Origin of the sequence: Candidatus Litorirhabdus singularis (assembly GCF_026262625.1) — a bacterium.
Lineage (GTDB): Bacteria > Pseudomonadota > Gammaproteobacteria > Pseudomonadales > Halieaceae > Litorirhabdus > Litorirhabdus singularis.
On record NZ_SHNN01000002.1, the window covers coordinates 1 to 57,671 of the forward strand.

The window sequence follows — 57,671 nt, forward strand, 5'->3', positions numbered from 1 at the left end:
CGACCACCGCGGATGTAAACGCGATTGCGCAACAACTGACGTACAGCAACACCAACGACCTGCCGCCAGCCAGTGTGCAGATCAACTGGGATCTGAGCGATGGCAACGGTACGGCGCAAGGCACCGGTGGTGCTTTGAGCGCCAGCGGTTCCATGACCGTCAGCATTACTTCGGTGAATGAGAATCCAACCCTGACCGGCGTAAATGCCACACCGACTTATGTCGAGGATCAACCGGCGATCGTGCTGGATAGCACGGTCACTATTGCGGATGTTGAACTGGATGCGCTGAACGGCGGCGCCGGTGACTACACCGGCGCTAGTTTGACGCTGGCACGCAATATTGCGGTTAACCCCGACGACGTATTTGGCTTCACAGCCGGTAGCGGTATCAGCCTCAGCGGCGGCAACCTGCTCAAGGGCGGCGATATCATCGCCAGCTTTGATACCAGTGTGGCGGGTGAGCTGACCATTACTTTCACCAGTCCCGCTACTGCTGTGGCAACCACGGCGGATGTGAACGCGATTGCCCAACAGTTAACGTACAGCAACACCAACGACTTGCCGCCAGCCAGTGTGCAGATCAACTGGGATCTGAACGATGGCAATGGCACGGCGCAAGGCACTGGTGGCGCACTGGGTGCCAGCGGTTCCATGACGGTGAACATTACTTCGATCAACGAGAACCCGACACTGACGGGTGTGGATGCCACGCCGACTTATGTCGAAGATCAACCGGCGATTGTACTGGACAATAACGTAACGATTGCAGACGTCGAGCTGGATGCCTTGAACGGCGGCGCCGGCGATTACTCGGGCGCGAGCCTGACACTGGCCCGCAACCTGGCGGCTAATTCCGACGATGTGTTTGGCTTTGTCGATGGCAATGACATCACATTGTCTAGCGGCAATCTGGTCAAGAATGGCGATGTGATTGCGAACTTTGATACGAGCGTAGCAGGCGAACTGACTATTACCTATGTCAGTGTCGACGGTGAGATACCAACCACGGCTGACGTCAATGCTATCCAGCGACAGATTACTTACAGCAATAGTAACGACCTACCGCCCACCAGTGTCGATATCGACTGGGATTTTAACGATGGAAACCTTGGTCTGCAGGGACTTGGCAACATGCTGGCATCCGGCGGTACTCTGACGGTTACTATCGAGTCAGTTAACGAGGCACCGACAGTGTCTGGATTGACTACGATCAACTACGTTGAAAATAGCAATGCCATCGTGCTCGACAGTGATGTTGTTATTGCTGATAAAGAACTCGATATAATTGGCGACTATTCTGGCTCCAGTCTTACTCTGGTGCGCAGTGGTGCGGCCCATAGCGATGACATCTTTGGTTTCGCGGATAGCAGCGAGATCGCCCTGATCGGCGGCAGTTTGATCAAGAGTGGGCAAGCCATCGCTGACTTCGATATCTCCAGTCCGGGCCAGTTAACCATTACTTTTACCAACGTTAACGGTGAAACACCGACGACGGCAGACGTCAACGCCATCGCACAGCAATTGACCTATGCTAATGCGAGTAACTTGCCACCGGCTGCAGTGCAGATTGATTGGAGCTTTGATGACGGCAATGGCGGTTTGCAGGGTACAGGCCTGGTAATGGCTGATACCCAGTCTCAAATTGTTACCATTGGTTCGGTGAACGAAGCGCCTACCTTCATTGGACTGGACGCCATTACTGCTTTTATCGAGAACCAGCCTGCGGTCGTTCTGGACGCGGACATGCAAGTGCAAGACCTTGAGCTTGATAGCCTTGGTGGTGGCGCTGGTAATTATGACGGAGCTTCCCTAGTGCTACAGCGGCTGGGCGGTGTTAATTCAGACGATGTGTTTGGCTTCGCCGATAGCAGCGATATTACCCGAGTAGGGGACAGTTTGCTCAAGGCCGGCGCGGTGATTGCGGACTTTGATACCAGCATTAACGGGCAGGTTACGCTGCGCTTTAGCGACGCTAACGGTGAAGTACCTACCAGCGTGGATGTTAACGACATTGTGCAGAAGCTTACTTATAGCAATAGCAACGATATGCCCGCCACGCAGGTCCAGGTCGAATGGCAATTTGACGATGGGAACAGCGGGGCGCAGGGAACTGGCGGTATTGGCATGGTGATAGGGACCAGTACCGTGCAGATAACCGCTGTGGATGATACTGCTCCTGAGTTGGAGGCAAATACAGGCAGTAATCTGGCAACAGGCTCGATTGATGGACTGTCTATTACAGAATTGCGCTACACCGACTCGGAACAGCGCACAGACAGTATTAGTTATAACGTGACCTCAGCCGCAAGCAGTGGTTTTCTGGCCCGTAGTGATGCCCCTGATACGGCTATAACCCAATTTACTCAGGCCGAGATAGACAGCGGTGAAGTGGTCTATATACATACCGAAGTTGGCACTGAGTTCGATAGTTTCGACTTTACAGTCACCGACGGTCAGGGAAATACCAGCGCAGTCGATACTTTTGGTATTCAGATAGAAGTGCAGGACACGCAGATTGAGGTGTTTACCGGCCCACGCGGTCTAGGTGACCCACTGCCGGTGGTCGACCTTGATATGCTAGATAAAGGTTTTACCTCCATTGAAGTTCAGAATCCACCGCTAGAGGAGTACAACCGTAAAGGTGGCATATTTGAAGATACGCCGGTGGCTGACCCGGTAGCACCTGCATTGGACAATGATGCTGATTTTATTCGCAGCGAGCCGACGCAAATACAGCGGGTGTCCGTCGCGGTGGAAGCAGATGTAACGGTTAGCGGTCCCGAGCGAGAAGTGAGGGCGGCTAGCACATTGCAAACTCGTGGTGATTCTGCGTTGATAAGAATGTTGGATACTAGCCGTAATACCTTCGCTGATACTGCCGACTATACCTTGGCTGCACAGCAACAGGCGCAGAGTGAGCCGCAGACTGCAGCCGAAACGCTGCTGTTTGCGCTGGACGATATGCGCGAGCAACTCGAGTCTTCCTTGGCGGAGCAATATAGTAATGAACTACTGATGGGCGGCTCCGCGCGTATGGCAGGAGTAACGCTTTCTGCCGGCTACTTAGCTTGGTTGCTGCGCGCCGGCCCGCTGTTGGCGAGTGTTGCTGCCTCGGTGCCCACTTGGGCACGGTTTGATCCACTGCCTGTAGTGCTGACCAATCACGATAAGCAGGAAGAAGATTTTGAAGAGCTTACCGAGCAGAATAAGCTGGACGCAGAGCAGGAAGAAGCTGCGACATATTTACTCGACAATAGTGCCTACAAGGGACAGAGTAGTTTGATGGAAGGTCGAGACTCTTGAAAGGTTTGTCGCCAATAGCCAGAATCAGCTTAAGTCTGGCGTTGTTGACATTGAGCATATTTCTGACCGGAGACTTATTCTTCGGTAACAGGAGCGATGTGCTGCGCGCGACTATGGAGTCAAGACAGCGGCTGTGTGAATCACTGGCCGTGCAATTCTCCGCACTGGTTGCCAGCGACGATATTGAAACCATTGATCTGACCTTGCAGAACCTGGTTTTGCGTGATGGTGAAATCTCGTCAGCAGCGCTGCGCACAGAAGACGGTAAATTGCAGGCGGAGTCGGGTAATCATCGCGAGCGCTGGGCAGACGTGGCGCCAGGGAAGTCCACCATGACGCACACTCAGGTGCCTATCTTCAAGAATAATCAACGTTGGGGAACTGTTGAAGTTCGCTTCGCAGATGCGGCGCCGGTTAGTACGGTGGATCGTTATCTGTCGCCTTTTGTTATGCTTGCGCTATACATAAGTGTGGCTGGATTTTTTGCTTACGCGTTTTTTATGAAGCGAACACTCAAACACCTTGACCCCGGCGCCGTTATTCCTGATCGCGTCAAATCAGCGTTGGATGTGTTGACGGAGGGCGTCGTGGTGGTCGATTCCAAGGGTCAGATCGTGCTGGCGAACGCAGCGTTTACTGAAAAAATCAATGCTAATTCCAGACAACTGTTGGGTAAACGTTTGGCCCAATTGGGCTGGAACCTTGAAGCGGAGCAAACCGTACCGTGGGAATTGGCGATGCAAACCGGTGAAAGCCAGCTAGATCAGCAAATGCAATTGAAAATGGCCGATGGCACAGTGCTGACGTTTCAGGTGAATAGTTCGCCGGTGCAGGATGAGAAAAGCAAGCCTCAGGGAGCGTTGGCAACATTCGACGACGTTACTGAAATCGTCAAGAAGAACGTGCAGCTTAGCGATATGGTGGGCGAACTGCAGCAGTCTCGAGATGAGGTCAATCGTAAGAATGAGGAGCTCAAGGTTTTGGCGGAACGTGATTCTCTCACCGGCTGCTTCAACCGCAGAGCATTTTTTGAGCGTGCTTATGCGGAGTTTAGCGAGGCGGAACGTTCAGGCAGTGAGCTTTCAGTCATTATGATGGACATTGATTTTTTCAAGGCTGTTAACGACACCTACGGTCACGGGGTAGGCGATGATGTCATTAAGGAAGTGGGTCGTATCCTTGAAGATGGAATGCGTGGCGCGGAAGTCGTGGGGCGTTATGGTGGTGAAGAATTCTGTGTTTTGCTACCCGCTACCGACAGTGCCCAGGCAGCCCGTATCGGGGAGCGCTTGCGGCATGAAATTCAGGAAAAAGTCTGGTTGTGTGACAGTCGCATAGATCAGAAGATAACCTCCAGCTTCGGTGTTACCAGCACCGCTGACTCTGCGGAAAGCGCCGATGCACTGGTAGACCGAGCCGACCAGGCGCTTTACGAGTCCAAGGAAAGCGGACGTAACCGCGTTATGGTGTGGCGCCGGCCTGCGGAGCCTGAGGCAGCTGCCAGCTAGCTTTCGGCAACGGCGCTGTCTGCTGTCGGTGTTTCGCGGTAACTGTCAATCGCCGGACACGCACAGTAAAGATTACGGTCCCCGTAAACATTATCGATACGACTTACCGGCGCCCAGTATTTGCTTTGACGTAGACTCTCCAGCGGATAGGCGGCAGCGTCTCTGCTGTAGCTGTGAGGCCAGCTGTCGGCGACGATCTCTTGCAGTAAATGTGGCGAGTTTTTCAGTGGATTGTCAGTGGCGTCTAAGCGGCCTTCTTCCACATCGCGAATTTCTTCACGTATAGCAATTAAGGCATCGCAGAAACGGTCCAGCTCCCAGCGCGATTCGCTCTCGGTGGGCTCGACCATCAGCGTTCCTGCTACTGGAAACGACATAGTTGGTGCGTGGAAGCCAAAGTCGATCAGGCGTTTGGCTACGTCTTCCTCGCTAATACCGCTACTTTCTTTTAGCGGCCTGATATCAATAATACATTCATGGGCAACTCTGCCATTGCTGCCGGTATAAAGAATCGGGTAGTGATCCTTGAGTCGGTGGGCAATGTAGTTGGCACTCAGAATGGCCACTTCGCTAGCCAGTGTCAGGCCCTCGCCGCCCATCAGGGCAACGTAGGCCCAAGAGATGGGTAAAATGGATGCGCTGCCAAAAGGTGCGCTGGACACAACATCGTGGGTAGTGCTTTGTTGGTCTCCGGGCTCGAGAGGGTGTTGCGGTAGAAACGGCTCCAGGTGCGCACCGACGCCTATAGGGCCCATGCCAGGGCCACCGCCGCCGTGGGGAATGCAAAAGGTCTTGTGCAGGTTTAAGTGGGAGACGTCGGCGCCAAATTTGCCCGGCGCAGCCAGTCCCACCAGGGCGTTCAGATTGGCACCATCCACGTAGACCTGGCCACCGTGACTATGGATCAGGTCACAGATATCAATGACAGATTCTTCAAACACACCGTGAGTAGAGGGGTAAGTGATCATAATGGCGGCCAGCTCGCCGCTATGGCGTTCGGTCTTGAGTTTCAGGTCGACCAAGTCGATATTTCCGGCGCTATCGCACTCGACTATGACCACCTTCATGCCAGCTAGCGCAGCACTGGCAGGATTGGTGCCGTGGGCTGAACTGGGAATGAGGCAGATATTACGTTGCGCGTCGTTCCGGCTCTCGTGGTAACGTTTAATGGCCAGTAAGCCCGCATATTCACCCTGAGATCCGGCGTTGGGTTGCATGGACATGGCGTCGTATCCAGTGCACTCCAGCAGCATGTGCTCCAACTCCTGCAGCAACTGGGTGTAACCGGCAGTCTGGGATGAAGGTGCAAACGGGTGCATATTGGCAAATTCGGGCCAGGTTACCGCCAACATCTCGGTGGTGGCATTGAGTTTCATTGTGCATGAACCCAGCGGGATCATGGCGCGATTGAGCGCGATGTCTTTGTCTTCCAGGCGGCGCATGTACCGCAGCATCTCCGTTTCGGAGTGGTAGAGGCTGAATACCGGATGTTGTAAGTAGTCGACGTCGCGACTGAGCGCAGCGGGAATAGCGCTTGTTCCCTGTAGTTCGGCGTCCAGCTCCTCGACCGTGGCGACGGTATCCTCACCGCTGAAAACCTGCCAGAGCGATTCAATGTCGCTGCGGCCGGTGGTCTCGTCAATGCTGATGGCAAGGCGGTCGGTTCCCACCACGCGTAAATTGAGCCGTGCAGCCTCTGCCCGCTGCAGGATTTCCGCCTGCCGGTCGCCGACATCGATCAGCAAGGTATCGAACCAGGCGCTGTTGAGCTGTTTGAAGCCGGCCGTTGTCAGTCCCTGAGCCAGTATTTGTGACAGGCGATGAATGCGTTCAGCTATTTGCCGCAGCCCTTGTGGGCCATGATACATAGCATAGAAGGCGGCCATAATGGCTAGCAGTGCCTGCGAGGTGCAGATGTTGCTGGTCGCTTTCTCACGGCGTATATGTTGCTCCCGGGTCTGCATCGCCATACGCAAGGCCTGATTTCCAGCGCGGTCAATAGAGACACCTATTATGCGACCCGGAGTGGAGCGCTTATAGGCATCGCGGGTGGCAAAGAAGGCGGCGTGTGGACCGCCAAAGCCCATCGGCACGCCAAAACGCTGGGTATTGCCCACCACCACGTCGGCGCCAAGTGCGCCAGGCGATTTGATAACCAACAGGGACATGATATCTGCGGCCACAGTGACCAGTGTTTGGGCTGCATGAGCGGCTGTTATGAGCGGCTCAGGGTCATTAATCTGACCACAGCTGGCAGGATATTGGAGTAGGGCGCCAAAGGCTTCGGTGTGGCCCAGCAGGCTGGCGGGATCACCCACAACGACTTCAATTTCCAGCGGCTGGGCGCGTGTTTTCACCACGGCCAGTGTCTGTGGATGGCAGTTTTCATCGACGATAAAGACGTTACTACGGTTTTTCTTGTTGACGCGCTGACACAGCGTCATGGCTTCAGCCGCAGCGGTACCTTCGTCGAGCATGGAGGCGTTGGCCAGTTCCATGCCGGTCAAATCCATGATCATCTGTTGGTAGTTGAGCAGACCTTCGAGACGACCCTGAGAGATTTCCGGCTGATAGGGAGTGTAGGCCGTGTACCAGCCAGGGTTTTCCAGCACATTGCGCTGAATCACTGGTGGCGTGTAGGTGTTGTGGTAACCACAGCCGATGTGGCTGCGAAAGACCTGATTCTTGGCGGCTATGCTGCGCAGTCGCGCAATGACTTGCTGCTCTGAACTCGCCCCTTCCAGCGCCATCGGGTGTTTGAGCCGTATCGCTGCCGGTACGGTATCGTTAATCAGTGCATCCAGATCGGCATAGCCTAGCTCGCGCGCCATTGCTGCCTGCTGCTCCGGATTGGGGCCAATATGACGTTGGACGAAATCAGCAGAGTTTTCGAGCTCGGTGAGCGGCGCTGTGTGCATGGAAGAGACCAGTCTGGAAGAAAATTAAGGTGGGGGATTTTACCCAAGCAGGAAGCGCAACACCACTTTATTGAATAGATCCGGTTTTTCCGCATGCAGCCAGTGGCCGGTGCCTTCAATAATCTTGAGTTGAGCGTTGGGGAACAACTCTGCGACTGCGGGCTGATGCTCATCCGTGATGTAGTTTGAATCACCGCCTTTGATAAACAATACCGGTCCAGTGAAACTTTTACCTTGATTGGCGGCGCCCAGTTGTTTGTAGTTTGAGGTTAATGCCTCGCGATTGAGGAGCCAATGAAAAGTCCCGTCTTCTCCTCGTTCCAGACTCTTCAATAGGAATGCGCGTACTCCGGGTTCGGTGACGGACTCCGCCAGTATGGCATCGGCCTGATGTCGGGAGGTAACAGTGGCTGCGGCGACGGCAGCAAGCCCGGCCAGTGTGTCCTGATGGTGGGGAGGGTAATCCACCGGCGCGACGTCTGCGATAATCAGGCGTGAGACCCGATCGGGGTAGTCCAGAGCAACCTGCATGGCAATTTTGCCGCCCATTGAATGCCCCAGCAATGGACACTGCCCGATACCCTGGCTGTCCAGAAAGTCGATAATGTCGGCGGCCATTTCGCGATAACTCATGGTGTCGCAGTGAGGCGACTTGCCGTGATTGCGCACGTCCAGCGAGTAAGTGCTGTAATGAGGCGCCAGCGCACGCGCCACGATTCCGAGATTAGAGGCTGAGCCAAACAGGCCGTGAATCAGAATAATCGGGTCGCCAGCGCCCCGGATAAGGTAGTTCAGTTGCACAACATAGTGTCCGCGTAGCTTTGAGCCGCTATGATACCGCTGATTGATCTGCGGGAGGAAATCGCGAGCTAGTAAACGAACCTGAACCCTAAACCTGCACCCCAATCGTAAGAGCGATCATCACCCACCCCCACTAGTCCCTCTACATAGAGCCCAAAACTCGGGCTTAGCATACGCCCGAACTGCACTTCGGCGGAGGCGGGTAGGGTCTCTGAGTCCCAGTCATAGGGTGCTTTGGCGTCGAGCTTACCCCAATATCCATTATCCAGACTCCATAAACCAATGAGGCGGCCAGCTGTCACCTCAACATCATCACCGCTGTATTCCGTATAGTGTTGCACCAGCGGTATCAGCATTAAATCCTTGCTGACCTGTAGTGCAATGCCGGCAAACGGAGAAAGTACATCAGCATTAATGCCAATACCCTTGTCGGCATTATCAAAGCTGGTTATCCACTCAAGGCCAACGGCCAGGCGATAGGGCGTGGATCCCAGCACTCCCTCTTTTGGGAAATAGATGCCCTTGAGGTGAAAGGTGTTGAAATCCTGTTCACTCTTGCCAGTCACATCTGTATTTGCGTAGTGCAGCTCGTACTTAACCTTGAGCTTCTCAGTTGCCATAAAGGCGCCGTCGGCAATGAAGTCAGTGTACTGGTTGCCCCCCTTTAGATCGAAATGCTGGATACGAAGGTCGGTATTTTTACCCTTTGAAAGCGGATTAGAGGGGTTTTCTTCAGACCACGTGGCGCTGTTGGTCAGGACCATTGCGGTAGCAATAGTGAGTCTGACCAACAGAAGGCCTGATACTCGAGGCCACGCTATATGCATCAATGCCAAGACATAAAGGTTTCAACTGTTTCCAAGCTCTCAGGACGCAGATTCTCGATACCTTCATAGGGCTTACCTTTACCCAACTTATTGTGCGGGTACTTGGCAATGGTCATGCCGTGGCGCTTGGCCATATCTTGAAAGCTTGCGCCAGACCACAGTGAGTGACCGATGAGAGGGTGCTGTTCTCGGGGATCACGGTAGATGTTGTAGACTCCCGCCGCTGCTGCAGGCATGCCAGGTGTTGGCAGATGCATTTTCCACTCTTGCTTAACGATCGACTTCAATATTTCGTTCTCGTAGATGTAGACCCAGTCGCGCCGGCCATTTTTTTCGCCTTCGAGCAATAATGCGGTCTGGTCCACGCCGTCGATCACGCGGTCTCTTGGTATGTATTTATCTGCCTGCGCGATGCGTGCGAAAGTCGTAAACAAGTCCGAGACGTGGACGATATCTGCCGCTTTGCTGTCCTCAGCAATAGCGCCAGGCCAGCGCGCATATGCGTCGACGCGCACCCCTCCCTCCAGGTGATTGGTCTTGCCGCCGCGATAGATCAGCTGGCTCATTCCGGAGGTGCCCTCATAGTGGTACATCAGCCCGTTGTCAGCCATAAACACCACCAGCGTATTGTCGGCAATGCCGAGTTTATCCACTTCATCCAAGATCTCGCCAAACCAGGCGTCGAGAACCTCGAGCTTGTCTGCCATGAAACCGCCATTGCGGGACTGCGCTTCTCCATTGTGCACAAAGTTCAGCGGGTATAAGGGCCAGTACTGCAGAAAGAAAGGTTCGTCCTTGCCCGCCAGATCTCCGAGCTGTTCCAGGGTCTGTCTTTGGTAACGCTCATTCATGCGCTCATAGTGTGCCTGTGTCCATACCTCGCCGGGCTTAAGGTCAACCTCTCTTGCCAGGCCGCCACTGCGGGCTTCGAGGCCAGTCACCAGACCGCTGGGTTTAAACTTCATGTCCAACGCCATTTCACCGTTTTGGGTGCCATGCCACCATCCCAGCATATTGTTGGCCTTGGCTGATTCGGGTGACATCAAGGCTAACTGTACCTGCTGATGAGCAGGGAAGGCCGCGTAGTCAAAGCCCTGATTGTGTGGGAATGCTTCCTCAATATCGCCCTGGTGCCACTTACCGATATGGGCTGTGTTATAGCCAGCCTTTTTCAGCACCTCGGCAATAGTGACTTCGTTGGAGGCCAGACCTTCGCCGACTAAGGCAACTTTGACTTCCTTGATACCGGTGCGTACCGGGTGACGCCCGGTGAGCAATGCGGCGCGGGTCGGCGTGCAGGAAGGTTCTGTGTACATGCGATTAAGAGACATACCCTGACGCGCAAAATCATTGATTCGCGGGGTGCTAATGCCCATTACGTCGTTGAGTGCAGGCTTGCCCATTTGGCCGAAACTAACGTCATCGATAAGAACATACAAAATATTAGGGCGCTGGCCGCCATTCGCCTCGCGTAGCTGGGCCAGTTTTTTGTCGATAGTCTTGTCCTGCGCTGCCCACTGGTCGCGATATTGTGCCTCGACAAAATAGTATTCACCGTCGTGAACAATAGGCTTGGCGGCCAGGGCACTAACGCTGAATGTGCATGCACTTATAACGAGCATAAGTTTTTCTGTCAGTTTGAGTCGTGACCCCAGATGTCTGGTGTTATTGCGGTTCTCCATTATTGAGTATTCTATGCATATTCTAAGTTTGTGATTTGAGGCAGCCGGTGCCCAAAGGTAGTCGGTAAGCGAGCGAGCGCATCTCGTTCTGGCAAGATACCAAATAACAGTCAAGTATTTACCAAACAGGCTAGTCAAATATATCACTTTTCCGTCAGAATGGCTTATCAGTCGCTGGAGACAAGTCTTGTGAACGTGTTATGCCAACGCATTACTGCCCCATCAGCCGTAGATTTGTCTTCTGTCCTGACTACGCTAGGCTGGCAGGCTGAATTCCGTCAGCTCGATCGCGGCGCAGAGCCTGTCGAAGCAGTAGCGCTGCAGGGCTGCACTGTCGGGGTCATGCAAATAGCGTTCAATAATCGCGTGCATCAGCTAGCGGTAGCCCCTGAAGGGTGCGTCACGTTTGGAATACCCACAGGGCCTCAAGCGCCGGGGCGTATCGGCCGCAGGCCTTTACCATCTGAGTCACTCACCTGTTTTCATCCGGTTGGTGGTCTCGATGCCGTCAGTCAGTCCGGTTTCTCTGCCTATACCATAGCGATCGAAACCACACTTTTAATGGACACAGTGGCACTGTTTGACCGATGCGGGCAGACTGGTCTTGAGGCAATGCTGGGTGTTCTGGTCACTCCGCCGCCCGGCCAACTGGCTCAATTACGAAGTACAATACGCTCGACTATGTCCATTATCACTGACGCGACAATCTCCACGATGGCTAAAACAGCGGTTTGGGAAGAGTTACAAGCGGACTTGCCATTACTACTACTAAAAGCCTGGGGCAGCGGAGAACAGTCTTTCTATATTCACAGCAGCTCACGCGCCCGAGCCTTGAAAAGAGCACTGGAATATATTCACGCTACTGAGGGGCAGGTAATCTCTATCTCACAATTGTGTCAACAAGCCTGCTGTAGCCTGAGTACGCTAGAGCGCGCATTTCGCGAGCATTTTGGGGTGAGCCCCAAGCAGTATTTAACAGCTGTCAGAATGTGCAGTGTTAGAAACACGCTGCTGGACGGCGCTGAGACGCGTCCGATTATCGACATAGCTGCTGATCAGGGTTTTTGGCACATGAGCAAATTTGCCGCCGATTACCGAAGGTTGTTTGGCGAGTTGCCTTCGCAGACCCGGCGTTTCTAGTTTTTTAGCCCAAGGCGCCTATGATTCCGCTGATTGAATTGCTGGACGACATTCGTGGCTGTGAACGCTGCGAGTTACCGTTGGGACCCAATCCGGTAGTGCGCGCCAGCGCCACGGCTAGACTGCTGATTATTGGCCAGGCTCCCGGTACTCGGGTGCATGCCAGCGGTGTGCCCTGGGATGATCCCAGCGGCGACCGACTGCGTGACTGGCTGCAGATGGATAAGTCGCAGTTTTATGACACTGCAGAGATTGCGATTATGCCCATGGCCTTTTGCTATCCGGGTAAGGGTGCTTCTGGAGATTTACCGCCACCACCGCTGTGTTCGCAGACCTGGCATGAGCCGTTGCTGGCGCACATGCCGAAGGTGCAAACCGTACTGCTGATCGGCAGCTATGCTCAGCAGTATTATCTGGGCAGAAGCAAAGAGAACCTGACAGCCCGCGTTCAACGCTGGCGTGACTTTGCGCCCCGTTACTGGCCCCTACCGCACCCATCGCCGCGCAATCGGCACTGGTTACGACGAAACCCCTGGTTTGAGGCCGAGGTGGTGCCCGCACTGTGCACACATCTTAGCAGCGTGGCTTGATTACTCGCGGTCAGTCTGTGTAAGGTGACTCGCTGACGGCAGGGGACTTACCCTGCCGGAAAACTAACAAGTACCCGAGGGGAGCCCCACTCACTTGAATATTGTTGATCCCGTTAAAGTAGGAATGTGCCCAAAGCAACTGCAACGTATTGGTTCGCACCTGCGCAACGCGTATGTGGATAAGGGCAAAATCGCCGGAAGTCTGACGCTGATAGCGCGTCGTGGAGAAGTTTGTTATCTGGAGGCCGAGGGTTCGATGGACCTGGAGCGTGACAAGCCGATGTCCGCTGACGCTATTTTCCGGATCTATTCCATGAGTAAGCCGGTGACCTCGGTGGCGCTGATGATGTTGTATGAACAGGGCAAGTTCTCGCTATCAGATCCGGTGCATCGCTATATTCCGCAGTGGCGTAATTTGGCCGTTTATAAGACCGGCACTTACCCGCTAATGGCCACCGAGCCTTGCCGTAAGCCGATGACGATTCGTGACCTGCTGATGCATACCTCTGGTCTGACCTATAGTTTTCTGCGGGCAACCAACGTCGACCGTGCCTATAGAGAGCTGGAGGTTCAGCACCCACGGGCAGGTTATACGCTGCAAAATATGGTTGATGAGCTGGCGCAGTTGCCGCTGGAATTTGAGCCTGGCTCGGCCTGGAACTACTCAGTCGCGACTGATGTGTTGGGGTACCTGGTGGAAGTTATTTCGGGGCAGAGCTATCCGGACTATTTACAGGAACATGTGTTTGGACCCTTGGGCATGGTTGATACCAGTTTCAGTATTGCGCCAGACAAGGTAGATCGCTTTTCCAGTTGCTATGAGAGGGATTTCAACAAGCAGTTGGTGCTGCAGGATGATGCCGGCGATAGCAGTTATCAAGATGTCAGTTTTTATTCTGGCGGTGGTGGGCTGTTGTCAACGGTCAGCGACTACTACCGCTTTTGTCAGATGCTCCTCAACGGAGGAGAGCTGGATGGGCAGCGTTTGTTAGGGCCTCGCACTGTAGAGTTCATGACCCGCAATCATCTGCCCGGCGGTCAGGACATGTCTGCCTTTGCCCGTGGCAGCTTTAGTGAGACCAGCTATGAAGGCGTAGGCTTTGGCTTGGGTTTTGCCCAGAAGGTCGACCCGGTAAGTAATGGGTCACTGGGCTCGGTGGGCGAGTATTTCTGGGGCGGCATGGCCAGTACGTTGTTCTGGGTGGACCCGGCCGAAGAGCTTGTCATGGTCTTCATGACCCAGCTGGTCCCTTCAGGTACTTTCAATTTCCGGGGCCAATTGCAGTCGCTGATTTATCCCGCGTTAGTCGACTAGTGTCGTTGGCGCGGCTCAGGCACGCGCAGTATGAGCAGCAGTGCACCGGCGCTAAGAAAAGCGGTAGCCGCTAGAAACACCGATTCATAGCCCAGCAGGGTGGCGAGAATGCCGCCCAGCAGCGGCGCCAGTGCGCCAGCAGCTTCAGCACTGGAATTGGCAATACCCAACCGCAGCGGCAATTGATCGCGATGACCAAATTCGAGCGTCATATTCATGGCGGCGATGCGAAACCCTTCCTGAGCAGCGCCTATGCCCACAAAAACCACAATCACCGCCCAGTATTCTCGTGATAGCAGCAAAGCCAGTGTCGCCGCAATCCACAGCAGTACTGAACCAAGGAATACCACGCGGAACCCGCTGCGATCGGCGAGAGCGCCCCAGACCAAATTGGACAGGGTGGCCGCCAGCGTGAAGGCGATGGTCAATACAGCCAGTGTTTGCCCTGACAAACCAATGCTCGCGCCGGCATAAAGGATATAAAAGGGCAGTGCCATGCGGCCCATAGTGGTTAATGCCCGAGCAACAACATAGTGGCGAAACTGGGGGTCCTGACGCAGAAAGTGTGGCACTGAGCCGATTTGTTGCCAGAGTCGCTGACGGGCGGCGACCGTAGGTGGCACCGGTTCCCGAACCAGCGCCAGAAACAGCAAACCAGCGCTGGTGAGGCCAAAGGAAATCAGGAAAATCCAGCTGTAGCCAATGACGCTAGGTGGCTCGCCCAGCAGGTAGTGGCCGCCGTACCAGGCGACCAGGGCGGTGGTTATGCCCGCCAGAAAATTGCGCAAACCGGTCAACTTGCCGCGATTGGATACGGGGATGACTTTCGCCAGTAAGGTCTGAAATACCACTATCTGCATGCCAGCGAACAGACCAAACAGACCCAAACTGGCAATGACTGCGTACAAAGCCACATTCTGAGGGAGGAAGAAGCCAGCAAGCGCGAGGGCGAGGACGCATAAGCGCATGGCGCCGCCGGTAACGATGCCCATCGGCAGCACGCGTTGGCGGTGGCCCACCAGGTTGGCGCTGATCATCGGCGTTAGGGTACTGCCCAAGGCTTGTAATGCCAGCGCCAGCCCGACAGCAAAGTCTGACCCCCCGGATAGCAACAGTATGTAGGCGGGGACGAACGTAGGTGTGTTGACCAGCCTGAAGCCGGTTTGGCCGAGCATGCCATGCACAAGATGAACGACGAAGTTGCGCGGCAGGTCGCGTTGTACCTGAGCTTGGTACGCCAACTCTGCCGTATTATCAGTCACTGTTTACATTGTCCTTCACATTGTTACGAAAGAGTCTATCCTAAGCGCACTTCGATGTCCGACATGAGGAACACACAATGACATTCAACAAACGATCTACTGCAGATCAGGTTACCGAGGATCTTGACCTCAGTGGCCAGGTGGCCGTTATTACCGGTGTTAATTCAGGGCTTGGGTTGGAGACGATGCGCGTGCTGGCAGCCCGCGGCGCGCATATTATTGGCTTGGCGAGAACGCTGGAGAAGGCGAATGAGGCCTGTGCTGGTATCGACGGGGAGACTACACCGCTGGCCTGTGAGCTGAGCGACCTGGCTTCGGTTAGAGAGTGTGGACTGGCGATCAAGGCTATGGGTGTGCCGATTGATATGCTGATCTTGAACGCGGGGATTATGGCGCCGCGAGAATTGACGTTGGCGAATGGAGTGGAAATGCAATTTGCGACCAACCATCTTGGCCACTTTTTGTTGTTGCAGCACTTACTGGAGCCGGTAAAACAAGCCAAGGGACGAATTGTTATTCTGTCCAGCGCAGCGCATATGACCAGTAATCGCCGCGGCATAGACTTTGACAACCTGGACGCGGGTTTGGGTTACGATGCCTGGCGCTTCTATGGTCAATCCAAGCTGGCCAATTTGATGACAGCCAAAGCACTGGTAAAACGACTCGAAGGCACCGGCGTCACTGCCAACGCACTGCATCCCGGTATTATTCGAACTAATTTGGGCCGTGATGCCGGCGGCTTCCTGATTCGCTTCATCTCGATATTTGCCGGATTGATTGAAAAGACCATACCGCAGGGCAGTGCAACTCAGTGTTATGTTGCGGCGCATCCGGATTTGGACGGTGTAACCGGAGAATATTTCAGCGATTGCAAACGCGCCTCATACAGTAAGCATGCCGATAATGAAGAGTTGGTAGAGCGGCTGTGGCAGGAATCGGAAAAAATGGTAGCGGAGTACTTATAAATGGCTTTTGATCAGAAAAAACTGGAACGTGAATTTTTCCGTCGTCTCAATGGTGTTGTTGAACCCGCTGTCCGCCGTGGCATAGGGTCACCAGGCTGTTTACCGGCAGGTCTTATATTGCTTGAATCGACCGGCTTCAAGTCTGGGCAGAAACGTCGCACGCCGCTGGTGGCTGCCCGTATTCTGGACCATGTTGTGGTCAGTACCGTGCGCGGTGATAAGTCTTTTTGGGTCAAAAACCTGCAGAAGAAGCCTGGTACCAAGTACTGGCGTGGCGGCAAAGAGCAATCCGCCAAGGCGTTCGTCATTATGCCTGGAAAGCAGTACCGCAGCCCCAAGTCTTTGCCAGATTCCCTGCGCAAGCTGACTGACCTGCTGGCACCTTTGACGGAAAAAGGGTTTGCCTTTGCCGTGCTGGCGCCCACTGCATAAGGCGGTCCTTGGCGGTGAATAAGCAGCAGTGGATTGATCAGCTCGGTCTGCAAGCGCATATAGAGGGCGGCTACTTCAAGCGCAGCTTTGCGAGTCAGCAATTTAGCGCCGATCCCGCTGGCGATGAGGAGAGGCTGAGCCTCACCTGCATCTACTATATGCTCAGTGACGACTCGCCGCTGGGTTACTGGCACCGCAATCGTTCCGACATTGTGCATTTCTTTCATCAGGGAGCAGCGCTGGATTATTACCTGTTGCAACCTGACGGGGTTTTGTCGCGCCACGTACTTGGCAGCGATGCCGCTGCGGGAGAGGTACTGCAATTGGCAGTTCCCGGAGGCACCTGGAAGTGCACTCACCTAAGTGTTGGAGAATACGGCTTGATCAGCGAGGCCGTGGTGCCGGGTTTTGAATATGCTGATATGGAGCTGGGTAGTGTGAGCCAGCTAAGTGCGCAGTTTCCTCAGCATACGGCGCTGTTTGAGCGTTACTGTAAACCGGCTGGCTAGTCAGGTGCCACGTAGCTGATAGCGACAATGCTCCAGTACACCGGGCCTTCCGGGCTCTGCACGACCGCTTCATCGTCAACCCGCTTGCCCATTATGGCTTTGGCCAGCGGTGAGTCCATGCTCAGTTTTTGTTGGCGCAGGTCAAATTCATCCGGGCCCACGATGCGATAGTGGACGGTCTCGCCAGCTTCGTTCTCCAGTGTTACCCAAGCGCCAAAATAGACCTTGTCGGTAGACGAGGGCAGGCGGTCCACGACATCTAACTCTTCGAGACGTTTATTCAGAAAGCGCACGCGACTGTCGATTTCACGCAGGCGCCGCTTGCCATAAATGTAATCACCATTTTCTGAGCGATCGCCATTTTTGGCGGCTTCGTGAACGGTAGCGGTAACGGTTGGCCGCTCTACCTTCCACAGCTGATGTACTTCCGCGCGCAGAGTAGCCTCTCCTTCCGGAGTGATATAAGCAGAACCGCGTGCGCGGGGTGGTCGATAGCGTCCCATTTGGGTATGTTACTGCACTAACCCCGAATGTGAATAACGATGTTTTTGATGCCGCAAACCAGAACACCCTATAAGTCCAGTAAGCGGGCACCCTGCACACTAACAGTCCTCATACTGCTGGGGTTGTTCAGTCACTCGGCGTTCGCGAGTGCCTGTGTTGAACTGAGTGGTGAGCCGAGACAGGGCGCGCTGCTGTGGGGGAAAGTAGCGTCAGGTAGTGAAGTGAGGCTGGATGATCAATTGTTACAGGTTGGTGCAGGCGGTGAGGTGGTATTTGGCTTTGGCCGCGATCAGGCAGCAACGGCAGAGTTGGTGGTCAGCGGGCCAGCGGCTTGCCAGCAGACTCTGCAGGTAGCCGCGCGTGAGTACAACATCCAGCGGGTGGAAGGAGTGCCCCAGCGAACTGTCACGCCAGACCCTGAGCATTTAGAGCGGATTCGACGTGAGGGCCAATTGGTGCGCGATGCCCGCAGTAAAAGTCATGCCGGTACAGACTTTATGGCCGGATTTCAGTGGCCAGTGCAGGGCCCCATCTCTGGGGTCTATGGCAGTCAACGCGTCTACAATGGAACCCCAGGCAGGCCTCACTATGGGGTAGACGTAGCGGTGCCCAAGGGTACCCCGGTATCGGTGCCCGCCGCAGGCATTGTGGTGCTGGCAGAGCCTGATTTATTTTATTCCGGGGGTACTTTGATCATCGACCATGGCAGCCAGGTGACGTCTACCTTTCTGCATATGAGCAAAGTTTTGGCCCGGGTTGGGCAGAGTGTCGAGCCTGGAGACATTGTTGGTGAGGTCGGCGCTACCGGGCGCGCCACCGGTCCACATCTCGATTGGCGGATGAATTGGCGCGGGCGTCGGGTAGACCCGCAGCTGCTGGTACCACCGATGCCCTAAAGTGCATATAATACGCGCCCTGAATACAACCCTGACGAGCACTGGCATGATAGACAAGAAACTCCTGAGCATACTGGTATGCCCGGTAAGCAAGGCTCCCCTGGAGTACAACGACGAGCAACAGGAACTGGTTTGCAAGGCGAGCGGGCTGGCCTACCCTGTGCGCGATGGTATTCCGGTAATGCTCGAGACAGAAGCACGCCAGCTTACCGCTGACGAGAAACTGGGTTAAGCCAATGTCCGATACTATATTTGCGAAGATCATCAGTGGCGAGATTCCCTCGGAGTTTATCTATGAAGATGAGCACTGTGTGGCGATCAACGATATAAATCCCCAGGCTCCGGTGCACGTACTGGTGATTCCGCGCAAGCCGATCACGCAGTTGTCTGCGGCACAGGCTGAAGATCAGGCGCTGCTGGGGCATTTGTTGCTGGCGGCCAATACAGTGGCGAAGCAGTTGGGGGTTGATGAGGCCTACCGACTGTTGATTAATAATGGTGAAGGCGTGGGTATGACGGTATATCACCTGCATCTGCATATTCTTGCGGGCCGCACCATGGCGGAAGCACAATTGGCACAAGGACTCGATGCCTGATATGAAAAGCGCTGAGATTCGTGAGGCCTTTCTGGCCTATTTTGAAGAGCAAGGCCACACCCGTGTGGCGAGCAGTTCACTGGTGCCCGCAGACGACCCGACGCTGCTGTTTACCAACGCCGGAATGAACCAGTTCAAGGATACTTTTCTGGGGCGGGACCCGCGTGCTTATAATCGAGCTACCAGCAGCCAGCGCTGTGTGCGCGCGGGTGGCAAGCATAATGATCTGGAAAACGTGGGCTATACCGCGCGCCATCACACTTTTTTCGAGATGCTGGGTAATTTCAGCTTCGGCGATTATTTTAAGCGTGAAGCCATACAATATTGCTGGGAGTTTCTGACCGTCACCCTCGGGTTGCCGGCTGAGAAGCTGTGGATCACGGTGCATGTCTCCGATGACGAAGCGGCTGACATTTGGATTAACGAGGTGGGTGTCAGCCCCGATCGCTTATCACGCCTGGACGAAGACAATTTTTGGCAGATGGGTGATACCGGGCCCTGCGGACCAAGCTCAGAAGTGTTCTATGACCATGGTGCTGAAGTGCCGGGTGGGCCACCCGGCTCGGAAGATGATGATCTGGATCGCTATATCGAAATTTGGAACCTGGTGTTCATGCAGTACAACCGCGATAGCCAGGGCAATATGGAGCCCTTACCGGCGCCATCGGTGGATACCGGCATGGGATTGGAGCGCGTTGCGGCGGTTATGCAAGGCGTGCACACCAACTACGAAATAGACCTGTTTCAAAACCTGCTGAAAGCAGCGGCTGAGGTGCTCAGCCTGGATTCGCTAGAACACAATTCTATGAATGTGATTGTCGATCATATTCGGTCCTGTGCCTTTTTGGTGCTAGACGGCGTGCTGCCTGGCAATGAAGGCCGCGGTTACGTGCTGCGACGCATCGTGCGGCGGGCGATTCGACATGGTAATAAATTGGGTGCCCGGCAGCCGTTCTTTCACAAGCTGGTGGGGCCGTTGGCACGAGAAATGGGCGCTGCCTATCCTGACCTGCTCAAGGAACAAGCGCGGATCGAGAAAGCGTTGTTGGCGGAAGAAGAGCAGTTTGCAAAAACCCTGGATAATGGCATGGGTATGTTGGAAGAAGCGCTGACCGATCTGCCGGGGTCTGAAATTCCAGGTGCGGTGGTGTTCAAGCTTTATGATACCTACGGTTTCCCGGTTGACCTGACCAACGATATTGCACGAGAACGAGGTCTGAGCCTGGATATGCCCGGCTACGATGCGGCAATGGCTGAGCAGCGCAGACGTTCGCAGGAGTCAGGCAGTTTCAGCATCGACTACAACGATGCGCTGGAGCTGGAAGGCAGTACTGAGTTTACCGGGTACGACGCTCTGGCCGGTGCTGGCACGGTAACGGCTTTGTTGAGCGATGGCGAGATAGTGGAGAGCATCCGCGCGGGAGATAACGCGGTGGTGGTGCTGGATCGTACACCGTTCTATGCGGAATCTGGCGGCCAGGTGGGTGACAGTGGTTACCTGACTGCTGCAGACATCAATTTTGAAGTAGCAACTACCCGCAAGGGCGGTAATCAACACCTGCACCATGGTGTGTTGCAGCAAGGTAGTATCAGTGTGGGCGATACACTGACCACAGAGGTTAGCGCCGAAGTTCGCGAAGCAACGGCTTTGAATCACTCTGCTACGCATTTGTTACATGCGGCTTTGCGACAGGTGTTGGGTGACCATGTGGCTCAGAAGGGCAGCCTGGTGGACGCCCAGCGACTGCGCTTTGACTTTTCTCATGGCGAGGCCGTAAGCGCTGAGCAGATCAAGCAAATTGAGGCTATCGTCAATACACAGGTCCGCACTAACACTGCAGTAGAGACTCAGGTTACCGATATGGACAGCGCTGTCGCTGCCGGAGCCATGGCGTTATTCGGTGAGAAGTATGGCGATGAAGTGCGGGTATTGAGTATGGGCGATGGGTTTTCTGTCGAACTCTGCGGCGGCACCCACGTCACTCGCACGGGTGATATTGGATTGCTGCGCATTACCTCAGAGTCGGGAATTTCGGCAGGAGTGCGCCGCATTGAGGCCGTCACGGGAGCTTCTGCGCTGGCAGCAATGGATGAAGCTGAAGCGCGTCTTGCGGCAATCTGTGATGTCGTAAAAGGCAACTCCAGCAATGTCACCGATAAAGTGGCAGCGTTGCGTACAGAAAATCGTGAATTGGAAAAACAACTGGCTCAGCTGAAGCAGAAGCTTGCCAGCTCAGCGGGTGGCGATTTGGCCGGCGACGCGGTGGAAGTCGGTGGTTTCAAGGTGCTGGCGGCTAATGTGGCCGGCGCAGACGCGAAATCGCTGCGCGACACCATGGATCAACTCAAGAACAAGCTGGGCAGTGCGGTGATACTGCTGGCGGCCGTCGAGGATGACAAGATAGCCTTGAGCGCCGGTGTTACCAAAGATCTGACTGACCAGGTCAAAGCAGGTGATTTGATGCGTGAGTTTGCCGGGCGTTTGGGCGGTAAGGGCGGTGGTCGTCCTGATATGGCGCAAGGTGGTGGCAGCGATGTGGCGGGGCTGGATGCCGCATTGGCGGCGGTACCTGAGTGGGTTCAGTCACAACTCTGAGATCAGTGGCGCTGCGGCGCCCTTGGTATTTCTGACGGTTTAATTTCTGTTCAATTTGGTGTTTAATACGCGCCCTTTCGTTGAGGCCTGCCTCAGCGAAACAATTACTATAGATTTCATGGTGTTATGAGCCTAATTGTACAAAAATTTGGTGGTACCTCGGTCGGTTCTATTGAGAAAATAGAAGCCGTGGCCGATAAAGTGGAACGTTTTCGCAAGGACGGCCATCAGCTCGTGATTGTGGTGTCGGCGATGAGCGGTGAAACCAATCGCCTGATTGGTTTGGCTCAGGAAATTTCAGCATCCCCGACACTCCGCGAAATGGACGTTTTGGTGAGCACGGGCGAGCAGGTCACAACAGCCCTGCTTAGCATGGCGCTGAACAAGCGCGGGATACCGGCGAAGTCTTATAATGGCAGCCAGGTGCGTATTCTGACCGACGACGCACATACCAAGGCACGTATACGCGAAATTGATGATCAACGCCTGCGCGGCGACCTTGATGCGGGCTATGTGCTGGTTGTGGCCGGGTTTCAGGGTGTCGACGAGAATGGCAACATCACCACGTTGGGGCGGGGTGGTTCAGACACCACTGCGGTCGCACTGGCAGCGGCGCTGACAGCTGATGAATGCCAAATTTATACTGATGTTGACGGGGTTTATACCACTGACCCACGCATGGTGGACGGCGCCCGCCGCCTCGATTCAGTGACTTTTGAAGAAATGCTGGAAATGGCCAGTATGGGCTCCAAGGTCTTGCAAATAAGAGCGGTAGAGTTTGCAGGTAAGTACAAAGTGCCACTGCGCGTCCTGCATAGCTTTCAGGATGGCCCCGGTACATTGATCAGAGTAGAGGACGAAACTGATATGGAAACGCCTACGATTGCCGGTATAGCCTTTACTCGGGACGAAGCCAAGTTGACCGTGCTGGGAGTACCTGACACCCCTGGAGTTGCGCACAAGATACTGGGACCTATAGGTGCGGCGAACATTGAAGTCGACGTTATCGTACAAAATGTCTCGATTGATGGCAGTACTGATTTTACCTTCACCGTGCATCGCGATGAGATGGAACGTGCCAAGGGAATACTGGACAGGATTGCCGCGGAGCTTAATGCCCGTGAAGTGATCGCTGATGATAAGATCGCCAAAGTGAGTCTGGTAGGCGTGGGTATGCGTTCGCATGCTGGTGTTGCCAGTCAGATGTTTGAGGCACTGGCAGACGTGGCAATCAATATACAGATGATCACCACTTCGGAAATCAAGATATCGGTCGTCATTGATGAAAAGTTTCTGGAGTTAGCCGTGCGCTCACTGCACTCCGTATTTGAGTTGGAAGTGGAACCTACCGGCGTTGTTGTTGACTAATTAGTAAGTGTTAGTTTATATACTTGCTTTTACAGTGATGTGCACGATACTTAAGGCACATTTTTAATTTATTCGTCTGCGATGATCGCATTGGAAGCAGGGCTGCCGTTGGCAGACGCAGTCACTACAGAATACAGGACCAAGACATGCTTATACTCACACGACGCGTCGGTGAAACACTGATGGTAGGGGATGAGGTTACCGTAACTGTGCTTGGCGTAAAGGGTAATCAGGTTCGTCTGGGGGTAAATGCTCCCAAGCACGTGGCTGTACATCGCGAAGAAATATACAACCGTATTCAGGACGAAGACGAATCAGACGATAAGCCCGAATAATCCGACCTCTCGGCCTTTGATTTTCCCTCCATTGTGGTATTATGCCGCGCTTCTGGAGAGCTGGCCGAGTGGCTGAAGGCGCGCCCCTGCTAAGGGCGTATAGGCTAATACCCTATCGAGGGTTCGAATCCCTCGCTCTCCGCCATACAAACAAAAGACCCGGCCTAGTGCCGGGTTTTTTGTTTGTATGGCGGAGAGCTTTGGAGGTGCAGAACCAACCTTCGACAAACTGCGACGTAAGGAGCAGTTTGGCCGCCCGCAGCGTAGCGAGGACGCCCCGCAGGGGTCAGAACAGCCCTGAGGCTGGTCTGAGCAATCCCTCACAAAAGACCCGGCCTAGTGCCGTGCTTTTTGTTTGTATGGCGGAGAGCTTTGGAGGTGCAGAACCAACCTTCGACAAACTGCGACGCAAAGAGCAGTTTCTGGCTTAAAGACCATTACTGGTCTGTATGATCTCCTTGGAATTGGCGGGTAACGAAAACGCCACACCATCGGCGCCGATGGTGTAGTTCGGAAAAATATCTTCAGCGCCGTTCAGGTACAGCGTTTTCTGACCCGGAATGATAAGCGGCGGCACGATGTGATAGTAGAGCAGGTGGCCAACGTCGGCATCGCGGGCGGTCTCTGCAGCCTCTACCGGGCTGGCGTGATAGTCCAGAATGTCGTGGGTAATCTTGGCGAGGATCTCGTTGCCATTTTTGTTAGCCGCCTCGTGCATCATATTCACCAGATTGGGCGCGAGTGCCTCGTGTACCAGCAGGTCGACTCCCTGCGCAAACTGTTCGATATTGGCATACTTCACGGTATCGCCAGTGATAAGGATCGTCCTGCCCTTGTAACTGAAGCGATAGCCGACAGCAGGCTCCACAGGAGCGTGCTCAACAGCGAGGGCTTCCACCTTAAGTTCGCCGTCATCGATAAGCGTCGCGAGCTCGCCCAAGGCAGGCTTGGTGAAGGGTTTGGCAACTAACCCAGCGCCGCTCAGTGGCGCTACACTGTCGCCGTGGTGTTCATTGCGATAGACGAAGTCTTGAGCGTAGGCCATGTTGAAGCCGTCAACAACGCGCTCTACGCCCACAGGGCCGTGAACGGGCAATGGTTGCTTGTTATCACCACCTGCCCAACGCAGTGTGGCTAGTTCGCCGAGGCCGTCTATGTGATCTGAGTGGAAATGGGTAAGGAATACGCCCTGCACATTGCCGGTCTGGTATCCCATGCGACCCAGATTGCGGGGACTGTCGGTGCCCACATCGACGACAAAAAGCTGTTTGCCGGCAATGACCGCCACGCAGGGTCCAGACGCATTGGGTGAGGGTAGTGGGCCGCCAGCGCCACACAGCGCCAAGTGTAAGCCATCTTCAAGTTCCGTTACGCGGTCTGCCCCCAGGCGTGATTCCAGCCCTTTTTCTAATAACTGGGTCGCGATGGTAGCGCGCTGGGAGTAGGCGAGCATGATGACTGCCAAAAGCGTCATTGAAAGTAAGATGGACCTTTTCATTTTGTCTACTCCTGAAGAATTCATCGAAAGCGCTGAGCTGATATCGAAGTATATGTGTTAGCACCTACAATTGCGCGCCAGTTAGAGCAATCTGCATAAGCAGAGTACGTTACGGAGAGCTGGCTTTAAGGACTTTACTAGCAGCCAGGAAATATGTAAATATAATATGACATAGGTAGTGCCAATATGCATGTTTGGCGAAATTGCTGTTGCGGTCTATCTGGAATTACTATTTTGCCTTGTGCTACCCGGATAGATTTTCTATAGCTGGCGCTTTCAGGCTTGGTGGCATGATAGTTCTCTAGAGCTGACTAGAGCTGACTAGAGCTGACTAGAGCAGTGCTTATTGGAGGATGGGATAATTAGAAAGCTATTATTTTCAAGCGCAATGACGCTGATCGGAGCGTTCCTGTTGATATTCTGGCTGGGGTTCCTCTCTGCGCGCCCACCGTTGACTACCGACCCGGCTGCGCTTGCCGGTGATGGTAGCGTCCTCAATTACTGTGAACTTCCTCAACTGGATGGCAGTGGTAAACAGGCGGAGGATATTGCCAAGGGCAATACGCCCGGGTGTGCCTACAGCCACTTCCCCTTGCCTATTCTTGCCGAGTGCACTGAGCCCTTGCCAGCAGGTGCTGAGGATATCCGCGGGCTTTGGCACGCAGTGGAAGGCGCGCACAGGGGGCACGTAGAGCGAGTGGAGCAATGCGGCAGCCGAGTGGTTGTGACATCCTCGGGGATTATTCATGACTACGGGCCTAACAGCAGCGCGGGTCTCAACACCAACGACACCGAGGGTGCTGTCTTATTCAGTGTTGGCGCAAGAGATTTCTGTATGCGGACCTCCGCCTCCATGATCTGGGAGGAGGGGGTACTCAACTTCTATGCCTTCGGCTGGGGGCCGAAAGTGGTAGCGCGCTATCTGGAAGGCGATCAGATGGTCTGGGAATACTTGGACGGCAGCATTAATCGAATGGAGCGGATTTGTTTGCTGCCTGAGGAGCACAAGATTCCAGCGCCTCGCGGCAGGCGCATATCATTGTTTTAGTGTAAGCCCTTGGTCGTCATAACACTGGACGCAAGTCCAACTCGATTATCGGCTTCTTGTAGGTGGCTTGTCGGCTGAAAAGTCAGGCTATTTTCGAATAAAGCCTTCATAACCATTGGCGACAGCTGAATCACACAGCTCGGCAAAGCGCGGGAACCCACCCACATAAATCATAAATCCGCCTTTCTTGCCCTCAATGTTTTTGCCGTTGTACCAGGAGTCAGCAAACTTGTGCAGCGATTGTTCTGACACCATGTCGACTTCCTCAGCCCACTGCTGCTCAGCCTGCTCGGTTGCATCAATGTGCACCAAGCCTTCATGCTCCATGCGATCGATGATATCGGCGGTCCAATTGACCTGCCACTCACCGGTGGTAATCATTTGAGCCTGAGCAGCCGGGGTTGAAGGGCCGTGAATCATAAACATATTGGGAAACCCGGAAACCATTGCGCCGAGATAGGTGGTAGGGCCCTCAGCCCACTTGTCGGTTAGGGTGGACTTGTTGCTGCCCTGAATATCTATGCGGGACATGGCGCCGGTAACTGCGTCAAAGCCGGTGGCGGTGATGATCACGTCCAGGTCGTAGTCTGCGCTCAAGGTACGCAGGCCTGATTCCGTAAATTCGGCAATAGGGGACTCTTTCACGTCTACCAGGGTTACATTGTCACGGTTATACATGTCGTAGTAACCATTGCCGATACACAGTCGCTTACCGCCGATGGGGTAGGTAGTTGGGCAGAGTGACGTGGCGGTTTCTGGGTTTTTCACTATTGAGCGGATTTTATCGCGTACGAATTCACAGACCAATTCATTGGCTGCGGCATTGGTCATCACGTCTCGAAATGCAAACAGCAGCTGAAAGGAGCTTTTTGAATTCCACGCCTGCTCAAGAATTTCTGCTTGCTGCTCTGGGCTGCATTCAGCAGCTGTTGCTGTCGGATACTCAATGATTGAAGCGCCGTAGGTCTGCAACATCTGTCTGCGACGATCTTCATAATTGGCTTTCCAGTCTTGTTCATAAGCCTGGTCAAGAGGTCTGTTTCCAGAGGGCATGCAAAACGCCGGGGTGCGTTGAAAGACCACTAGCTCTTGGGCCTGTTCAGCAATAATCGGCATAGCCTGAATGCCGGTAGATCCGGTGCCGATAAAACCAACCCGCTTGCCAGCGAAATCAACGCCCTGTGCCGGCCATCTAGCCGTGTGATAGATGTCGCCCTTAAACCTGTCTCGGCCTGGCCAGGGCGGCATGTTTGGAGCTGTCAGGCTGCCTGTGGCAGCAATAACATAACGGCACAGCAAATGATCGCCGTTGTCTGTGTAAACATGCCAACGATTCTCTACTTCATCAAATTGCATGCTTTTGACTGGGTTGGAAAAGCGGATATGCTCGCGCAGATCAAAACGGTCCGCGACGTGATTTGCATACCGCTCCAGATCTGGCTGGGCGGAGAAGTACTCTGGCCAGTGCCATTCCTGCTGCAGTTTTTCGTCGAAGCCATACGAATACTCAACGCTTTGAATATCCACCCGTGCTCCCGGGTATCGGTTCCAGTACCAGGTTCCACCCACGCCAGCGCCAGATTCAAGGCATACAACCTTGTAGTTGCGTAGGCGATGTATAGCGTACATTCCTGAGAAACCCGCACCTATAATCACAATATCTGCGTGTTCTACATTCTTATTGCTCATAAAAATCCCGGGGCAGGTCGTTAGGCCTGAATAAGTAATACCAAACGTAATGGCGAAGATGCCTGCTGCGTTTTGGCGGTCTTAAACAAGAATAGCAATGGACCCTGTCAGATACCACAGGGGCGCGATCACCTTGCGCTGACTGCAGGACGGACTTCATTCAGCCGGGGTCGTCATTGGTTCGGTGCAACACGGGGCAGAGAAACGGAAGCAGGCACTACCTCAAGGCCACACGATATTTCACGGTCGCCTGGGGTGCTTTTATTGTGGTGCCGGCCTTGATGTTCATATCCAGTGAAGGCTCTGTGCTGGAAATTCTAAGTAAGATTGGATCGTTTTTTGTCGGCGCAAAACTCGGTTGCTACGGGCTGGGTTTTTACTCCAAGCATGCGACTGAAAGAGGCGTTCTGATTGGCGTGGCGGCAGGCTTTATCAGCTTGTGGGCATTGGAAGTATGGGCCGATGTGGCCTGGCCGTGGTATTGCGCTATTGGTGGGTTTGTCACCGTCGCCGTTGGCTGGGCTGCGAGTGTGCTTCTGGACGGCTGGCAGCAACACTACCATCCATACACAGTAAAGGGTCAGGCAACTTTATTTGCTGAGGAAAATCGACCTCTGAAACAGGATGGTTGGTATCTACTACCAGGCAAGGTTGATCCGTGGGCGTATGGATTGCTAGTCTTTTTTGTATTGAGCCTATTGGGATTATGGCTATTTCAATATCTGATCTGATGCCCTATGTTATTGCATCAAAGTATCGAATAAGTTGCGCGCGATGAGCCAGAATCTACAGAGAGCCTTTCAGCCCGCCATGCTAGGTAAGCTGGAATTACGTAATCGCCTGATAAAGGCGGGTACGTTTGAGGGTAAAACCCCGGATGGCGTGCCTGGAGATCAGCTGTTGAATTTTCATTTGGGTATCGCCGAAGGTGGTATTGGTATGACCACGCTAGCGTATTGCGCGACTGAAAGTGACGGTCGGCTCAATGATCAAATGATGTTTATGCACGAGGGCATTCGCCCGCAGCTAACTGCCACTCTTCAAAAGTTGCAGGCTACCGGTGCCAGAGTCTCCGGACAAATGGCGCACTGCGGCAATTTTTCGAAGAATAGAAACCTCACTCGTCTTAAGCGCCCTATGGGCCCATCAAGACAAATCAATATGTTGGGATTACCTGCCGGTATGCCTTTTGCGGGCGCTATGACTCACCCGCAAATTGACGAGATGGTGCAAACATTTTATGACGCTGGTGTGTTCATGAAATCAGTCGGCTTTGATGCCATAGAGCTACACATGGGTCACGGCTACGGCCTCAGTCAGTTTATTAGCCCTCGCACCAATAAACGCAACGATGAGTATGGCGGCAGCCTGGTAAATCGCATGCGACTGCCATTGCGAGCATTGGAAGCCGTCCGTAAAGCGGTGGGGGACGATTTTCCGGTCGTTGCCAAAATTAGTTTGATGGATGGGGTACGTGACGGCCTGCAGCAGAACGAATCCGTTGAGTCAGCCGGTATGCTGGATGAAGCGGGTATTGATGGTGTCATTACCAGTGGTGGTACCAGTTCCATGAATGTTATGAAAATGTTTCGTGGTCCAAGCATCGTGCACGGCATGATCGAGCAGGAAAAGAACATCATCATGAAAACCGGGTTGAAAATCATGGGGCCGAAGATGTTTCGGAACTACCCCTATGAAGAGCTGTACTTTATGGAAGGCGCGCAGCAGGTACGTGACCGGATGAAGAATGCCAAGCTGATTTACATTGGTGGCTGCTCAACCATGGAGAGTTTTGAAAAAGTTATGTCTGCGGGCGTTGACTTTGTTCAGCTGGGACGTCCGTTGCTGGCTGATCCAGCCTATGCGAATAACGCCAAGGCCGCGTTGGATGCGGGCAAGTCCTACCGCAGTGGTTGTACACACTGTAATCGCTGTGTGGCCTTGATCGATTCTCCCGGGGGTATCCGCTGTCCTGAGCTGCACGGTGATGAAAGCGGACGCATGAATTAGTCCGCATAGGGCTTCACCGTCTGGGCTTAACTGCCTTCGATAAAATCGCTTAACAGTTCTACAAGACGTTCAGGTTGGTCTTCCTGAATGAAGTGGTTGGCGTTTTGCACAGTAACATGGGGTTGGCCTGCAGCACCTGGCACGCGCTCCTGCCACAGGCTATCCATGCCCGCTGTTACCGGATCTGAATCCCCGAACGCCGTAAGGAAAGGCTTGGACCACTGGTCGTATACCTCACGCATGGCCCGATCATTTTGCCGCAGTTGGCTTGGAACCAGATAGGGAAAGATGCGCGCTCCCGCCAGATGGGCTTCGTCTGGGAATGGCGCTGCATAGCCCGCAAGCTCAGCCTTGGACAGTTCGCGTGAGGTGGCGGTCTGGAACAGGTTCTCCATATCAAAGTTATCGGTAGTCAGCGCGTAGGCGACCCAGCTTGCGAAGGAAAAATCCGTACCCTCGGGCGCCAGCTCGTTGACGTCACCCTTGGCCCATACGGCCATTCTGAACAAGGGATAGCCAACCCAACCGCCGATGCCGCCAGCCGCTGGCAAGCCGGTATTGGAGATCATAATTCTGGCGAAACGGTCCGGTTCATCGGCGACAACGCGAAGCCCAATCAGGCCGCCCCAATCTTGTCCGAAGAAGGTGGCATCGCGCAGATCAAGCTCACGCACCAGGGTAGTAATCACGTCGACGTGCATCTGGTATGAATAGTCGCTCTGGGCGATGGGCTTGTCAGACTTGCCAAAGCCCACGAGATCGGGAACGACCACGCGAAACCCAGCCGCGGCCAGTGGCGGGATCATATGGCGATAGAGATAGCTCCAGGATGGCTGGCCGTGCAGTAACAAAATGGGGCTGCCGTCGCGAGGGCCTTCGTCGAGGTAGTGAACCCGATAACCCGAAATTTCCTTATAGTTGGCGGCGAAAGGGTAGTCCGGTAGGTTATTGAAGCGGTCCTGGGGGGTACGCACTACCTCTCCTGGCTGCCATTGTGTCGGTGCTTGCAGGCTCAAGATAGCGGCGCTAACCACTAGGAGAGTAATGGCTAGACCCCAGAGAATTTTGCGCATGATGCTGGCCTTTTTAAGTGGATATGATTGGAAAGTATAGAGTAAGCGAAGCGTGCTTGTGGGGAGATTTTTCAGCAGTGGGGTTTTCTTTGCCCGGGCTCTGCCTTTCCGGCCAGCGGCATTCTATACTGCCATCACCATTTTCCAGAGAGAGTCGTCACTATGTTCCAACGCACCCGCAAGTTGATGAGTGTTTTACTGTTGAGTATTGCTGCAACATATACTCCAGCGACGGTATCCGCTGACGATAGCGAAGGAACAGTTCTGATAACCGGCGCCAACCGGGGGATAGGACTGGCTCTGGCTGAGGTTTTCAGCAACGCGGGGTATTCGGTGATTGGCACCGCTCGCAGGCCTGCCGCAGCCACAGCTCTGCAAGCTCTTTCAGTCAGAGTAGAACAGTTGGATGTGACTGACCCGGAAAGTGTCGCCAGACTTGCCGGTGCAGTGGGCAAGCAGCCTATCGATATTCTGATCAATAATGCGGGTATGCTGAGCCCTGAAGCGCGTGATTTTTCACAGCTGGATATTGAAGGTCTTCTCACTGAGTATCAGGTCAATTCGCTAGGTCCTTTGCGAGTGACCCAAGCTTTGTTGCCCAATGTCGCAGCCAGCGAAGGTAAAATAGTGGCCAATGTCAGTAGTATGATGGGGAGCATGCAGCTCAACACGTTTGGTTGTTGCTTGGGTTACCGCGCCAGTAAAGCGGCTCTTAACAGTTTCACTAAGACGTTAGCCGTTGATCAGGGTAAGACCGGGGTGGTGTTTGTGGTACTCCATCCAGGCTATGTCAAAACTGATATCAATGGCGGCGCCGGGCAAATCTCATCCGAGCAGAGTGCCGCGGGACTGTTCAAGGTTATTACCGGACTTGATGAGTCGGCCAATGGAAGCTTCTTTAACTACGATGGCAAAGCCATGCCTTGGTAATGAGATCCTAGAATACTCAGGTCGAGCGTTGTGAGCCCGCTGGCGCCTTCCTGCAAACGTGCTAATCTAGGCTAAACTTAGGGAGTCTAACGTTGGCGTTCAAAGGCGTATTTTTCGATCTTGGTGGTACTTTATTCAGCTACAGTGGGCGACTTGGCAGTGCTGGCATAGCACATGTGGTGCGCACCCTGCGCTTGGATGCAGCCCCTGAGGCTATTGGAGCAGCCTGGGGTGTGGCAGCGGCCGAAGTGGGCGAGCGTTACGGCAAGGACAATTATTTTCTCCACAAAGACCTGTTTCAAGACACCTTGCGTCTTTTTTTGGACGGGTTCGGTCTGCAAGCCTCGCCGCAACTTGCCGAGGAATTTCATCAGCTGCAGCTTGAAGCTGTGGTTACGAACCTACCGATAAGAGCAGACTGTCACAGCACTTTAGCGGGGCTAAGGGCAAAAGGTATTTATGTTTCCATTGTCAGTAACATTGATGATGACTACTTAGATCCGTTGGTTACCAATCATGGTTTGGACAAGTGGCTGGATGATTGGACCAGTTCGGAAGAAGCGCAGTCCTGTAAGCCGCACGCCGGAATCTACCACCACGCGCTGTCCAAAAGTGGTTTGAAGTTGCAAGAAGTGCTTTTTGTCGGCGATTCCCTGCATCATGATGTCGCTGGAGCCGCTGCCATTGGTATGCCGTCAGCACGTATTGTAGAGCCGGGTGTTAAGACTCCGCTGACACATGGTCTGGAGGTAACAGCTGAGCCCGATTACGAAATTGCCGAACTCACCGATTTGCTTGATCTAGTCCTAGGGGTTCATGACTGAACGGTCATTTTTGCCAGAGACTCCCGAGCAGCTCTCTGCTGCTTGGCTTAGTACTCTATTTGATGGCGAAATTAATTCCGTAGAGCAACGGGTACTGGGTGCCGGCGTTGGCTTTATGGGCGACGTAGTTCGACTGGAGCTCAGTAGTGGTAGTGCGGATGTGCCGCGCTACCTGATTGCCAAGCTACCCAAACTTGAGAACCGTGTAGTCGGTGAGTTACTCGGGGTTTACGAGCGTGAAATTATGTTCTTTCGCGAGTTCGGTGATGATTTACCGATTCGCGCGCCGCGACTGTATTTCAGTGAATTCGATCGTGATCGCGGGTCTGAGAATCAGAAGCCGATTATCCGCGCTCTGGATCGCTTGCCGGGTTTTATGAACGGTCTACTGGCGTGGGCAGCCATGCGCGCCGCTGGTGCTAAGGAACGACGCTATCTGTTGTTGATAGAGTACTACGAGGATATGCAGCCCGGTGACCAATTGGTAGGTATTGATGCGGCCGCCTGCGGGAATGTATTGCAGGAGGTTGCTGCACTGCATCGACGCTATTGGGCTGATGCCTCCTTGCAGGATCATTTTTGGTTGATGGAATTGGATATCGACGCCCGCATGCGCCAAGGGTCGCTGAGAAGACATTCCGAATCTTATCTGAAGCGGCTGGAGCCGTCAGTTGCAGGGCATATCGAGTGGCTGCGCAAACATACCTCAGAGCTTGTTTTTGCGTTCTGCGCTCAGGCGCCAACGACTTTACTGCATGGCGACCTGCGACTGGACAACCTGGTTTTCAGTGAAGAAGGCTGTGCATTTCTGGATTTTCAAATGGTGCGCAGTGGGCCGGCCGCATACGATTTGGCCTACTTTATAAGTAGCGCGCTGGATGAACATGCTACTGCTGAGGAGCGTGATGATATTCTGCGCCAATACCATGCAGCGCTAAATATTGCAGACTACGACTTCGATAGTCTGCGCCGTGACTACGCTAGAGCGGTGATGATCGTGTTTGCGACATTGGCAGGCAATGATGATGTGCAAATAGATGATGGCCGCGGCAGTGAGATGATGGAAGGCTGGTTGCGGCGCCTATGCGCTTGCGTAAAGGCGGTTGACCTCGATAGTTTGTTGGATCGCTAGGGTAAAGGGCTGGGCAGAATAAATTCTGCCCTACAATTTGCGTGCCCCTGTGGGGGCGACTTTATTCGTCCATGTCGCCGCGTTTAGTATTTATTGCCAGGATCACTCACAAGCTCCCGCATATCGTCTGGCACATCGGGTGGCTCCAGGCTGTATAAGCCACTTTCTATCGCCTCGGGTATATCAAACACGTTATTAAACTTGTGAATCGAGTCCCAGATGCCTATCGCAATGGTTAACTCGACCACCTCCTCTTCGGAGTAGTGTTCACGCAGTCGCGCCATAAAAGCGTCGTCGACACCATGAGCGTGGTTGGTGACAAAATCTTCAGTCAGATCAAGTGCTACTTTGAGTCGTTCATCAAGGTCCGACTCGCGATGGTCCATCATTTGAACCACCATTTCTTCTGTTAAACCATTCCGCTGAGCCTCAGCAGATCGAGCGGGAATTCAGTAGCGGCAGCGGTTGATGTTAGCAGATTTAAGGCGTACCAAATCCTTCAGCACCGGCTCCAATCGGCTGTGTGACCAGAGCAACCCGTAGCGGAACATAAACCCCTTGAACAGATCCGGGCAGTGAGCGTAAACCCCGGCAAAACCATCAAACCCTCCGGCATCAGAAACTCTAGACATAGCTGTATCCTTGGCAACTTTTCGTTCACCTTACGCCGTTGTGTACTCGAGCTCAAACCGGGCTGATTTGTGATCGGAAAACGTATGACTTGTGGTAGGCTCCGTGGCGCATTATTAGCAGACTGAAGGAAGTAAAAAGATGATCGAGTGGAGTGAAACACAATTAATGGTGCGCGATACCATGCGCAAATTCTGTGAAGCGGAAATTGAACCGAATCTTGATGTGCTTGAACACGGCGATACGCCACCTTACGACGTGTTGCGTAAGATGATGAAAACCTTTGGTACCGATGTGATGGCGGTAGAACGCTTCGAAAAAGACATTGAACGCGAGAAAGCGATCGCCGCGGGAACCGCAGAACCCACCACCAAGCAAAAGCAGGCGCCTGCCAACGCTGAAGAACTCGCTCAGCGTATGGACGCCGTGGCAATGCGGATGATTCCCAGTATTGAGCTATCACGGTACTGCCCTGGAATGGTAACCGCGCTGGGTGTCAGTGTTGGGCTTACGGCGGGCGCCATCTTATCCAAGGGCACAATCGCCCAGAAGGAACGCTGGGTCCCAAAACTGCTCACTCTTGAGCACGTTGGATCCTGGGCGATTACTGAGCCTAATTCCGGTTCCGATGCTTTTGGCTCCATGAAATCTTCTTGCAAGCGCACAGAGGATGGCGGCTACTTGTTGAACGGCAACAAGACCTACATCACCAACGGACCTTATGCGGATACCATCGTGTTTATCTGCAAGCTGGAAGAGGAGGGCGTTGAGGCCCGCGACCGCAAAGTGCTTAGCTTTATTCTTGACTCCGGCATGGAGGGTCTCGCGCAAAGCAAGCCGTTCCGAAAAATGGGTATTCATTCGTCGCCCACCGGTGAGCTGTTTCTGAACGATGTAAAAGTGGGCCCGGAACGTCTACTGGGTGAGACTGAGGAAGTGTCAGCACGATCTGGCGCCAAAGCTACTTTTGGTCAGGAACGTGCCGGTGTCGCCGCTATGGCGCTGGGTATTGTCGAGCGCTGCCTTGAACTTTCCGTGGCCTATGCCAATGAGCGCGAGCAGTTTGGTCAGACCATTGGCAATTTCCAGCTGATCCAGCTGAAGCTCGCAAAGATGGAAGTAGCGCGTGTGAACCTGCAGAACATCGTGTTCCGATTCATCGAGTTACAGGCTCATGGCGGCAACCCCTCGCTGGCAGAAGCTTCCGCTATGAAGCTATATGCAGCCCAGGCAGCAGTGGAGGTAGCGATGGAGGCGGTGCAGATTCATGGCGGCAACGGCTACATGGCTGAGTATCGCGTTGAGCAGTTGGCACGTGACGCCAAAATATTGCAGATTTATGGGGGTACTGATGAGATTCAGATTACTCATATCGCCAGAGATCTGTTGGCGAGATAGGTTATCTGAGCCGCTGGCTTAGGTCAGGGGCTCAAGATTTCACCAGTTACTTCAGACCGTCACGCATGCATTGCAGCGCTACTGCGCGAATGGCCAGCTTGTTCTTTGCAAACTGTGCTTGCGGTAATTGGGCGAGTTTCTCAGCCGCATCAGTACTGCGCGCAGTTAGTTCGTCAGCGCTGACGGTTTCATCCAGTAGACCGGCGCTTACCGCCTGATCCGGATCAAAATTTTCAGAGTTCAGCGCTACACGCGTCAGGAAATTAGGTGGAATGCGGGACTCGGCCAGTCCCATCAGCAATGGCGGTAATTCCATGCCTATGGCCGTCTCGGGCAGACTCAGTTTGAACTTACCCTGACAGCCAATGCGCATGTCGCAGGTCATGATGACAAAGGCGCCTAATGCAATGCCGTGTCCGGTGCAGGCTGCAACCAACGGCAGCGGAAAGCTGTACAAACGCAGTAACAGCTCAAAACCGGCGTTTGCCATGGCCGTGCCGGCTTCAGCGCCTTTCTTGAATTCACCGAGGTCGAAGCCGGCAGAAAACATGCCGTCGCGGCCGCGCACGATAACGGCGCCGACTTTTTCACGTTCAGCTCTATCAAGAGCTTCATTAAACGCGGCTATAAGCGCCGGTCCAAATGCGTTGGCCTTGCCGTCGTCCATCGTCAGGGTGGCGATGTTATTGGTAACTTCGTAGTTCATAAAAAATCTCTGCATCTTTAAATGGCACATAGGATGTCATTATGTGTTCTGCAGCACAAGCACGCATGCTAGACTGGTTCTATTTATCCACTCAAAAATTGTCGCGGTGATTACATTGGCTAATTCGAAGGGCAGCCCTAAAACCCAAAAACCAAAGGTGGTTGATGGGCGCCGCCTGCGCAGTGAACGCAGTCGCCAGGCCATGATAGATGCAACGCTGGAGCTTATGGAGGAAGGTGTGCTAATTCCAACCGCCCAACTGATCTCTGAGCGCGCAGGCGTGGGTATCCGTTCATTTTTTCGTCACTTCGCCGATATGGAATCGCTTTTCATCGAGATCGACCAGCAGACCCGTGAATCTTCTGAGGCGCTGTTTATCGGTGGGGATCGGGAAGGCACGACTGAAAAAAGAATACTGCACGCGGTGGAGCGTCGTGCAGATGGCTATGAAGACCAGAAGAATACGATTTTGTGCGTTGCGGCGTTGAGCTGGAAGCATAGTTTCTTACGTGAAAACTATGCGCACTACCAGCGGGCGTTACGTAAGGATCTTGATGACTGGTTGCCAGAACTGAAAAAGCTGCCACGCGCCAGACGCGAGGCGATAGATGCGCTCGCGTCATTTGAAATGTGGCATCGGCTGCGTAGCCATCAAGGGTTGGGTAAAAAACAAGCTATCAAGATCGTCGTCGAGATGATAAGTGAGGCGATGGCAGCGAGCTGATTTAGCTGTCTCGCCAACCTCTATAGCGCCTATTCAGGCTCGCTGTTTATGCCGCCCGAAACAGGCGATATCAAGCAACGCGGTCAACGCCAGTAGCGTTAAGCCAAACAATATTCTCAGATCCCCTGGATTCAGGCTGGTTTCGATCGGGTAGGCAATAGTCTTGTCCAGTGCCGCCAGCTTGAACTCATGACGTTCGCTCATGGCCGGATTACCGACTATCTCCATCAGGGTGCGGCGGCTGCGGTAGCGGAATATCGCTCCAGCGGTCCATTGTTCTGCCCCTTCGATGCCGACCAGGTCGATGGTACTGTACACGGCATCACCGTAAATCACCGGGTGTGAAGCGCGCTTGAGCAGAGCGGGAAACATGTATTCCATGTAAAGCCCCATTAGCTCACCGGCGCTTGCACCTGGCTCGGCGCCCTCGACATCGGGAGGGTTGTCATTCATGTCAATCGCATTCAGCATCAAAAACTGGTTCCCGCTATCCTCGCGGAAAAACGTCTCCATTCTGGCGATTAATTCGGGGTCGCCGCCGCGCTCCTGCATTGAGCTAACAAAAGTATCGACCTCGGCGTCGGTGAGCGGGCCGCCGAAGTCTGTATACCAGGTAACAAATACCGCATAGAGTGCTGTAGGTACTAGCCAGAGTAAAAGACGTCTGTTCATGTGGGTTCCCAGCTGGGTCAGTTTACAGAGAATATATATAATGGCATTATCTGTGCCAAAATAGAATCCACGTTTATAGCGCCGTGCAGCAGGCGCTTGTCGCGGTTTGAGGGAGCTGTAACCCACACTTATGGGAGTTCGTCACATGTTTAGAAAAATACTGTTGGTACTCTCATTGCTTGTTATCGTAGCTGCACTGGCCTGGTTCAAGCGGATTGATGTCATGCTGGCTATGGTCAAGTTTAAGTCGGAGCGGGAGCTTGTGGTGGCCCCCAACCGGGAGATCCAGTGGCAGCAGGGCCCGCAGCAAGCTAGCGGCGAGCGTCCGCCCAATATCATTCTGATTCTTGCTGATGACCTTGGCTATAACGATATTTCGACCTTCGGCGGAGGTGTCGCCGGTGGTCGCGTACAGACGCCGCATATAGACCAACTAGCGGCCGAAGGAGCGGTGTTCAGCCAGTCTTATGCCGGTAACGCCACCTGCGCGCCCTCGCGGGCGATGATCATGACCGGGCGCTACCCAACCCGCACCGGGTTCGAGTTCACCCCCACACCGTCAGGTATGGGCCCCATGGTGTCCATGGTCGGCAGTAGCATGAAAAACGGCTTACCGCCCGCAGAGTTTAACGATGTCGGAGCGGCCGAGGCGCCTGCCTATGAATTGCAGGGTTTGCCCAGTTCTGAAGTGACTATCGCCGAGGTGCTGCGGGAACGTGGCTACCATACCGCGCATATTGGCAAGTGGCACCTGGGCAGGGGTAAGGGTTTTGCGCCCAATGACCAGGGGTTTGACGAGAGCCTGCTGATGAGCAGTGGTCTCTATTTACCGGAAGATGACCCGAATGTGGTCAACGCCAAGCTTGAGTTTGACCCGATCGACAAATTTCTGTGGGCCCGAATGGGTTATGCGGCTTCCTTTAATAATACCGGTAGTGATAGCTTTGAGCCGGGCGGCTATCTCACTGACTACTGGACCGATGAGTCCATTGCCATGATCAAGGCCAACCGCAATAGGCCGTTCTTCCTGTACCTGGCGCACTGGGGCCCGCACACGCCGCTGCAGGCGACCCGGGAGGATTATGAGGCGGTCGGGGATATCCAGCCCCATCGCTTGCGTGTGTATGCGGCCATGATACGAGCGCTGGACCGCAGCGTTGGGCGTATCATGGCAACCTTGGAAGAACAGGGCATTGCCGATAATACCGTGGTGGTATTTTCCAGCGACAACGGCGGTGCCGGTTATATCGGGCTCGACGCAGTCAACGCGCCTTTTCGGGGCTGGAAGTTGACCAATTTTGAGGGCGGCCTGCGGGTGCCACTGCTGGTTAAATGGCCGCAGCAAATAGCGCCGAGCACGCAAGTAGATACGCCGGTCGCTCATATTGATTTGATGCCCACGCTGGCCGCGGCGGCCGGTGCAGCGGTGCCAGATGGTGTTGTTATAGACGGCCGCGACTTGCTGCCGCTAACGACCCCTGCAGGAGCTGCAGACTGGGACCGACAGACCTTGTTCTGGCAAAGCGGCTACTATCGGGTGGTGCGCCATGGGGATTGGAAGTTACAACTATCTGATAAGCCCTCGAAGGCCTGGCTGTATGACCTGGCGCAAGACCCCACCGAGCAGGTTAACTTAGCCGCCGTGCGGGCGGATAAGGTCGCAGAGCTGGGTGCTTTACTTGACGCCCATAAAGCCTCGGCGCGCCCGCCGCTGTACCCCTATGTGGCGGAGATGCCGGTCGCCATTGATAAATCGCTGGCGGACCCCTTCCTTGAGGGAGATGAATACATTTATTGGCCCAACTAGCGGCAACAGCGCCATCGGGGACTAGCAGCCGGTGGTATTGGCAGATAACAGGCCCTGCGCGGCGCTGTATTTTTCGAAAGCGCCGCACGATAAGGAATTGCAAGCATGAACGATATTCACCGGCTTTACGCCATTACCCACTCGCTTTACTCCGGTCGCGCTCGCGCGTACCTGATCAAGCAGGGGATTGCCTTCCGCGAGTTGTCTACCGGGCATGAAAGTTTCAAAGCCGAAGTATTGCCCAAGGCGGGCATACCGACCATTCCAACACTGGTGACGCCGGACGGGGAGGTTATCCGTGATGGCGCGGCGATTATTGAGCACTTTGAGGCTTCCAGTGGCCGGCCCAGCCAACCGCTTGGGCCGCGTCAGCGCATCATGAGTGCGTTGTTTGATGTGATTGGCACCGACGGCTTGTTGCGTCCGGCCATGCATTATCGCTGGAACTTCGAGGACAACCTCGATTTTATTCATTACCACTTTCTGCATTCACAGCGGGACCTGCCACAGCGGCAGGAGAAAACCGAGCACATGATGGGCAGAATGCGTTTTGCGGCACAGATGTTTGGCGTCAATGATGAGACCACACCACTGGTAGAAGAACTGTACCTGGACTATCTGGCGGCCCTTGATAAGCACTTTGGCCAATACCCCTACCTGCTCGGTTGGCGCCCCTGTATTGGTGATTTTGGCTTGCTGGCGCCCATGTATGCCCACCTGGGTCGAGATCCTTATCCGGCGCAGCTGATGCAGCAGCGTGCGGTGCGCGTCTATCGTTGGGTTGAGCGTATGAATCGGGCCGACCAGGATGTACCTGAATTTTTTGACCCCGGCTCAGATTTTCTGGCGGATGATGAAGTGCCTGAGACTCTGATAGCGGTGCTGCGAATTCTGGCTGAGGACTTCATTCCCGAGACCCGCGCAGCGGCAGAGGCAATTAACCGGTGGCTAGAGGAAAAACAGCCAGAGCAGGGTGCCCCGGCAGTGCTGCGCTTGAGTGAGGGTATGGGTAATGCTGAGTTTGCGGTCAGAGGTCAGTCGATGACTGCCATTGCCCAGCCCTACCGATTCTATCTGCTGCAACGCGTGCAAGAAGAATATGCCGCGCTGGCTGCCGATGAGCAGGCCAGCGTCAAGCAGTTGCTGGAAGCATGTGGCATGAGCGCGGTACTCGCTATTACCTTGCAGCGATCGCTGGGACGTGCCAATAACCTGGAGGTATGGTTGTAGGCGCCGGCGCTAAAACTCATACCGGACTGTCGCACCGTAGGTGCGTGGGGGCGCCAGGAAGTAGGCATCCATCCCGGTAAAAGGCAAAGTGACAACGGTTTGGCTGGCGTACTTGTCTTCGGTGAGGTTTTTGCCCCAAACAGAGATGTTCCAGTTATCGTTGCGCCAGCCCAATTTCAGATTGAGTAACTGGCGGTCGTCGAAATCCTTGGCTTGCAAGTTATCAGCGCTGGCGACATTGGTGCTGTGGTCATCCATGAAAATGTAGTCCCCGCGCAGGTAGATACCGCCGTCCGCGAATGGCAGCATCAGGGTGGCACCCAGGTTGCCGCTAAAGTCGGCGGTAAACGGTAATTTGAGACCGTCATTCGGTCCATCGGTAATCTCGTAATCGTGCATGTAAAGCAGACCTGCTCTCAGCATGAGGTTGGGCAGGGGCGCCGCCTCCACCTGCAGGTCCACACCTGATGTTTGTACTTCCGCTGCGTTGCTGACAAAGGTTCCCGCGCCAGATTCCAGTTGCTGTTGGTTCTGGTACTCCTTGATCTCAGTGTAAAAAGCGGTGGCATTGATGCGCAGGGTTGCATCCAGTAGCGTTGACTTGATTCCCAATTCATAGGTCAGGGTCTCTTCATCATCAAATTCACGGTCCTCCTCGCTGCCACTGACCGTATTAAAGCCGCCTGACTTGGTGCCGGTAGCCGCGCTTGCAAACACCATGGTGTCGTCACCCAAATCAGCACTGGCGCGCAGCAGCCAGTCAATATTGTCTTTACTGCGCTCGAAGCTGGCATCAATGGGGGTAGCAATCGAGTCCAGCAGTGACCTGCCCAATATAATGGCGGCGGGTGCGGTTGAATCAGTCACCGAAAGCAGGTCTGCGCGTTTTTCTTCGTCGGTCCAGCGCAGGCCGCCGGTAACGTGCCAGCGCTCACCAAGGTGCCAGGTGGCCTGTCCGAAAACAGCCAGGGATTCTGTCTCCAGTTTATTCTCGCCGCTGAGCGAATCGCCGGCCGCGGCAAGAAATCCTATCGGCGCCGGTAGCGGCAAGTCCAGTTGGCTGGCAACGGGTACCAGGTCGTCTCCGATAAAAACAAAAGCTGAGCCATCGCCGCGCTCGGTGGTCTGCTCGTAATAGAACAGTCCAACCATGTAATCCAGTGAGTCACCAACTTCAGCCGAAAAACGCAGCTCTTGGGATAGGCTTTCACCGGTATAGGTGTCGTCTACAATTGACAGTGCATCCAACTGGGAGCGGTCGGCATCGGTGCTGCTGGCATAGTCATACTGGTTCCAGGCTGTTATAGACTTGACGCTACCCCAGTCACCTTCATAGTCCACAACCAGTGAGGCCAGGTCCGACTCCATCTCAAAGGCACTGTCGACATCGACGGCTATTTCATAGTCATAGGGATCATTCTTGTCACGTGCCAGCCCCTGTGCCTCCAGCGCCGTGTTCACCACCTCGGTCTGGACCGCATCGGCGCCGCAGCAGGTGGTGTCGCGCTTTACGCGACCCGCGCTGAGCATTACATTCCACGCATCGCCTGGCTGCCATTCCAACTTGCCGCGCAAATTCCAGTCATCGGCATCGTTTAGATCAGCGCCGCCGCCATTTTCAAGGTAGCCGTCGTGCTTATGCACATTGCCGGATAAACGATAGGCGAGGGAATCCGACACCGGGCCGGAAATGGACGCCGTGTACCTTTGCATGGCGTAGTTGCCAGCGGTGATCTCGAGGTGGCCTTCCAACTGGTCAAAGTTAGGCGACTGGGTGATCACGCTGATGGCGCCGGCGTTGGTGTTCTTGCCGTAGAGCGTACCCTGCGGACCCTGTAGCACTTCGATACGCTCGATATCCGAGAGATCCGACATGCCCAGGCCGGAACGTCCCATAAAAACGCCGTCGATGAACAGGCCTACCGAGGGTTCCAGTGCGGGGTCCGTTTGTGCAGTGCCGATGCCCCTGATGGTCATGCGCGCATTGAAAGGGCTGATATTGGTGTTGATATTTAGGCTGGGGGTTAGCACCGCCAAATCCTGGGCGTCATTGATGCCGGCTTCGAGGATCGTGTCAGCGTCAAAGGCGTTAACTGTGACGGCGATATCCTGCAGGCTCTCAGCCTTTTTAGTGGCTGTAACTATAACTTCTTCTAAAACTCCAGCTGCAAGCACGCCTTGGCTCATCATGGCCAGGGCAGCGGCGGTGGCTACCGAATTTAGATTTTTCATAGCGATACATCCCTTAAGTTTGTTATATGTATTCGAATATCATATTATAATGGCACAAACTATGCCATATAATAAATAGAGCAATATTTTTGATAGATTATTTTTTTGCTCGATGTCAATTGAGCGGCCTGACGCGCCCAGTGTCACTCGAAGCGAGTAAAATTAAATAGAGGACGTATTATGAAGGTCGAAAACGCACTAATGCCTGATCAGGAGCAAGTCGCTGGGTTTTTTGAGCCGGGGGACGCGGCGCCGATCTATATGGTGAACCTTTTGAAATTCAAAGATCGGGCCGTGTACGCAGATGGACGCGAAACGAGCCTGAGCGGGAGGGAAGCGTATGAGCTTTATTCCCAGGGTGTCGTCAATTGCCTGGCTTTGGTAGGCGGCAAAGTTGAGTTTGCCGGTAATGTCAGTAGGCTTGTCATTGGTAAAGTAGACGACTTGTGGGATGAAGTAGCTATTGCCATGTATCCCAGTCGTGCGGCCATGGCGCAGATGATGCAGCTGGATGAGATCAAGGAGATCGGGGAGCATCGTGCCGCCGGTCTGGCGGGACAGCTCAACATTGAAACCGTAGTAAACCCTGTATTCACTAATCCGGGAACTGCTGCGCAATAACCATCCGCGCGCTGGAGAGATGATAATTTTTCTGTCCATATCTTAACGGCATACTATGTGCCATAACAAAGACAAGGTGAACTAATCTATGCAATACCAGCGGACCCCTGACGAGCGTTTTGAAAACCTGGAGGACTACCCCTTTCAGCCCCATTACTTGCAAATAGACGATGGGGAAGGTGGTGAGCTAAGAGTGCACCATCTGGACGAGGGCCCTGCTGATGGGCCCTTGATTCTGTTGATGCACGGTCAGCCCGCCTGGTCATATCTCTACCGCTATATGATTCCGCCGCTGGTCGCAGCCGGGTTTCGTGTGGTGGCGCCTGACTTTATTGGTTTTGGTCGCTCCGACAAACCAACCCGCAGGCAGGATTATACCTATGCACGCCATATTGCCTGGATGAGTCAGTGGCTAACGGCGCTCGGTCTCACGGATATCACTCTGTTCTGCCAGGACTGGGGCAGTTTGATCGGGCTCCGCATGGTGACCGCTTTTCCTGAGCGGTTTGCCAATGTGGTGTTGTCCAATGGGGGTATGCCGACCGGGATGATTCCGCCTGAGTATGCGGACTTCTTGAAAGAAGCTTACACAACGCTGCCTGTGGTCAAGGCTGAGGAACTGGAAGAGCGCTTTAATGATACCTCCGGGATACCCGGGTTTCTGTATTGGCGCAAATTCTGTGCTGAATGCCCCGACCTTGAAATTGGTGAATTGATGACGGCGGTAGCCACCTCGCCATTGTCTGAATCGGCGGCGGCTGCCTACAGTGCGCCCTTTCCCGATCAGACTTACATGGCAGGGGCGCGCCAATTTCCTAGCCTGGTACCTGTGTTTCACGATGAGGCCGAGGTCGAGGAGAACACGGCGGCCTGGCAAGTGCTGAGCAAGTTTGATAAGCCGTTTATGCTGGCGTTTGCCGATAATGATCCGGTAACCGCTGGTGGCGACAAAAAATTCCTGGAAACCGTGCCAGGCGCGCGTGGCGTTGCCCATCGCACCATTGAAAATGCTGGCCACTTTGTGCAGCAGGAGCAGCCCGAGCAGTGTGTGCAGGCGATACTGGATGTGATTAATGGCGGCTAATTTCTGGCTGCCGCGCATTTAACTATTTTTTGGCTAAACAGAGCATTCCTTATGTCTTCAGATGAACCTTTACGACTCGTCGGTGGAACCGGCTCGCCTTATACCCATAAAATGGTGGCGTTGCTGCGCTACCGGCATATTCCCTATGCCATTGAGTGGGGCGATCCGGCCAATTTTCTGGATTCTCTGCAGGTGGAGCAACCAAAGCCGATATTTATGCCGACCTTCGTGTTTCAGGACGCGGCTGGTGAGCTGGAAGCAGCCTGTGACTCGACGCCCATTATCCGACGCCTGGAAGCGATGTATCCAGAGCGCTCCGTGCTGCCGAACGATCCGGTGCTGGCGTTTCTGGACTACCTGCTGGAAGACTTTGCTGACGAGTGGTGCACCAAGTACATGTTTCACTACCGCTGGTATCCAGCAGCAGACGCCGACAACGCCGGCACGCTGCTGCCGCTTAGTGTGGATGTGAGTCTGCCTAGCGAAGCCCATGCGCATTTCAAGACCTACATAACTGACCGGCAAGTCGGGCGTCTGTATGTAGTCGGTTCCAACGACACCACGGCACCGGTGATTGATGCCAGCTATCGACGCTTTCTGGCGGCGATGGAAAGTCACCTGGGCAACCAGAAGTTTATGCTGGGCGCGCGCCCGGGCGCTGGCGATTTTGGATTGTTCGGCCAGCTCACGCAGTTGGTAGCCTTTGATCCAACGCCCCGGGCTATCGCCCATGAAGTGTCGCCGCGCACGGTCGCCTGGGTAGATCACATGCGCGACCAGTCGGGTTGTCATCCGGCCGAGAGTGATTGGCTAGCCCTGGAAGATCAGCCCGACAGCCTGCGCGAGTTGCTGGCGGAAGTAGGGCGCGTATACGCGCCGGCGCAATTAGCGAACGCAGAGGCAGTGCGCGCTGGTGAAAAGACCTGGGAGAGCCAGATTGACGGCGCTGCCTGGACGCAGCGGACTTTTCCGTATCAGGCTAAATGCCTGCAATGGACCAATGAGCGCTACCAGGCGCTGAGCACCGAGGAACGCGCGCGGGTTGACCAGCTGCTGGCCGGTACCGGTGTTGAGAGTATGTTGTTTACTGATTAAGGAATAGGGATACCAGCTATGGGTTTTGAGAAAACCGAACGAGTCATTGAGCTGAATGCGCAGGTAGAAGCCTTCATGCAGGAGCACATCTATCCGCGTGAACACGATTGGGAAGAGTTTACGCTGGACCCGGACAATCGTTGGCAGGTGCCAGGCTGGTTTGATGAACTGCGGGCGAAGGCCAAAGCGCAGGGCTTGTGGAACCTGTTTTTGCCGGATGACTACCAACCCTGGAGTCCGGGCCTGAACAACGTCGAGATCGCCACCATCTTTGAAACTATGAGCAAGGTGACCTGGGCGCAACCAGTCTTTAATTGTAACGCCCCGGATCGCGGTAACATGGAGGTTTTGGCGAAGTACGGCACAGCGGAGCAACAGGAACAGTGGTTGATGCCGCTGCTGGCCGGCGAAATCCGCTCTGCATACGCCATGACTGAACCACAGGTAGCGTCTTCTGACGCCACTAACATGGAACTGGAGATTGTGCGCGATGGCGATGAATACGTGCTCAATGGCCGCAAGTGGTGGACCACCGGTGCTATTAGCCCGCGCTGCAAGGTTATGCTGGTTATGGGCAAGTCCAACCCGGAAAACGACCGGCATCACCAGCATTCAACCATTCTGGTACCGCGTGATACCCCTGGGGTGAAGCTAGTGCGTGAACTGCGTGTGTTTGACAATTTGCATTCACCCGGCGGCGAAGCCGAGCTACTGTTTGATAATGTGCGGGTGCCAGTCAGCAATATGATCAAAGGCGAGGGTTGTGGTTTTGAGATCGCCCAGGGTCGACTGGGCCCAGGCCGTTTTCAGTATGCTATGACGTTTGTGGGCCTGGCCCAGCGTTGTCTTGAGTTGATGTGCCAGCGCGCGGAAGAGCGCGTGGCGTTCGGCGAGAAACTGAGTAAAAAGACCAGCGTACAGCATGAAATAGCGCGCAGCCGGTGCGAGATTGAACAGTGCCGTCTGCTCACCCTGCAGGCCGCGGATGTGATGGATAAACAGGGTGTGAAAGCCGCCATGCCCTATATTTCAATGGTCAAGATTGTGGGCCCCACCATGTGCCAAAACGTAGCTGATCGTGCCATGCAGGTATTTGGTGGTGCTGGTGTCTGTCAGGATACCCTGATTCCCACGGTGTTCACGCATGCCCGCTTCTGCCGTATTGCTGATGGTCCAGATGAGGTGCATATGTCGCAATTGGGTAAGCTCACCATACGTGACCTGGTATCGGCATCGTGAGGTGGCAGGCATGGGAGGTTTGCATATGAACCCCCCAAGCAGGGTAACCCTGAGCAGGCTAGCACTGCTCCTACTGTGCTTTATGAATACTGCTGCATTTAGTTCCGATGATTTGGTCGGCTTTTGGCAACACACCGAGCAACCGGCCTGGATCGAAGTGCGTTTCGATAGCGGGCAGGGTGAGGGTACGGTGGTGCGCAATGATGTTTACACTGGGCGCGTGGGCACAGTCCTGTTAAAAAACCTGGTTGCCGTGAAAGATAAGCAGTGGCAGGGAGAGGTTTACGCTGAGAAGTTTGGCGAATACAAACAAGCTCGCATCAGTCTGTCTAAACCGGATGTTATGGGCATCAAGGTCAAGGTGGGGTTTATGAGCCGCACCATAGAGATGCGACGGGTTAGTGCAGTACCGGAGAGCTAACGCAGAGTACCTATCCGCAGTAGGGTGGGCTACTAGCGGGTTCGCGTGACTTCCAGCTCGACCTGACCCAGGCGCTCTTTGCCAAAAAACATTTCATCTCCCACGTAAAATGTGGGTATGCCGAAGGTGCCGCGCTGCACCGCTTTCTCAGTATTACTGATCAGCCGTTGTTTGACCTCGGGTTGCTGGGTGCTGGCAATTAGGGCCTCAGCATCATAGCCAGCATCCGTGAGGGTGCTAGCCAGTATCTCTGGGTCATTTAGGTTACGCGGTTCTTCCCACATGTAATGCAGCACTTTATCCAGGTACTGGACCAGCTCATCTTGCCCTTGAAGCTCCATGGCGGCTGCTCCGCGCATTAGGGTGAGAGTGTTGATCGGGAAATGTGGGTTGAACGTGAATGCAGTGAGTTGATGCTGCTGGATAAAGCGCTGCATTTCCAGTTGATCATAGGCGAGCTTACCCTTGATATCACCAAATGCCAGCATCGGCGCCTGATTACCAGTGGCTTTGAATATACCGCCCAGCAAGCAGGGTACATAGTTAAAGCGACACCCTGTGCGCTTTTCAATGGCTCCCAACGCCTTGTGAACGAGGTAGGCATTGGGGCTTGCGACGTCGATAATGAAATCAGGCTGCAACATAATGGGGTACTCTTTCTGTGTGCCGTATTGATTTGGCGTCAGTTTGTAGAAAAAAAACGGCAATACCGGGAATATGTGATGCGAACCATACTATATTTGAGCGCCGTGCGCTTATAATCTGTGTAACACAGGAGTTACCTAATTCGTCATGCCCAGCCCCCGTGCAGCCGGCACAACAGAAACTCATGCAGCCGCTAATCCGGAGGCGGCTGGCGTGCCGATAGCGAGCCCACTTCGGCGTCGCGAGCCTTCGTATGTGGTCCTACGGGTGTACAATTATTATCGGGTATTCCTGTCATTTTTTCTGCTCTATATCTTCATTCAGGTGCCCGCTCAGCAGTTTGTAGGCAGCTTACACCCTGGTCTGTTTCAAAACTTGGTACTGGGTTATTTTATTGCCAACATTTTGATTGCCGTGGCCACTTTAGTGCTGCCACGTGTTTATACCTCTAGCAGTATTCCGATCTTTCTTGTTTTCTGCGCTGATATTGTTTTCTTTGGTCTGCTGATGTTCAGCAGTGGCGGCATTAACAGTGTGTTGGGCAATTTTTTGATGGTGCCAGTAGCATTTGCCGGGGCCATGATGTTGGGTCGATTCGCGTTAGCGGTAGCTTCCATCGCGACACTGGTGTGCCTGTTCCAAGAGTTATACCTGCATATCACTCTGGACCGCTTGACGTCCGATAACCTGGTGCAAGCGGGGTTTCTGGGCTTAACGTTCTTCATGATCAGCGTTTTGTTTCAGGTGTTGTATCGACAGCTGCGCACCAAAGATCAGCGCATTCTGATGCTAGAACGTGTGCGCGAGTTGGAGTTGTTGACGGCCTCAACCCAGCGCGAGCTGCAAGATTCTAATAGCTGGATGCAGGCATTGTTGCAATCAGCCGGCGACGGTGTGCTGGGACTGCAGTCAGATGGCACTATCTCATTCGCCAATGCTCGCGCGGCTAACCTGTTACAGAGCCAGGAAAGTGCTTTGCAGGGACGAAATATATTTGAGTTTTTTGTGCGCGCTGAATCGGATCGAAGCGATGCATTGAGCCGCGAGCCGGAGCCTGGCGAGCCGCGGCTATTGAGCTACCTGGAAGCTGCCGTGCCAGCCATTGCTTACGATTCTGAGCGCTGGCAAACGGCGGGCCATCATCCATTCTATGTAGAATATTCCTGCGAGCCGATGACTAATGGCGACGGTTTGGTGGTGATGTTCAAAGATGTTAGTGAGCGCCGTGATAAAGACGAAGAGCTCTATCGATTGGCTAATTTTGATCCGCTTACCGGGTTGGCCAATAGGACTCATTTTCAACACTACCTCGAGCGTGCTGTTGCTCGCGCAGAGCGCTCGCGCAAGAAAATGGCAGTGCTGTTCCTGGATATGGACAACTTCAAATATATTAATGACACCTTTGGTCACGAGGCCGGTGATCTTTTACTAGCGACGTTTGCGAGTCGTATAGAGGCAAGGGTGCGCAAAGTTGATATGGTCGCGCGGCTGGGCGGTGATGAATTTGCGGTAGCACTGGCTGATATTTCCGAAGACACCAACGCGGCTACCATCGCGGATGAAATACTGGCCGCAGCGCGTCAGACTATTGATTTCAGTGGTAATGACGTCAATGGTAACTTGAGTATCGGCATTGCCGTGATGGACCCCGATGTAGAAGTGCGCAGTGCCAGTGAGTTGTTGAAGCGAGCCGATGCTGCAATGTACAACGCCAAGGTCGCGGGCGGCGGTTGCTATCTGTTCTTCGAACCGGATATGCATAAAGCGGCTCTCAATAAGCGCCGCATCCAAAAAATGCTGGAACAGGCGATTCCCAAGCAAGAGCTGTTTCTTCAGTACCAGCCCATCGTCAAATTGTCCGACAGCAGTATCAAGGGTGCCGAAGCGCTATTGCGGTGGCGTCCCGATGACGGCGAACCAGTGCCACCGGATACTTTTGTGCCGATTGCAGAAAGCTCAGGGCAGATCAAAGAGATAGGCATTTGGGTGGTGGAAGAGGTGTGTCGTCAGCTAGCCGACTGGTATGGGCGATATAACACCTGGCATAACGTGGCAATCAATATCTCCACGCGGCAGTTGCGCTCCGATGAGTTCCGCAAGGCATTGCAGGCGTCTTTGCGTGATCATGGAGTGCCTGCAGAGCATTTGGAGTTGGAACTGACCGAAACCGGCGTAATCGATGACCCCAAGTTCGTCATGTCAGAGCTGACTCGTATCCATGATATGGGTATCAGAATATCTATTGACGACTTTGGGACGGGTTACTCATCGCTGGACTACCTGCGGCGCCTGCCGCTGGACTATCTTAAGATAGACCGCAGTTTTACTCTCGAAATCGGTCATTCCGAGCGTGCAGAAGAGCTGATCAAAGTCATGATCGCTATTGCCCATACCATGGGCTTGCAGGTGATTGCCGAGGGCATTGAAACTCAGGCGCAATTACAGTTTTTGCAGCAACTACACTGCGACTTTGGGCAGGGGTTTTTGTTCAGTCGTCCCACCACGTTGGCGCAGTCGGCGGCCATTTTCGTCGACTGCAACAGCGGCAGGCTGGTTGGGGGAAACCCTCCGATCTAACCCTGCCTTCCTGCGGCAAATTGAATCGCCATACATATAACCCCAAAAAAAATATGGTTTATTGATCCAGGTAAATGCATGTGCCTGTCGTGCGCCTGTAATCTAATAACATTAAGAGATGCATCGCAGGCGAAGAGCCTGAGAAGCGCAGGGAGCCACTTTACCAGCCGTCTGCATGCGTTGTGATCTTAGTCTTATTGCTGATTACCGATAGGAGGTTAGAACTTATGCAAACAACACATCTTTGGATAGGCACAGCCGGCATTATTGCGGCGCGGCGCGTGGCCCGTCAGCTGGCATTCACAGGCTCTACGCTGGTGTGCGCCAGTCTTCTGACTGCTGTGGTTTCTCTGTTGCTATCGCATGGGCAGGTGATATGGCTTTGGAGTGCGCTAGTCATCCAGTCCTTTGTTTTGGCAGGTGCTCTGCTGGTGGCGAGCGCCTGGTGCATCTGGCGCTCACTGTATTTGCGCGAATTAGCCAAGCCTGCGGTAACAGCCCCGGCGGCAGAAGTGAGAAAAGAACCCATCGCAGCATAGAGCATGCAGCCTAGGGGTACACAGGCTAAAAGAGGCTGGCACCCGAGCGTTCGCAAGGTCCTGATAGACAGAGTCTGGTTCCGGGTTCTGTGACTTCCCCCGGGAAAACCTTCACTAATATTTTAGGTATATTCCGTAAGCCAATGAATAATTTGAATAACTACCGAATCCACCTATACTGTCTAAAAGTTTAAGGTAAGGGCGGCGTTGATAGTTGTGTCTGGACTGCCATTACCGTTGTTGCGTTTTTTAAAGGATTAGCAGTGTTCGCAAAGTTTTTCCTCAGAGTAGTATGGGTACTGGCGACAGTAATGTCGGCCCTGGTCTACGCTGACGGTACCCAACTCAGCTACTCCTTCGAGCCTGCCCTGTTTAATGCACAATGGGTCGGCAGTGATAGCGAGGAGTTACAGGAGGCTCGTTTTAACTCTGGCCTGGGTGTCTCCTTGCGCCATGAATTGGTGCAAGTTGCCGTCGATTACAAGGTCGAAAGCCGGCTGCAAGATCAAGGTGCGCTCGACGCGCAGGCGGTTAGTCAAATTATGGGCGCCACGCTGCGCAGTGATGCGTTGAATCAGTTTTTGGGTGTCGACGCAGGCCTGGATGCGAGCAGTAAAGTCACAGCGGGTGGTGATGCCTATCGATATCGGGTTAGACCAGGGCTGACTACCAGTATGAAGGATCTGGCTGATCTTAGTGTGCATTATCAATATCAGCTTGATAAGACCGCGGCTGCGTCCGTTGCCAAGGAAAAACGTGGCGTGATTATGGGTTTGGCCGGCACTCTGCAGGGCGGTCGGCTTAGTTGGGATGGAGCGTGGGAGTCCTTCAATGAATTTGCTGACCGACTCACGCATACCCGCAGTACCGACGTGTTCAAATTCAGTACTCGCTATCAGGTTGCCAGTGAACTGCTGTTAGAAATGTCCAGCGCGGTCAAGCATGAAACCCGGTTCGTTGCAGCGGATAGCAGTATTAATTCAGAGCGGCTTTACAGGGCGGGTCTGGCCTGGACCCCCTCGGCAGAGTATTCACTGTCTTTTAAAGTAAACCGGCTCGACAAGACTCGGTATGACGAACAAGAAGTGTTTGGCAGTGGCAGCTTGAACTGGTTTCCGCAGCGCAATCTGAGTTTTTCGCTGGGTTATGGGGACGCGTTGATAGACGGCGAGCGTGGGCTATTGTTTAGTACCAAATTAGACCTCGATAACGGCTAGCCCCAGCGGCATTCTCAGCGTGTGATGGGTCACAGCGATTCGGCCTCTGCCCTTTCCAGCACCAGATTACGCGCCACTAAAAAGAACGCTCCTAAACACAACACCACCACAGGAATGGTTGATAGTACCGGCTCAGGGGTGCCTTTAAAGCTATGCAACGTGTACACAGCCACAACGGTGATCACCGTTGGCAGCAAGGTGGCGGTGGCGATGGCCGCGCCGGCGCGCATGGGCTGTTGCGCCAGCCAGCGGCAGAATTGCATGATAAACCCTGCCACGAAGAACGTGTACGCGGCCTGTTTTCCAGCTGCAGTCAGCGCAGCCAGCGGGCCGTGTCCGGCGTTGACCAGCCCCACCAGAGTCGACATCAGCAAGGCGCCAAGAATGGCAGATTTGATATCAAACCATTGGCGGCGTTGAACAGACTTGGCTAGGGTTACCGACATTAGGGAAGATTCAGAGGGGCGGATTCCCAGTTTAGCCGGAAAAAGCATGACGGGCTTCTCAAAATTGCCCTTTTTGGGGTGTGTGATTCGCAGTTACACTACTGTAAGCTGTTCAGCCGCTCGGGTAGCGACCTATTATGGGCGTCGGGCGACACAGGAATACCCTCATGGAAGTGATAGAACAGTCTGAAGTATCCGCCTCAGTGCGGGTTTCGGAGACAGAGGCGAAAATTCTGTCTTTGGCAGTAAGATACTGGAAGGACGCTATGGATACCGGGAGTCCGCTGGTATCTGATTTATCTGAGCGCCTGGCCATTATCAACGCTGACTTCGATGAGATATTGTCTGGCAATCCATCAGAGGATGAGACCGACAGCTAGTGCAACCGTGTCGGTGTGTCTTCTAGATCTCCCAGCCGCTGCTCGATACTGCGTCGGCTATTAGCGTCAGTTACCAGTTCCAGCGCACTCTCCAAATCCCTTCGCGCCATGTCATTGACTCCCACAGCAATCCACAGCTCTGCCCGCTCCAGATAGATGGGCAAACGCTCAGGCGTCACCGCCAATTTATAGTCCGCCAGTTCCAATGCTCTGGGCAGATTATCGCTGGCGCGGGCCAAGCCGGTGAGGTTGTTGAGCATGCGTACTACAAACAGCTGTGGCGTAGCCACGGAAAACGCTGTTTTGGGATCGAACCCTTGTTTGCGTAACCAGCGGTGCGATTCGGTTTCATCCACCAGTGTCATCGTGAATGGGTCTATGAGCACCTTGTCGACCGCCACGATAAAGTGCCCGGGGAAGTTAACGCCGTGGGCTTGCAGACCGAGCTGTTCAGCAACACCAATGACCATGGCTGCCAGGCTGATGGGTATGCCTTTGCGCTCGCGCAGGACGTGTTGAAGGTTGCTGTTGGCGCTTTGGTAGTACTCTGACGCACCTGTGAAACCTAACTCACCCAGTGCTGTTACCAATCCGGCAGCGCCACTATCAGACGCCATTCCTGCAGCGATTTCCTGTAGTTGCTTACGGCACCACTGACTGTCGCTGTCAGGGTCAATAATGTTTGATACCAACAGTGCGCCTTCGACCACCGAGGTGGGGTTATTGGCGTAACTTTTTAGGGCGTTTACTAGATTGGGATTGGTCATGCCAGCAGTGTAAAGTATGTGTCCTCTGGCTGCACCAGCCCCAACCGGGAAAAGTAAATCAATGATGGACACTACAATGACGCGCGGCGCTGCCTGTCTTTGCCTCACAATGACTTTACTGCTGCCGTGCCTGACACTGGCGGATACTGCGCTACGGGCCGAGCAACTGACCCTGGATAATTGGGCAGTGTTGCGGCCACAGGGACCGGACGCCATTGCGGGTATCGGTGACTGGGCGCTCAGTAATGGTCACTTATGCGCTGTGATTAGCGACCTTGATCACGAGAGTGGTATGACAGCCTGGGGCGGTGTTCTGGTGGATCTGGGTCATTGCGGGGCGGGTAATGATCAATGGCTGATGTCTCATTTGTTACCCAATATGGATACTGAATCACTGACGCGGCCTCACAGTTTAAGGACAGGATTCGGTGCAGCCAGCGCCTTTGTTGTGGTGCAGGGTCAGCAACAGGGGCTGCGCTTGGAGAGTCGCTATCAACTGGAGCTGGATAGGAGGGATACGCTGACGGTGGTGCATACCGTGACTCGGGTTGGTCCCGGTACTGAGCTCAATACACTGGCTACCATGTTCTTGCACCCATCGCGCTCACTGACCCCTTATGCGCTGAATACTGCGCAGCGGGAATACTCGTTGGGATTTGACTGGTTGCAGGTGGATCGTAGTGATGAGCAAGTGATGTTGCGAGCGATGCAGCCTGGCGATCTGACAGTCTTTATGGGTGCAGAAGCGCTGGACGCGCCGGTCAGCTACGGGGTCAAATTAGACAGCATTACTCGCCGCACACCGGCTGAAGATGAGCAGGTGATCGAGGCTTTTACCATTACCGATAGCGATTACTCTGTGTTCGGTGGACTGGCAGAGGTGCCGCTGGCAGGCTCGCGGAAACCGGGCATTTGGGAATTCCTGCAGAGCCGTTGGATGGATCTGGCACAGGGAGAGAGTCTGGAAATGCGCTTCAGTATTTTGGTCAAGCCAGATACCAGCGTCGCGCACATTACCGACGAATATTATCAGGGCGCAGTGATCACCGGCCAGATACAGCCGGCCAACGGACGGCTGCTGCTTAGCGACGCGCAAGGTCATCCGCTGACTACAGTAACCCCCGCAGCCGATGGACGCTTTCGAGTCAGAGTGCCGCAGGATGTCAGTGAGGTTGTAGCCAGGCATGTCACGGTGGGGCATGGCAGAGAGTACCGCTGGCGTGTGGATGCCGCCGCGCTTGATTCAGGCGAGCTGGAGGTAGGCGTATTGAGTGGTTCCAGCGCTGCGCGGGTGCAGTTGCCTACCGGTTATGCCATGCGCCTGACCTTCAAGGGCGTTGAGGGTACGCCAGACCCGTCTATTGGCGATGATTTCAGTGGCGCTAACAGTGCGGGTGAAACCTGGGACAATGGCGTGCAGACCAATAGTGTGTCGTTGGCGGGCACCGCGGGCGACCCTGCAGAGGTGTTACTGCCGGCTGGTGCATACCAGGTGTACGCCAGTCGCGGCCTGGAGTTCTCTGTGACTACCACGGAGCTAACGGTGGGCGAGGGAGACACCACCAAACTTGTCATTGCTTGGCCGTTGCGAGTCCTGGACACCCCGGGTCAGGTCAGCGCTGACCTGCATGTTCACAGTGCCATTAGTTTCGATTCAGCGATGCCATTACCGGAACGAATACGATCTTTTGCCGCTATGGGCGCCGAGATTCTGGTGGCCACCGAACATAATCGAATTTATGACTATAGCGACTTGGTGGCTGATATGGGGTTGGCCGATCAGATAACCCTGCTGACCGGTGTTGAATTTACCGGCATGGCCTATACCGAGGCAACGCCAAGCACCAATGGACACAGCAACGTGTTTCCTTTGCGTTATCAGCCGCGCGAGTTTAGTGGTGGCCTGCCGCGTCATGAAGGGGTGCGTCTGCGTGACCTGATGCAATGGACCCGCGAGCAGTCTCCAGATGCATTGTTTCAGCTTAATCACCCGCGGGTAAAAAATGCACCCGACCCGGGTCTGGCCTATTTTGATCACCTGGGTGTTGGGCAGGCGTTTGATCCTGAGCAGGCTATGACGGCGCAGAGTAATGTGGCGTTGTTGGAACCCAATGAGGCCGGGCTGCGTGATGCTGATTTTGATCTGCTGGAAGTGCTCAACGGCACTGATATGGAACTGTACCGGTTGGTGCGCGAGGATTGGTTCAGTTTGTTGCGGCAGGGCTTGCGTCCAGTGGGCACGGCAAACAGTGATTCACACAAGTCCGCGGCGCTAGTCGCTGTGCCTACCAATTATGTGTCTATGGAGATGGGAACTTCAGCGCTAGCTACCCAGGCGTCAATGTTGGCGGGTTTACGTGCGGGCAGGGTGGTCGGCAGCAACGGCCCGCAGTTGGCAGTGCTGATTGAGAATGAGCAGGGCGAAGTGGCGACGCTGGGGGACACTATTTCTGGTCAAACATTGAGCCTTCAGGTGGCGGTGGATGCTGCCGACTGGATTCCTGTGGATACTCTGGTTGTCTACCTTAACGGGGGGGTGTTCAGAACAGTACCGGTGCAAGCGGGTGATCGCGTCGATCTGGCATTACCCGGCGATATTAGTGGTTTTGTGGTCGTAGAGGTGACCGGGACGCCAGATGCTACTTACCGCGCAGTGCTGCCCGACTTTACCCCGCTGGCATTCAGTAACCCGATTTGGTTGGTTGGTGATGGTTAGCGGTGTGGCTGTGCTTAAAGTTTGGCCTTGGCAGATAAAAAATAGACTGCCAAGCTCAGGCCAGGAGTTTTATAGTGGAGTACTGTAGTTTTGGAGTGTCAGGTATGAGTTGGTTAGCAGACGCGGCTGACCGTCAGCAGGTGTTGGCGGCAATGCCGGAATTGGCGGCGAGTTACACGCAACTTTATGCGCAGCTGTGGACCCTGCCGCAGCTGCCGGCGAGTAGTTTAGAACTATGTCGATTACGTTTGGCCCAACTCCATAACAGCGCGGTGGAATGGCAAAAGTCTGAAGCTGAGCTGGCACCCGGTCAACGATTGGCCCTGGTCGACTGGCCCAGCAGTGAATTGTTTGATTCTGCAGAGCGCGCGTGCCTGGATTTTTGCGAGGTCTATGCAATGGATACGCAGGCGATTACCGACGCTCAAGCCGAGGCAGTCAAGCAACATCACGGTGATGCCGGTCTGGTTGCATTGGTAGAGGCTTTGGGCCTGTTTGATGGTATGACCCGGCTTAGCCTGTTATGGCAACTTCCGGTCTTACCGGTAGAGGGCCAATAGTCATGGCTTCAAAACCAAGGGTGACGGCCCCGGAACAAAAAACCGGCAATGTGGTTCGCGACTCGAGTCTGGCACTGGTGCCCGAGACGCTGGACCCTTATTTGGCAGTGAATGCTTTGATCTGGCTGGGTGGTCCGCTGAATGCGGCTGAAATCGAAATCGCGCGGCTGCGCAATGCGCGTACCGTAAACTGTGTATTTTGTCGCAATGTC

The 57,671-nt window shown here is 54.2% G+C and carries 53 protein-coding genes and 1 tRNA gene (1 of these 54 running past the window's edge); 37 read left to right on the forward strand and 17 right to left on the reverse strand.

Annotated features, from left to right (window positions below):
• Positions 1 to 3,305 (forward strand): cadherin-like domain-containing protein (locus EYC98_RS08395; protein ID WP_279244900.1); only part of this gene is annotated, 3,305 nt, incomplete at its 5' end.
• A gap of 50 nt (positions 3,306 to 3,355) precedes the next feature.
• Entirely contained in the window at positions 3,356 to 4,813 is a 1,458-nt protein-coding gene (locus EYC98_RS08400) for a sensor domain-containing diguanylate cyclase (protein WP_279244901.1), read from the forward strand.
• Here the strand turns inward: EYC98_RS08400 and gcvP are convergent.
• The 4 genes from gcvP to EYC98_RS08420 all read right to left on the reverse strand — a co-directional run bounded on the left by gcvP (position 4,810) and on the right by EYC98_RS08420 (position 10,981).
• Positions 4,810 to 7,731 carry an aminomethyl-transferring glycine dehydrogenase gene (gcvP, locus tag EYC98_RS08405; protein ID WP_279244902.1) on the reverse strand — a complete coding sequence of 974 codons (2,922 nt, stop codon included), beginning with the start codon at positions 7,729 to 7,731 and terminating at the stop codon, positions 4,810 to 4,812. The genes EYC98_RS08400 and gcvP overlap by 4 nt on opposite strands.
• 39 nt (positions 7,732 to 7,770) lie before the next feature.
• Positions 7,771 to 8,532, reverse strand: coding sequence for an alpha/beta fold hydrolase (locus tag EYC98_RS08410; protein WP_279244903.1), 762 nt, complete (start codon positions 8,530 to 8,532; stop codon positions 7,771 to 7,773).
• Between the two features lie 68 nt (positions 8,533 to 8,600).
• Complete coding sequence (locus EYC98_RS08415) at positions 8,601 to 9,323, reverse strand: hypothetical protein (RefSeq protein WP_279244904.1); 723 nt, start codon at positions 9,321 to 9,323, stop codon at positions 8,601 to 8,603.
• A gap of 35 nt (positions 9,324 to 9,358) precedes the next feature.
• Positions 9,359 to 10,981 (reverse strand): sulfatase-like hydrolase/transferase, encoded by a 1,623-nt coding sequence (locus tag EYC98_RS08420; protein WP_279244905.1) that lies wholly within the window; start codon positions 10,979 to 10,981, stop codon positions 9,359 to 9,361.
• A gap of 249 nt (positions 10,982 to 11,230) precedes the next feature.
• Here EYC98_RS08420 and EYC98_RS08425 point away from each other — a divergent pair, with 249 nt between their 5' ends.
• From EYC98_RS08425 to EYC98_RS08435, 3 genes are all read left to right on the forward strand, one after another.
• Positions 11,231 to 12,181, forward strand: coding sequence for a helix-turn-helix domain-containing protein (locus tag EYC98_RS08425; protein ID WP_279244906.1), 951 nt, complete (start codon positions 11,231 to 11,233; stop codon positions 12,179 to 12,181).
• A 20-nt stretch (positions 12,182 to 12,201) separates the two neighbouring features.
• Positions 12,202 to 12,771 (forward strand): uracil-DNA glycosylase family protein, encoded by a 570-nt coding sequence (locus tag EYC98_RS08430; protein WP_279244907.1) that lies wholly within the window; start codon positions 12,202 to 12,204, stop codon positions 12,769 to 12,771.
• 94 nt (positions 12,772 to 12,865) lie between these two features.
• The gene (locus EYC98_RS08435) at positions 12,866 to 14,086 is read left to right on the forward strand and encodes a serine hydrolase domain-containing protein (protein WP_279244908.1); all 1,221 of its coding nucleotides are present in this window, start codon (positions 12,866 to 12,868) and stop codon (positions 14,084 to 14,086) included.
• Here EYC98_RS08435 and EYC98_RS08440 read toward each other — a convergent pair.
• Complete coding sequence (locus tag EYC98_RS08440; protein WP_279244909.1) at positions 14,083 to 15,348, reverse strand: MFS transporter; 1,266 nt, start codon at positions 15,346 to 15,348, stop codon at positions 14,083 to 14,085. The genes EYC98_RS08435 and EYC98_RS08440 overlap by 4 nt on opposite strands.
• A 77-nt stretch (positions 15,349 to 15,425) precedes the next feature.
• On the opposite strand from EYC98_RS08440, the gene EYC98_RS08445 reads away from it, so the two are divergent.
• Genes EYC98_RS08445 through EYC98_RS08455 form a run of 3 tightly spaced genes read left to right on the forward strand, consistent with a single transcriptional unit; the run spans position 15,426 to position 17,254 of the window.
• A complete protein-coding gene (locus tag EYC98_RS08445; protein ID WP_279244910.1) occupies positions 15,426 to 16,313 on the forward strand; it encodes an SDR family oxidoreductase in 888 nt (295 codons plus the stop codon).
• Complete coding sequence (locus EYC98_RS08450) at positions 16,314 to 16,745, forward strand: nitroreductase/quinone reductase family protein (RefSeq protein WP_279244911.1); 432 nt, start codon at positions 16,314 to 16,316, stop codon at positions 16,743 to 16,745.
• A gap of 14 nt (positions 16,746 to 16,759) precedes the next feature.
• Entirely contained in the window at positions 16,760 to 17,254 is a 495-nt protein-coding gene (locus tag EYC98_RS08455) for a cupin domain-containing protein (protein ID WP_279244912.1), read from the forward strand.
• Here EYC98_RS08455 and greB read toward each other — a convergent pair.
• Positions 17,251 to 17,757: a transcription elongation factor GreB gene (gene greB / locus EYC98_RS08460; protein ID WP_279244913.1), complete on the reverse strand. Its 507-nt coding sequence runs from the start codon at positions 17,755 to 17,757 to the stop codon at positions 17,251 to 17,253. The two genes, EYC98_RS08455 and greB, sit on opposite strands and share 4 nt — an antisense overlap.
• Before the next feature lie 48 nt (positions 17,758 to 17,805).
• On the opposite strand from greB, the gene EYC98_RS08465 reads away from it, so the two are divergent.
• From EYC98_RS08465 to EYC98_RS08495, 7 genes are all read left to right on the forward strand, one after another.
• Entirely contained in the window at positions 17,806 to 18,654 is an 849-nt protein-coding gene (locus EYC98_RS08465; RefSeq protein WP_279244914.1) for a M23 family metallopeptidase, read from the forward strand.
• A gap of 46 nt (positions 18,655 to 18,700) precedes the next feature.
• Positions 18,701 to 18,886 (forward strand): Trm112 family protein, encoded by a 186-nt coding sequence (locus tag EYC98_RS08470; protein WP_279244915.1) that lies wholly within the window; start codon positions 18,701 to 18,703, stop codon positions 18,884 to 18,886.
• A 4-nt stretch (positions 18,887 to 18,890) separates the two neighbouring features.
• Complete coding sequence (locus tag EYC98_RS08475; protein WP_279244916.1) at positions 18,891 to 19,250, forward strand: histidine triad nucleotide-binding protein; 360 nt, start codon at positions 18,891 to 18,893, stop codon at positions 19,248 to 19,250.
• Position 19,251: 1 nt separating this feature from the next.
• Positions 19,252 to 21,846, forward strand: coding sequence for an alanine--tRNA ligase (gene alaS, locus EYC98_RS08480; RefSeq protein WP_279246055.1), 2,595 nt, complete (start codon positions 19,252 to 19,254; stop codon positions 21,844 to 21,846).
• Between the two features lie 126 nt (positions 21,847 to 21,972).
• Entirely contained in the window at positions 21,973 to 23,214 is a 1,242-nt protein-coding gene (locus tag EYC98_RS08485; protein ID WP_279244917.1) for an aspartate kinase, read from the forward strand.
• Positions 23,215 to 23,360: 146 nt separating this feature from the next.
• Positions 23,361 to 23,549 carry a carbon storage regulator CsrA gene (csrA, locus tag EYC98_RS08490; protein ID WP_279244918.1) on the forward strand — a complete coding sequence of 63 codons (189 nt, stop codon included), beginning with the start codon at positions 23,361 to 23,363 and terminating at the stop codon, positions 23,547 to 23,549.
• A gap of 54 nt (positions 23,550 to 23,603) precedes the next feature.
• Positions 23,604 to 23,694: transfer RNA gene (locus EYC98_RS08495), tRNA-Ser, on the forward strand.
• Between the two features lie 282 nt (positions 23,695 to 23,976).
• On the opposite strand, the gene EYC98_RS08500 is transcribed toward EYC98_RS08495, so the two are convergent.
• Complete coding sequence (locus EYC98_RS08500; protein ID WP_279244919.1) at positions 23,977 to 25,047, reverse strand: MBL fold metallo-hydrolase; 1,071 nt, start codon at positions 25,045 to 25,047, stop codon at positions 23,977 to 23,979.
• A gap of 388 nt (positions 25,048 to 25,435) precedes the next feature.
• Here EYC98_RS08500 and EYC98_RS08505 point away from each other — a divergent pair, with 388 nt between their 5' ends.
• On the forward strand, positions 25,436 to 26,095 hold the full coding sequence (locus tag EYC98_RS08505) for a hypothetical protein (protein WP_279244920.1): 660 nt from the start codon (positions 25,436 to 25,438) through the stop codon (positions 26,093 to 26,095).
• 87 nt (positions 26,096 to 26,182) lie between these two features.
• Here EYC98_RS08505 and EYC98_RS08510 read toward each other — a convergent pair whose 3' ends face one another.
• Positions 26,183 to 27,784 (reverse strand): flavin-containing monooxygenase, encoded by a 1,602-nt coding sequence (locus EYC98_RS08510; RefSeq protein WP_279244921.1) that lies wholly within the window; start codon positions 27,782 to 27,784, stop codon positions 26,183 to 26,185.
• 266 nt (positions 27,785 to 28,050) lie between these two features.
• On the opposite strand from EYC98_RS08510, the gene EYC98_RS08515 reads away from it, so the two are divergent.
• A complete protein-coding gene (locus EYC98_RS08515; RefSeq protein ID WP_279244922.1) occupies positions 28,051 to 28,515 on the forward strand; it encodes a hypothetical protein in 465 nt (154 codons plus the stop codon).
• Positions 28,516 to 28,558: 43 nt separating this feature from the next.
• A complete protein-coding gene (locus EYC98_RS08520; protein ID WP_279244923.1) occupies positions 28,559 to 29,794 on the forward strand; it encodes an NADH:flavin oxidoreductase in 1,236 nt (411 codons plus the stop codon).
• A 26-nt stretch (positions 29,795 to 29,820) separates the two neighbouring features.
• Here EYC98_RS08520 and EYC98_RS08525 read toward each other — a convergent pair whose 3' ends face one another.
• Complete coding sequence (locus tag EYC98_RS08525; protein ID WP_279244924.1) at positions 29,821 to 30,867, reverse strand: haloalkane dehalogenase; 1,047 nt, start codon at positions 30,865 to 30,867, stop codon at positions 29,821 to 29,823.
• A gap of 162 nt (positions 30,868 to 31,029) precedes the next feature.
• Here EYC98_RS08525 and EYC98_RS08530 point away from each other — a divergent pair, with 162 nt between their 5' ends.
• The 3 genes from EYC98_RS08530 (at position 31,030) to EYC98_RS08540 (ending at position 33,753) form a co-directional block, all read left to right on the forward strand.
• Positions 31,030 to 31,797, forward strand: coding sequence for an SDR family oxidoreductase (locus EYC98_RS08530; protein WP_279244925.1), 768 nt, complete (start codon positions 31,030 to 31,032; stop codon positions 31,795 to 31,797).
• 92 nt (positions 31,798 to 31,889) lie between these two features.
• Positions 31,890 to 32,621: an HAD family hydrolase gene (locus EYC98_RS08535; RefSeq protein WP_279244926.1), complete on the forward strand. Its 732-nt coding sequence runs from the start codon at positions 31,890 to 31,892 to the stop codon at positions 32,619 to 32,621.
• Complete coding sequence (locus EYC98_RS08540) at positions 32,614 to 33,753, forward strand: phosphotransferase (protein ID WP_279244927.1); 1,140 nt, start codon at positions 32,614 to 32,616, stop codon at positions 33,751 to 33,753. Before EYC98_RS08535 ends, EYC98_RS08540 begins: the two co-directional genes overlap by 8 nt.
• A gap of 83 nt (positions 33,754 to 33,836) precedes the next feature.
• Here EYC98_RS08540 and EYC98_RS08545 read toward each other — a convergent pair whose 3' ends face one another.
• Positions 33,837 to 34,142 (reverse strand): carboxymuconolactone decarboxylase family protein, encoded by a 306-nt coding sequence (locus EYC98_RS08545; RefSeq protein ID WP_279244928.1) that lies wholly within the window; start codon positions 34,140 to 34,142, stop codon positions 33,837 to 33,839.
• Positions 34,143 to 34,202: 60 nt separating this feature from the next.
• On the reverse strand, positions 34,203 to 34,385 hold the full coding sequence (locus EYC98_RS08550) for a carboxymuconolactone decarboxylase family protein (RefSeq protein ID WP_279244929.1): 183 nt from the start codon (positions 34,383 to 34,385) through the stop codon (positions 34,203 to 34,205).
• A 139-nt stretch (positions 34,386 to 34,524) separates the two neighbouring features.
• Between EYC98_RS08550 and EYC98_RS08555 the strand changes: the two genes are divergently transcribed.
• Complete coding sequence (locus EYC98_RS08555) at positions 34,525 to 35,781, forward strand: acyl-CoA dehydrogenase family protein (protein WP_279244930.1); 1,257 nt, start codon at positions 34,525 to 34,527, stop codon at positions 35,779 to 35,781.
• A gap of 46 nt (positions 35,782 to 35,827) precedes the next feature.
• Here EYC98_RS08555 and EYC98_RS08560 read toward each other — a convergent pair whose 3' ends face one another.
• Positions 35,828 to 36,487, reverse strand: coding sequence for a crotonase/enoyl-CoA hydratase family protein (locus EYC98_RS08560; protein WP_279244931.1), 660 nt, complete (start codon positions 36,485 to 36,487; stop codon positions 35,828 to 35,830).
• A 43-nt stretch (positions 36,488 to 36,530) separates the two neighbouring features.
• Between EYC98_RS08560 and EYC98_RS08565 the strand changes: the two genes are divergently transcribed.
• Positions 36,531 to 37,211: a TetR/AcrR family transcriptional regulator gene (locus EYC98_RS08565; RefSeq protein ID WP_279244932.1), complete on the forward strand. Its 681-nt coding sequence runs from the start codon at positions 36,531 to 36,533 to the stop codon at positions 37,209 to 37,211.
• A gap of 33 nt (positions 37,212 to 37,244) precedes the next feature.
• Here EYC98_RS08565 and EYC98_RS08570 read toward each other — a convergent pair whose 3' ends face one another.
• The gene (locus tag EYC98_RS08570) at positions 37,245 to 37,883 is read right to left on the reverse strand and encodes a hypothetical protein (RefSeq protein ID WP_279244933.1); all 639 of its coding nucleotides are present in this window, start codon (positions 37,881 to 37,883) and stop codon (positions 37,245 to 37,247) included.
• Positions 37,884 to 38,028: 145 nt separating this feature from the next.
• Between EYC98_RS08570 and EYC98_RS08575 the strand changes: the two genes are divergently transcribed.
• Both EYC98_RS08575 and EYC98_RS08580 read left to right on the forward strand, forming a co-directional pair.
• The gene (locus EYC98_RS08575) at positions 38,029 to 39,690 is read left to right on the forward strand and encodes a sulfatase (protein ID WP_279244934.1); all 1,662 of its coding nucleotides are present in this window, start codon (positions 38,029 to 38,031) and stop codon (positions 39,688 to 39,690) included.
• A gap of 105 nt (positions 39,691 to 39,795) precedes the next feature.
• Positions 39,796 to 40,920, forward strand: coding sequence for a glutathione S-transferase family protein (locus EYC98_RS08580; protein ID WP_279244935.1), 1,125 nt, complete (start codon positions 39,796 to 39,798; stop codon positions 40,918 to 40,920).
• Positions 40,921 to 40,929: 9 nt separating this feature from the next.
• On the opposite strand, the gene EYC98_RS08585 is transcribed toward EYC98_RS08580, so the two are convergent.
• Positions 40,930 to 43,152 carry a TonB-dependent receptor gene (locus EYC98_RS08585; protein WP_279244936.1) on the reverse strand — a complete coding sequence of 741 codons (2,223 nt, stop codon included), beginning with the start codon at positions 43,150 to 43,152 and terminating at the stop codon, positions 40,930 to 40,932.
• A gap of 180 nt (positions 43,153 to 43,332) precedes the next feature.
• Here EYC98_RS08585 and EYC98_RS08590 point away from each other — a divergent pair, with 180 nt between their 5' ends.
• From EYC98_RS08590 to EYC98_RS08610, 5 genes are all read left to right on the forward strand, one after another.
• On the forward strand, positions 43,333 to 43,773 hold the full coding sequence (locus EYC98_RS08590; RefSeq protein ID WP_279244937.1) for a DUF1330 domain-containing protein: 441 nt from the start codon (positions 43,333 to 43,335) through the stop codon (positions 43,771 to 43,773).
• Between the two features lie 88 nt (positions 43,774 to 43,861).
• Positions 43,862 to 44,857: a haloalkane dehalogenase gene (locus tag EYC98_RS08595; RefSeq protein ID WP_279244938.1), complete on the forward strand. Its 996-nt coding sequence runs from the start codon at positions 43,862 to 43,864 to the stop codon at positions 44,855 to 44,857.
• Between the two features lie 51 nt (positions 44,858 to 44,908).
• Positions 44,909 to 45,952 carry a glutathione S-transferase N-terminal domain-containing protein gene (locus EYC98_RS08600; RefSeq protein WP_279244939.1) on the forward strand — a complete coding sequence of 348 codons (1,044 nt, stop codon included), beginning with the start codon at positions 44,909 to 44,911 and terminating at the stop codon, positions 45,950 to 45,952.
• A gap of 18 nt (positions 45,953 to 45,970) precedes the next feature.
• Complete coding sequence (locus EYC98_RS08605) at positions 45,971 to 47,191, forward strand: acyl-CoA dehydrogenase family protein (protein WP_279244940.1); 1,221 nt, start codon at positions 45,971 to 45,973, stop codon at positions 47,189 to 47,191.
• Between the two features lie 25 nt (positions 47,192 to 47,216).
• Entirely contained in the window at positions 47,217 to 47,612 is a 396-nt protein-coding gene (locus tag EYC98_RS08610) for a hypothetical protein (protein WP_279244941.1), read from the forward strand.
• A 32-nt stretch (positions 47,613 to 47,644) separates the two neighbouring features.
• On the opposite strand, the gene EYC98_RS08615 is transcribed toward EYC98_RS08610, so the two are convergent.
• A complete protein-coding gene (locus EYC98_RS08615; RefSeq protein ID WP_279244942.1) occupies positions 47,645 to 48,256 on the reverse strand; it encodes a 2-hydroxychromene-2-carboxylate isomerase in 612 nt (203 codons plus the stop codon).
• Positions 48,257 to 48,404: 148 nt separating this feature from the next.
• On the opposite strand from EYC98_RS08615, the gene EYC98_RS08620 reads away from it, so the two are divergent.
• From EYC98_RS08620 to EYC98_RS08630, 3 genes are all read left to right on the forward strand, one after another.
• Positions 48,405 to 50,834, forward strand: coding sequence for a putative bifunctional diguanylate cyclase/phosphodiesterase (locus tag EYC98_RS08620; protein WP_279244943.1), 2,430 nt, complete (start codon positions 48,405 to 48,407; stop codon positions 50,832 to 50,834).
• Between the two features lie 227 nt (positions 50,835 to 51,061).
• A complete protein-coding gene (locus tag EYC98_RS08625; RefSeq protein WP_279244944.1) occupies positions 51,062 to 51,373 on the forward strand; it encodes a hypothetical protein in 312 nt (103 codons plus the stop codon).
• A 263-nt stretch (positions 51,374 to 51,636) separates the two neighbouring features.
• A complete protein-coding gene (locus tag EYC98_RS08630; RefSeq protein ID WP_279244945.1) occupies positions 51,637 to 52,590 on the forward strand; it encodes a hypothetical protein in 954 nt (317 codons plus the stop codon).
• A 29-nt stretch (positions 52,591 to 52,619) separates the two neighbouring features.
• Here EYC98_RS08630 and EYC98_RS08635 read toward each other — a convergent pair whose 3' ends face one another.
• Entirely contained in the window at positions 52,620 to 53,036 is a 417-nt protein-coding gene (locus EYC98_RS08635) for a hypothetical protein (RefSeq protein WP_279244946.1), read from the reverse strand.
• A 167-nt stretch (positions 53,037 to 53,203) separates the two neighbouring features.
• Here EYC98_RS08635 and EYC98_RS08640 point away from each other — a divergent pair, with 167 nt between their 5' ends.
• A complete protein-coding gene (locus EYC98_RS08640; protein WP_279244947.1) occupies positions 53,204 to 53,416 on the forward strand; it encodes a hypothetical protein in 213 nt (70 codons plus the stop codon).
• On the opposite strand, the gene EYC98_RS08645 is transcribed toward EYC98_RS08640, so the two are convergent.
• Positions 53,413 to 54,183 (reverse strand): transglutaminase family protein, encoded by a 771-nt coding sequence (locus tag EYC98_RS08645; RefSeq protein ID WP_279244948.1) that lies wholly within the window; start codon positions 54,181 to 54,183, stop codon positions 53,413 to 53,415. The two genes, EYC98_RS08640 and EYC98_RS08645, sit on opposite strands and share 4 nt — an antisense overlap.
• 61 nt (positions 54,184 to 54,244) lie before the next feature.
• Here EYC98_RS08645 and EYC98_RS08650 point away from each other — a divergent pair, with 61 nt between their 5' ends.
• The 3 genes from EYC98_RS08650 to EYC98_RS08660 form a co-directional block, all read left to right on the forward strand.
• Entirely contained in the window at positions 54,245 to 56,899 is a 2,655-nt protein-coding gene (locus tag EYC98_RS08650) for a CehA/McbA family metallohydrolase (protein ID WP_279244949.1), read from the forward strand.
• Positions 56,900 to 57,003: 104 nt separating this feature from the next.
• Positions 57,004 to 57,459 (forward strand): carboxymuconolactone decarboxylase family protein, encoded by a 456-nt coding sequence (locus EYC98_RS08655; protein ID WP_279244950.1) that lies wholly within the window; start codon positions 57,004 to 57,006, stop codon positions 57,457 to 57,459.
• A 2-nt stretch (positions 57,460 to 57,461) separates the two neighbouring features.
• On the forward strand, positions 57,462 to 57,671 hold the 5' end (the start) of the coding sequence (locus tag EYC98_RS08660; protein ID WP_279244951.1) for a carboxymuconolactone decarboxylase family protein. The gene runs 306 nt beyond the window's last position; 210 of the gene's 516 nt are visible here — the first part of the coding sequence; its start codon is at positions 57,462 to 57,464; its stop codon lies off the right edge, out of view.

Coding starts and splice junctions, on each gene's coding strand:
- EYC98_RS08655 (WP_279244950.1), top strand. CDS start 57,004: ATGAGTTGGTTAGCAGACGCGGCTGACCGTCAGCAGGTGTTGGCGGCA.
- EYC98_RS08550 (WP_279244929.1), bottom strand. CDS start 34,385: ATGTCTAGAGTTTCTGATGCCGGAGGGTTTGATGGTTTTGCCGGGGTT.
- EYC98_RS08545 (WP_279244928.1), bottom strand. CDS start 34,142: ATGATGGACCATCGCGAGTCGGACCTTGATGAACGACTCAAAGTAGCA.
- EYC98_RS08570 (WP_279244933.1), bottom strand. CDS start 37,883: ATGAACAGACGTCTTTTACTCTGGCTAGTACCTACAGCACTCTATGCG.
- EYC98_RS08595 (WP_279244938.1), top strand. CDS start 43,862: ATGCAATACCAGCGGACCCCTGACGAGCGTTTTGAAAACCTGGAGGAC.
- EYC98_RS08555 (WP_279244930.1), top strand. CDS start 34,525: ATGATCGAGTGGAGTGAAACACAATTAATGGTGCGCGATACCATGCGC.
- EYC98_RS08465 (WP_279244914.1), top strand. CDS start 17,806: ATGCCGCAAACCAGAACACCCTATAAGTCCAGTAAGCGGGCACCCTGC.
- EYC98_RS08450 (WP_279244911.1), top strand. CDS start 16,314: ATGGCTTTTGATCAGAAAAAACTGGAACGTGAATTTTTCCGTCGTCTC.
- EYC98_RS08445 (WP_279244910.1), top strand. CDS start 15,426: ATGACATTCAACAAACGATCTACTGCAGATCAGGTTACCGAGGATCTT.
- EYC98_RS08525 (WP_279244924.1), bottom strand. CDS start 30,867: ATGCGCAAAATTCTCTGGGGTCTAGCCATTACTCTCCTAGTGGTTAGC.
- EYC98_RS08510 (WP_279244921.1), bottom strand. CDS start 27,784: ATGAGCAATAAGAATGTAGAACACGCAGATATTGTGATTATAGGTGCG.
- EYC98_RS08585 (WP_279244936.1), bottom strand. CDS start 43,152: ATGAAAAATCTAAATTCGGTAGCCACCGCCGCTGCCCTGGCCATGATG.
- EYC98_RS08610 (WP_279244941.1), top strand. CDS start 47,217: ATGAACCCCCCAAGCAGGGTAACCCTGAGCAGGCTAGCACTGCTCCTA.
- gcvP (WP_279244902.1), bottom strand. CDS start 7,731: ATGCACACAGCGCCGCTCACCGAGCTCGAAAACTCTGCTGATTTCGTC.
- EYC98_RS08505 (WP_279244920.1), top strand. CDS start 25,436: ATGACGCTGATCGGAGCGTTCCTGTTGATATTCTGGCTGGGGTTCCTC.
- EYC98_RS08590 (WP_279244937.1), top strand. CDS start 43,333: ATGAAGGTCGAAAACGCACTAATGCCTGATCAGGAGCAAGTCGCTGGG.
- EYC98_RS08615 (WP_279244942.1), bottom strand. CDS start 48,256: ATGTTGCAGCCTGATTTCATTATCGACGTCGCAAGCCCCAATGCCTAC.
- EYC98_RS08500 (WP_279244919.1), bottom strand. CDS start 25,047: ATGAAAAGGTCCATCTTACTTTCAATGACGCTTTTGGCAGTCATCATG.
- EYC98_RS08600 (WP_279244939.1), top strand. CDS start 44,909: ATGTCTTCAGATGAACCTTTACGACTCGTCGGTGGAACCGGCTCGCCT.
- EYC98_RS08485 (WP_279244917.1), top strand. CDS start 21,973: ATGAGCCTAATTGTACAAAAATTTGGTGGTACCTCGGTCGGTTCTATT.
- EYC98_RS08520 (WP_279244923.1), top strand. CDS start 28,559: ATGAGCCAGAATCTACAGAGAGCCTTTCAGCCCGCCATGCTAGGTAAG.
- EYC98_RS08645 (WP_279244948.1), bottom strand. CDS start 54,183: ATGACCAATCCCAATCTAGTAAACGCCCTAAAAAGTTACGCCAATAAC.
- csrA (WP_279244918.1), top strand. CDS start 23,361: ATGCTTATACTCACACGACGCGTCGGTGAAACACTGATGGTAGGGGAT.
- EYC98_RS08640 (WP_279244947.1), top strand. CDS start 53,204: ATGGAAGTGATAGAACAGTCTGAAGTATCCGCCTCAGTGCGGGTTTCG.
- alaS (WP_279246055.1), top strand. CDS start 19,252: ATGAAAAGCGCTGAGATTCGTGAGGCCTTTCTGGCCTATTTTGAAGAG.
- EYC98_RS08470 (WP_279244915.1), top strand. CDS start 18,701: ATGATAGACAAGAAACTCCTGAGCATACTGGTATGCCCGGTAAGCAAG.
- EYC98_RS08430 (WP_279244907.1), top strand. CDS start 12,202: ATGATTCCGCTGATTGAATTGCTGGACGACATTCGTGGCTGTGAACGC.
- EYC98_RS08625 (WP_279244944.1), top strand. CDS start 51,062: ATGCAAACAACACATCTTTGGATAGGCACAGCCGGCATTATTGCGGCG.
- EYC98_RS08540 (WP_279244927.1), top strand. CDS start 32,614: ATGACTGAACGGTCATTTTTGCCAGAGACTCCCGAGCAGCTCTCTGCT.
- EYC98_RS08650 (WP_279244949.1), top strand. CDS start 54,245: ATGATGGACACTACAATGACGCGCGGCGCTGCCTGTCTTTGCCTCACA.
- EYC98_RS08560 (WP_279244931.1), bottom strand. CDS start 36,487: ATGAACTACGAAGTTACCAATAACATCGCCACCCTGACGATGGACGAC.
- EYC98_RS08635 (WP_279244946.1), bottom strand. CDS start 53,036: ATGTCGGTAACCCTAGCCAAGTCTGTTCAACGCCGCCAATGGTTTGAT.
- EYC98_RS08580 (WP_279244935.1), top strand. CDS start 39,796: ATGAACGATATTCACCGGCTTTACGCCATTACCCACTCGCTTTACTCC.
- EYC98_RS08475 (WP_279244916.1), top strand. CDS start 18,891: ATGTCCGATACTATATTTGCGAAGATCATCAGTGGCGAGATTCCCTCG.
- greB (WP_279244913.1), bottom strand. CDS start 17,757: ATGGGACGCTATCGACCACCCCGCGCACGCGGTTCTGCTTATATCACT.
- EYC98_RS08620 (WP_279244943.1), top strand. CDS start 48,405: ATGCCCAGCCCCCGTGCAGCCGGCACAACAGAAACTCATGCAGCCGCT.
- EYC98_RS08530 (WP_279244925.1), top strand. CDS start 31,030: ATGTTCCAACGCACCCGCAAGTTGATGAGTGTTTTACTGTTGAGTATT.
- EYC98_RS08420 (WP_279244905.1), bottom strand. CDS start 10,981: ATGCTCGTTATAAGTGCATGCACATTCAGCGTTAGTGCCCTGGCCGCC.
- EYC98_RS08605 (WP_279244940.1), top strand. CDS start 45,971: ATGGGTTTTGAGAAAACCGAACGAGTCATTGAGCTGAATGCGCAGGTA.
- EYC98_RS08575 (WP_279244934.1), top strand. CDS start 38,029: ATGTTTAGAAAAATACTGTTGGTACTCTCATTGCTTGTTATCGTAGCT.